Below are 57,671 nucleotides of genomic sequence, written 5' to 3' on the forward strand. Positions count from 1 at the left end.
GACCAGCCAACGGTAGGTATTAGCTCTCCAGCCAATAACGGTACGGCAACCACCAGCCCAACGGTTTCAGGTACAGCAACGCCCGGCAGTGTAGTAACGCTGACCGGACCGGGTAACCAGACCCTGTGTACGACCACGGCTTCGGCTTCGGGTACCTATAGTTGTCCGGTAAGTGTACCGGCAGGCCCCAACAGCATCACAGCGGTGGCATGTAACGTGGGTGGCTGTTCAACGCCGACAGTAAGCAACTTCACGGCGGTGGGTCCGCCCAGTCTGACGGTCGTGCAACCACCAACCGGAGGCACTACTCAGCCAATTACGGGTACGGCGACGCCAGGTAGTACGGTAGCTATCACGGGCCCAGGGAACACCACTTTGTGTACGACCACGGCATCAGCCTCGGGCACCTTCAGTTGTCCGGTGAGCATACCGACGGGTGTTACGCCTTTGACGGTGACAGCCTCGGGGCCGGGTGGTACCACGACGGTGCCCATAACCGTAACCGCGACGCTGGCAACGCCCTGTACGCCACCTATTCCTGGGCAGGTTATTGCGGCTGCGACTAGTCCGCTTGTCGTCAATAGCAGTACGAACTCCTTTAGCTACATTAGTGGTAATAGTGGAACGAGCACAAGGTGGTTCATTGTACCGTCAACAACGGCATCACCCAATAGTGGTACAGGAACGGTAACCGGAAACATAACCTTCCTGAATGCTGGCTGGTATCAGGTGATTTTTGAAGAGACCAATAGTAATCAACCTGTAGGCTGTTCTATACCCGGTACTGTCCAATCATCACTGGATGTTTATATAAGCCCACCAGTTGTACCGTGTGCAAGTCCAAGTTCGAGTACGGTATTGGTAACGCCATCGAACGGGGCTGTGGCCATTGGAGGAACCGCTAGTTTCTCGTTGACAGGAGGGCAGCCTTACCAAAACGTACAGTGGCAGATAGTACCCAGCACGGGAGCTACGCCCCTTGTCGGAACGGGTAGTACGGCTACTGTGACCTTCAGTCAGCAGGGGTTGTACCGGATCGTCTTTACGTTGACCAACGCAGGTGATTTAACCTGTATACCGGTACAAAGCGTTAGCTCGGCGTTAGTGGCGGTTGGCTTAAATCCCTGTGCGACGCCATCACCCATTACGATCGTCAATACGACGTCTTCGTCGGGAACTGCCGCTGCTGGAACAACGCAGACGTTCCAGGCTGTGGGTGGAATTCCTGGACAACTGGCCTGGAAAGTATATCCAACAACCGGCGTATCCAGTGTGAGTGGTATAGGTGGTACAGCGACAATCACGTTCTCACAAGCGGGTAATTATGTCGTTACCTTCCTGTCTGTCAATAGTTCGCTGCCGCTGGGATGTACCATGCCAACCGGACTGGCAAGCAATCTTGGGATCACGATTGTTAACCAGCCTACGGTAGCCATCACCTCCCCAGCCAACAACGGTACGGCCACAACGACGCCGACGGTTTCAGGTACGGCGACACCGGGTAGTGTGGTGACGCTGACAGGTCCGGGTAACACCACCCTGTGTACCACAACAGCCAGCGCATCAGGTACGTATAGCTGCCAGGTGAGTGTACCGGCAGGTCCTTCCAGCATCACGGCTGTAGCTTGTAACACAGGCGGCTGTTCGACACCCGTAGTGAGCAACTTCACAGCGGTGGGTCCGCCTAGTTTGACGGTAGTTCAACCACCAGCCGGGTCTACCACGCAGCCGATTACGGGTACAGCGACACCGGGTAGTGTCATTGTGATCACCGGGCCGGGTAACACCACCCTGTGTACGACTACGGCCTCTGTGTCGGGTACTTTCAGTTGTCCGGTAACGGTTTCTACGGGCGTAACACCGGTAACGGTAACAGCCTCGGGGCCGGGTGGTACCAGCAGTGTTCCGTTGAGCCTGACGGCCACGAATGCGCCTACAGTGATTATTGCTGGACCTCCTGGTGCTATTCTGACCAATAGCCCAACGGTTTCGGGGACAGCCACACCGGGTTCGCTGGTCACGATTGTTGGCCCGGGCAATACGACCTTGTGTACAACGACCGCTGCCGTGAACGGCAATTATGCCTGTACGGTGAATCTGCCAACGGGTCCGACTACCCTGACGGCTATTGCGACCAACGGCGGAGGAACGGGTACGGCAACGACAACCGTCACCGTGACGGGATTACTGGCCAGGGTTTATTTGCAGGGCGCTCTGATCAATACCCCTGTTGCGGGCAGGATGCGGGATGACCTACGGGTTAAAAACCTGATTCCGACCACAGAACCCTATACGAGTCTGGGCTTTACCCAGATAGGTGGAGGGGGAGGAGAGGCCATCGCCAATCCATCGGGTGTCTTTGCGGTAACGGGTGCCAATGCTATTGTCGACTGGGTGCTTGTTGAACTTCGGGACGCCAATGCCCCTGCAACCATCGTTGCTACCCGATCCGCCCTGGTTCAGGCTGATGGCGACATTGTCAGCGTTGATGGAACCTCGCCCGTAACGTTTGGACAGGGTGTGACACAAGGCACTGCTTACTACGTGTCGGTACGCCACCGTAACCACCTGGGAGCGATGACCGCATCGCCGGTGTCAACAACAGCCCCAACGGCACCAGTTGTTGACTTTACCAACGCAGGAACACCTGTTTATCAGTATCCAGTGGGGAATATACTTCGCTCAACGGCTCCGTTAGCGACTCAGGATGGCTTGCCAGCCTTATGGGCCGGTAATACCCTCAAGGATAATCAAGTGATATTCCAGGGACCTAGTAACGATGTAGACCCGATCTTCTTCGATGTATTGGGCGATCCAGGCAATACCGGCGGATTCAGTAATTACATCCGCAATAATGTCTATACGGTGAGTGATGTGGACATGAACGGTCGGGTAATCTTCCAGGGGCCATCCAATGAAGTGGATACCATCTTCTTCGAGATTATGACCCATCCCGATAACGTCGTCAATCAGTACGTCAACTTCATTATCCGTCAGCAGCTTCCCTAATGTATGGCTTCCCAGAATTCTGGGAAGCCATACCATATCTAGTATTAAGCCTATAAACCGATGAAATACAGATATCTATACCTTTTCGCGCGGATGCTGCTTTGGGTAGTATTATGTCCGCTGAGTGTATTAGCCGCTACACCGGTCAAATTTAAAATTGATCGGGACGCCACCGGAACCTACCGGGTGTACATGACCTCGACCACTTCGTATACGGGTACTCAGGCCCGCATTGCCACGGCCCAGGTGACGGTACGGGTACCGACGGGCACCTTTTCCAGCTTACCGCAGGGAACAGGCTCGCCAACGGTTACGGGTTATCAGAGTATGGGGTGGACCGCGTCTACCCGTGTAAATGCCCCCTCCGAAAATCCTGGGGTTGATTATATCTCCTTTGGCTTTAGCCAGTCGGCAACCCCTACGTTGTTTACGATTCCGGCGAACACGGATATACTGCTGTTTTCATTTTCGGATAACGGCAACTGTCCGGGATCGATTCAGCTCTGGTCATCGACCGATCCGTTTCAAGGGGTATCGACCAGCACAAATCCCGGGAACCAGATCACAATTCTGGGGAATGGGGGGGATGCCTACGGCGGGAACTATGGGAGTGCAACAACCTGTGGCGCCCCAGACCTGGTATCCAGCGTGGGGCCTGTTCCGACCCTAACGGCCGGGCAGACGTCTAGCCTTCCCGTTAGCCTGAGCAATATCGGTACAGCGCCAGCAACAGGGCCCATCAGCTTTGTGACGGTGTTGCCTACGGGTATCAGCTCGCCGTCCAGCTTTTCCAGCAACGGCTTTGGCTGCACAACCAGTGGGCAGACTGTAAGCTGTAGTAATCCGAATACGCTGGGTGCCGGTAGTCAGATTGGTTTTGTGATTCCCATCACGCCGAGTACCAATGCCGTTGGGACAACCCCCGTTTTTTCGGGTACCGTGTCAACCCCTACGGTCGAGAGCAATACCACCAATAACACGGCTCCACCCGTATCGGCCCCTTCGCCCGTTCAGCAGGTATCGCCAGGCTGCGTAGCAACGGACTGTAATACGGGCGTTCGCTACGGCTTAAAGTTAGGGGCCGATGGTATTACCTACACCGTCTATATGAAGTCGGCTACGGCATATTCCGGTGCGCAGGCCCGCATTGCTACGGCTCAGGTAACGGTTAATCTGCCAGCTGGTACGCAAATTACCAACCTGCAAAACTTACAGGTTGGTATGAGTTGGGTAATGAATGCCCGGGTAAATACCCCCGCTGAAGCAACGAGCCGTGATTATGCCTCGTTTGGGTATAGCCAGAGCGCCAGCCCAAGTTTGTTTCCGATCGGATCGAATGTCGAAATTCCACTCTTCAGTTTTCAGCGGGTTGGGGCCTGTACAGGTGCCATCAGTTTGTGGAATACAACGGACCCCTTCCAGGGCGTATCGACAACCACGAATCCCGGTAACCAGATGACCATTCTGGGCAATGGCGTTGCCAATGCCTGGATGTGCAACTATACCTGCCCGGTTGTTTGCCCGGCCCCAGTACTCAGTCTGGTCAAGCAGGCTCCGGCCAGTATCACCCAGAATACACCGTTCAGCTATACATTCACGGTGTCCAATAGCGGAAATCTGGCAACCAGTGGGCCTATCACCGTGTCGGACGTACTACCGGCTGGCCTTCAGTTTGTAACGGGTGGCGGGAATGGCTGGACCTGTTCGGCAGCTGGCCAGTCGGTTAACTGTACGAGTTCCGTACCCATTGCGGCAAGCGCCAGCAGTAGTTTTTTACTAACGGTAAACCCGACATTAGCTGGCACGGTCCTCAATAATGCGACAGTGAGTGGAGGGGGTTCAACTACAGTAACCCCATCGCAGCCCTGTGCCGTATGCCCACCTGGTTCAACAACGGCCATTGTCAACCTTCAGCCATCCGACCTGGCGTTGTCGATCAATCAGCCGGGAACCTTGATTGCCGGGCAGGCAAGTCCATTGACGCTTAACCTGACCAATATACTGGCAGGGATCGCCAGTGGTCCCCAGACCATCACGTTAACCCTGCCAACCGGAGTTAGTGCGCCTTCGACCTTTACGGCTACAGGGGGCTGGGGCTGTTCAACGACAGGCCAGAAGGTCGTTTGTAGTACAGCAACCAATCTGGTCAATGGACAAACGATAACGCTGACAGTCCCCGTAACGCCATCCAGCTCGGTTATCGGTACTACGCTTGTATTCAGCGCCACGGCGGCAGCGTCCAGTACGGAAACAAACCTGACCAACAATACCGCCACCATTACGACCTACACGCCCGTTATTGGCAGCGATCTGGCCTTGACATTCGGCACCCTGCCCACGTTAGTGCCTGGTCAGAATGGCTATCTGCCCCTGATCATCACCAATGTTGGTCCGGCAACAGCGCCCGAAGCCCTAACCCTGGCCGTCACCTTGCCCGCTGGCATTTCCCTCAATCAGGCGGCTTTACCGGCAGGCTGGTCGCTCGTGAGTAGTTCGAACGGGCCAAATGGGACCACCATCGTTACGCTGTTGAATGCAAACAGCGGATCACTGCCAAGTGGAAGTAGCCTGACGCTGAATCTCCCTATTTCCATTGGAGCCGGTACGTCGGGCACGGTCAATTTCCTGGCTACGGTAACCCCGGTAACTTCTGAAACGAATACGGCCAACAATACCGCCACAACATCGGCTACGCTGGGATCGCCTGATTTACAGACCTCGATTAGCGGCCCAAGCCCGGCATTGGTCGTTGGACAATCGTCTACCATCACCGTTACGGTACAAAATGTAGGTAATGCGACCGCAACAGGTCCGATTACGACCCGGATTACCATTCCGGCAGGCTATGCCATCAACCAGGCAGCCATTCCCGCCGGATGGACGGTCCAGTCGATCACGACTAACCCGGATGGAAGTACAACGCTGACATTGGTTAATAGCGTCAGTTCGCTGGCACCGGGCCAGAGCATTGCCTTCAGCCTGGGGCTGACCCCAAGTCCTCAGGTAGCCAATGTGACAGGAGTTATTTCGGCAACAGCGATTCCCGTATCGGGAGAAACCAATACATCCAATAACGTAAGTAGCCTACAGGTCACACCCGTTGCGGCCAACATTGTAACCAACCTGACGCTGCCGACCCAATTTACGGCCGGGCAGCCGTCCAGTGCTACGATTACCTTCACCAACACGGGGACCAGTGGCTACACAGGACCGTTGACGGCTCAGATAACGCTGCCGAGTAGTGTGACGGTGGGCGCACTGCCTCCAGGCTGGACGTATACGAATCAAACGTTGAATGGGAATGGGACCATCACCTACACTATTACCAATCCGAATGTCAGTCTTCCAGTCGGTGGTAGTACAGTCGTTCTGTTGCCGCTAACCCCTGGAAGCGGTTTAATCGGTCAGCAATTGCCCGTGACGGTAATTACGCCGACGATTCCCTACATCCCAGGAACCGTTTCGACCAGTACACAGAGTAGCCCGGTGGTGGCTCCAGCGGCCCCCAATGTTATTGTCGTGATTGGGAACCCAACGCCACCGTTGTCGGTCGGTCAAATCTCGATTATTCCCATTACGTTCACCAACATCGGTAACGCGACAGCGAATGGCCCGATTAGTACAACCATTAGCTTGCCAGCGGGTGTTTCGATTGTCGCTGGTCAATTACCAGCCGGTTGGGTAATCAGTGGAACGACTTCCGGTCCCAATGGCAGTACGATCTATACGCTGACCAATCCGACGGCCTCAATACTCGCCAATGGAGGGCAGCTCGTGCTGAATCTGCCCGTCTTTACCAGCCAGCCAGCCGCCGGAACAACGCCCTCGATCGTGGTTATCATACAACCAGGAGGTCAGACGATACCGGGCTCCGCTACCAACGTATGTACGACGATTACCGCGCCGAATATGGTGCTGACCGTTGGCCAGCCTACACCCGCCTTGGTGGTCGGGCAGACGTCTATCTTACCGGTTACTATCCAGAACATTGGCAATGGAGCGGCTTATGGTCCGCTGACCGCTCAGGTAACGCTTCCGGCTGGCGTTTCGCTCAATCAGAGCCAGTTAACGTTACCAGCTGGCTGGACGCTGACCAGCAATGTGCCCGGCCCAGGCGGAACAACGGTTCTTGTGTTCAGCAACGCGAATGCCTCTGGATTTGCGCCCGGTAGTTCGGTCGTTCTCAATCTGCCGATCACGCCAAACGCATCGACTGCCGGATTGACGATACCCTTTAGTGCCACCCTGTCGCCTGTTCTGGGCCAAACCACGGGCGCTACGCAGACAATCTATGCGCCGGTACAAGCCGCTCCGGTTGCCGACCTGACCATTAGTGGGGGGCAGCCGCAGCCCAATCTGGTTGTGGGTCAAACCTCCGTTTTCCCGATAACGATCCAGAACGTGGGCAATGCCGCAACGAGTGGCCCGATCTCCTTCCAGATGGGTTTACCGGCCGGGGCAACGATCAATACGGCTCAGTTACCCGTAGGCTGGACGATCCAGTCACAGGTGCCACAAGGGAATGGGACTGTTGTAACCCTAGTGAACTCAAGCCTGGTTTTGGTGCCGGGGCAAAGCACTACGGTCAATGTTCCAGTTATTCCAGCGGGCTCGCTGGCGAATGCGTTACTCACGATAGGGTTATACGTTAATCCGGCCACGGGCGAAACCAATCTGTCGAATAATTCAGCGACCATTGTTACAACCGTTCCCGTTCAGCCAGCACCCGCTCCTGATTTAGCCGTAACGATACCTTCGCAATCGTTTACTCTGGCGGTGGGGCAAGTCTCGAATGTCGCGTTTAACGTTACCAACATTGGGAATGGAGCCGCAACAGGTCCGTTAACCCTCCAGTTTTCGATGCCAACGGGCTTCAGCACCCAGCCGACATTCTTCTCGACGGGGGGATGGGGATGTGCCAGCACAGGCAGTGTGGTATCCTGTACCAATGCGAGTGGTTTGGGCATAGGCGCATCGTCGGCCCTGATCGTTCCGGTACTTACAACGGCAACAGCGGGTGGTCTTATCAATCCGACATTTGCCATCACTGTTGCTCAGGCTACGGGTGAAACGGTGTTGTCCAACAACATTGGCACCATCAATTATGTGGGTACAGTTGTGGCTGCTGATCTGGCTATTAGCTTTCCAAGCCAGTCCTTCACCTTGACAGCCGGGCAGGTATCGTCGGTGTTGCTTCAGGTGTCTAATGTGAGCCCCTGGGCGTCGGCGCCGGGCCCACTATCGGTAACCCTGGCCATGCCCGCTAATTTCTCGACAGCTTCCAGTACGTTCACGACTAATGGCTGGACGTGTTCGTTAATCGGTACGGTTGTGGGTTGTACCACCTCGGCTAGTCTGACAGCCGGTGCATCGACTACCCTTGCCATTCCGGTTGTTCCCCTGGCGGCTGCCGTTGGCTATTCGAATCTGACGTTTGGCGCTGCCGTGGCCCCGGTACAGGGCGAAACCAACCTGGCGAATAACATAGCGTATCTGAACTATGTGGGCAGTGTGCTGCCGGGAGGGGTTGTATTAGCGGTCAAAGCCCTGTTACAGGGAGCCTATGACCCGTCGACGGGACTCATGCAGGATAAGTTAAGACAGAAAAACCTGATTCCATTGGCTCAGCCTTACGGAACCGTGGCAGGTGGTAATTCGGTCTATACATTTATCAATAGTGGCAACGAGACCACCACTTCGGCTATCCTGTCGCTTACGGGTGCCAACGCCATTGTCGACTGGGTAATGGTTGAGCTTCGGAGTGCGGCCAACCCGCAAACGGTAGTGGCTACCAAGCCAGCTCTCATTCAGCGGGATGGAGACATTGTAAGCTCTGTCGATGGTGTTTCGCCATTAACCTTGCCGAATCTGACAAGTGGGTCTTACTACGTGGTTGTACGACACCGGAATCACCTGGGTGTGATGTCGGCTCAGCCGATTGCCCTCTCCAACAGCGCTTCTACCGTCGACTTTACGAATATGGCGAACGTATATAAGCGACCGGGTGCCGGCAACTATCCTGAATACATCCAGAATACGAAGGCGATGTTATGGGCTGGTAATACAGATGGCGATACACAGGTGATCTTCCAGGGACCCAATACCGATGTCGATCCAATCTTCTATCGGGTGATGGCCGATCCTGCCAATACGGGCTTTATCGCCAACTATATCGCGTCCGGCTATGATGTGACCGACGTCAATATGGATGGTACGACCATTTTCCAGGGACCAACCAATGAAGTAGACACTATTTTCTTCAATGTGGTCGGTCACCCAGACAATACAAACCTATTAGCCAATTTCATTATTCAGCAACACTTGCCCTAAGGATCAGCCTGTTGGCTCCATTCAGGGGCCAACAGGCCTGACCTGAAACGGCAAATAACCAGCTTTTTATTATGAAAATCCCTTTCAAAAAATTCGGATTCGTGCTGACGTTAGCCAGTGTTAGTCTGGTGGCTCAGGCACAGGTGAAATTTAAGTTAACCCGTACCGATGATGCGACCTACACGGTCAGTATGGTGCCTCAGCAAACGGTTCCCGACCGCCTGGCCATTACCGGCACCATGCAGGTCAGTATGAAAATCAAAGCATCGGAAGGTTTTGAATTAGGTGGTATAACTTCCCTACTCCCCAGTGTTGAATGGGATAAAGGAACGCTCATCAAAAGCCCGGAAGGCGCTCGTGACTTCGATTATCTGTCTATTGCTCTGCAATCGATGGCGACACGGGGATTGGCTTACAAGGCAGATGAAGAAGTTGCCCTATTTTCCTTCCACAATGTCGGCAATCCGGTTTCGTCGATTCAGCTATTGGAGAACGATTCCGATCCACTGGTTAAATCCATTACCAATCGATTCAATGTCCAGAACCACATCAGTGTGCTTGGATTTGGCCAAAAGAACGCCTATACCGGCAATTTGGCGGACGACTCCCCAACCAGCCTGAAAATTGGCCTGCGACGCCTGTTTCCTAACCCAGCCAATAATCAGGTAACTGTTCAGTGGTCGAATTTCATCAATGGATTTGAGGGGGAGGTAGAGCTGGCTATTGTTGATGCGGGTACTGGTCGGGTACAAACTCGCCATAAAGCTTATATGAACGCCGGAAACAATGAAACCTCCATTCCTGTAGCCCAACTCCCGGAAGGACACTACCTCATTCAACTGGAGAAAGGTGGACGCCAGGTGGGGCAGGGACTTAAACTGCTAATCGCTCGCTAAAAACGATAAGGGAGACTGTCAAAGCCTCCCTTATCGTTCCAACTAGTTACCAATTCAGGTATAAAATTTCAACGTATCATGCATACAATTCGGCTGGGTTTCGGCACACTATGGCTGTTGATCCTGGGGCTAACATCGGCCTTTGGTCAAGTTAAATTTAGAGTAGGCATCGACTCCGATAAAGTCACCTATCGGGTTTATATGACCTCAACAACCAGTTACACAGGCAATAATGCCCGGATTTCTACATCTCAGGTAACTCTTTTGGTGCCCCACGGGATGGGTAGTAATCAGTTCATGGTTAATAACCTTACCGGCAAGCAGGTAGGATCAAATCAAATGGCATGGAGCCTCAATGCGCGCGTAGATGCCCCTACGGAAAATCCTGGTGTCGACTATCTGTCGTTTGGGTTTAGTGGTAGTGCCAGTCCAGTACTCTTCGATATTCCGGCCAATCAGGAAATCGAACTCTTTTCATTTAAAAATACAGGTGCCTGCTTAGGGATTGTGAGTTTGTTTGAGAACAATACCGACCCATTTCGAACGCCTAATTCCCGCAATACGAACCCAGGGAATCAGATGACCATCCTGGGGCATGGACCTGGTAATACGTACGTTGGAAATTACGGGAGCGGTGCTTCGTGCTCCAGAGCAGTACCGGATTTAACGGCGTCAATTTCCGGGCCGTCCAGTTTAACGACGGGTAATTCGGGCAACTATGTCGTAACTGTAAGCAATGTCGGTTCTGCTTCGAGCGCCGGGGTAATCTCCGTTAACATGCTCATACCGGCAGGCTTAACCTTTACCAGTGCCACTGGGTCTGGCTGGAGTTGCACAACGGGTAACCCATCCGCTGGAAGTCAACCCGTAAGTTGTACCAGTGCAGCCGTTTTAGCCGTAAGCGCTACGTCGAGCTTCACGCTTAATACGATTGCGTCAGCTTCATCAGCAATCACAACCACCCTCTCCGGCTCTGTGAGTGGCGGAGGAGAAACGAACTTGACAAACAATACCTTTAGTCAGCCAGTAACCATACAACCGGTAAGTTCAGGTGCCTACGATTTAAGTTTGGCCATCACAGCCCCGAGCTCGTTATCGTCGGGCGGTACGGGGAACGTCGTGTTAACGGTTACCAATGTCGGTACAGGGTCGTACATAGGGAGCACCACCATAAAAACATGGCTTCCTACCGGATTTACCTACAACGGGACCTCTACTTCTGGCTGGACCTGCAGTTCAGCCAATCAACCCAATCAGGTAGAAGTCACGTGCACAACGTCACAGTCTGTTGGCGCAGGAGCCGGCTTGCCTCCTGTACAACTTTCTGTGACAGGGGTAAACTCGGGAACGTCGGTTATACAGCTACCCGTAAGTGGAACATTGATTGTCGGCGGTGGCAACGATAACCCTTCGAACAATTATGTCTACTGGCCAATCAGTATTCTTGGAAACCCAACCAAGCCTGTTAGCGCTACCGCCGATTTATCGACCACCGTGAAGGTAACCAACTCAGCCCCCAACCAATATGAATCGGTACAGGCAATCATCGTGGTAACCAATACGGGTCCTAATTCGGCCACTGGTATCACCTCAAAAGTAACGATACCTTCAGGCTATCCTGTTGTTTCCTATACGGCTTCGGGCGGTACCTTTTTGTCCGCTACCGGAATTTGGAATGTAGGGAGTCTGGCAGCGGGCCAGAGTGTAACCTTGACCGTTACCTTGTCGGCCAATACGGAAGGGGTAGCCAACATCAGTAATGAGATTATCACCTCCGGGCAGTATGATCCAGATTCAACGCCGAACAACCATGTTGAGGGGGAAGATGATCAGGCCCAAAGCTGTTTTTCCGTTCCGATCGTGTTATGCCCAGGCCAGGCCGTTGAAACCAGTGTTCCTGGCTCGTTAACGGCTATTCAGTGGTACCGTAATGGACAGCCTATTCCACAGGCTACCTCCGCTACGCTAACGATTACGCAGGAGGGCACCTACACGGTCATGACGAATGTAAGCTGCCCTTCCAGTGGGTGCTGCCCGTTGATCGTTCGCATGAATCCGGCCGGAAGCTGCTGCCAGCCAGTACAATGTGTTCCCTTTGTTGTCAGGAAAAAAAGCCGGTAAACGACATGCGCCCCTGTCAGAGACGTAGAAACTATGTTGGCCTACTGGTTCTGGGCTTCTTTATCAGTATTTCAGCACAGGCGCAGGTATACTTACGCCTGGCGCTGGATGCCGATGGAATGACTTATAAAGTTTACATGCGTTCGACGACAGCCTATTCAGGACGGCAGGCTTTACTAAGCACAGCTCAGGTTACCCTGGCAGTACCCCACGGCACAGGCTCTAATCGGTTTGAGGTAACGGATTTGACCTCGCCCATTGCATCGATGCACTGGCTTCAGAAAGATCGTGTCGATGCGCCAATCGAGGAGCCTCTTAAGGATTATTTGTTTTTTAGCTTTATTAACAACAGTAATCCGCTTGTGGCTTTTGATATTGCGGCCAATACCGATATACTTCTGTTTCAGTTTAAGCGCAAAGGGAATTGCCTAGGGCGAGCCGAGCTACTGGATAATCAAACAGACCCCTTTCGAACGCCCAATTCAAAAGGCATCAATGTAGGCAATAGTGTTTCCCTGTTAGCTACTTCAGGGAATGCCTATTTGGGTAATTTGGATAAACTGCCTTCATTGACGCTAAAAGCAACAGAATTGATCTGTGTTGGTCAGCCAGTCGAACTGCTAGCGGTGGTTTCGGGCTCAGAACCACTGGCAACGTACCAATGGTTCGTCAATGGGAAGTCAATCAGTGGGCCATCGGGGTCTCCCCGGTTCACGTATTATTTCCCGTCCGGATTGGCCGGTAATTGGGTCGACATTCAGGTTGTGGGGACACTCAAAGGATCATCGGCTTGTGATGAGCGGAGTGTAACTGCGCATGAGAAGCGATTTGTAAAACCAGTACCAGCCGCGACATTGTCGGTAAAGGGCGACACCTGTGCGGAGCTGCCCATGACGCTGGATACACCATTCATTCCCCAGGCAAGTTATCAATGGTATGCTGATACGCTACCTATTTCAAGAGCTAACCAGGCTGCGTATGCGGTAAAGCAGAGTGGAAACTATTCCGTTAAAGTAACTATTGAGGGCTGTTCCAATTCATCACGGACGATAGCACTAATTGGCATTAAGGCGGCCGATCGAATTGAGATCTCTGCGCCAGCCTCCCAAACATTGATCGCCGGTATGGCTGTACCAATGAATGCACGTGTAAGTAATGCCAATTCATACCATTGGCTGCCTGCCAGCGGACTTAGCTCTCCTACTATAGAAAACCCGGTGGCCAACCCAACTCAAACGACTACCTATACCTTAACCGCTCAAAATGACTCCGGTTGTGTTGTAAGTGACACGATTCAGCTTTTTGTTATGCCCGGCTTATACATGCCATCTGCCTTTTCACCGAATAACGATGGGGTCAATGACAGTTGGTTAATTGAAAATCTTGAATATTATCCAACAAGTCAGGTTACGATCGTAAACCGATGGGGCGTCATTATTTATTCGCAGAGAGACTATCATAATGCCCCCTGGAATGTACAAAATCAGGGACGTGAAATCGACTCGGGTATTTATTATTACTCAATTCGAACGCCATTTTCGTACCAGACCGGAACTATAACAGCTATAAAATAAACGTTCCAGCAGCCAATGAAGGGAGCCTGGAACGGATACCGCCATTGCTGGTTGTAATCCGCTTGGCATGCACCAGAACGCCTTCCCAACGGAATTTTATGCACTTGTCGGCTTACAGGGTTTTCCTGTCAGATTAAGGTAAGCCATGTGAGCGGTAACGTATAGTGGATATCGTTTGTGTTTGGGGTCAGATAAAAATTAAAAACATACCCGTTAAACCCTTAAACGTATGAATGAAATAGTGCAAATTTTATATAGCTACTTTAGATTTCGCGCTGCCGTATTGCGGACAGCCAGCCTGAAAGGAATATCGCATAAAACTTTTGTGAATGTAACCGGCTTGAACATTGAACGAAAATACAAAAGAAGGTACAATCCGGAGTCATGGAAACCCAGCGAGATACACAGGCTTTGTATTGAAATGAATTTACCAACCCTGGCAGCAAAAAAAATTGACATGGTCGCCCCGTTTATTATGAACTTACCTCTTTTAGTGAAGCAAAAAATCTTTAAATCCTGTTCACTCGATCAAAGGAAGCTTAATTCGCGATTAAGGAACGCTGACAACTGGCAGTTAAATGAGTTGGAGCGGATCGCTTTTGTGCTCGAGGAATTTCAACGGAACAGTAGTTAATTAATATAGCTTGCAGTTGTTAGATTTATGATCCATGACATTTATTGTTTTTTAATTATTTAATAGGCTGAATTGTTGAAAATATAATGGTATTTTTCTACACAAAAGCTCCTGTACTATGTCTCATGAGACATAGTACAGGAGCTTTTGTGTAGGCTATTTTAGTTGTTTTTGTATTTTTTATAAGCTTTATTTTACACCATTTATAATACGATCAACGATCCATAAGTTATTAAAAACGGCATTAAAACTTATCCATTGGTATATACAACTAGTTGGCAATAGGAATTCATGCGAATTATGCCAGGTTTGTGAGTTTATGATACGATACCTGTAATACAGATACTTACTTGTTTTGTTTTTAATGTCTATTTCTATCTGAAATTTCTTTTTTAGTAATTCAAAGAACATGGTAATGCTTTTAACTTTATATCTGACAAGTGCATCGTATATTGCTCTGCCAATGTAGCGTTCCTGTTCAATACTTGATAGGTTAGATAAGTTACTTGTTTTGGTGCCCAGCGCTGTATTTAAATTTATACCATAATACGTCGGTTTGAGGAGCCATATAGCAATCTGCAAAGCCATAAATTCATATAAAATCGACTGGTGCTTTTTATATAGTTCATTGTTAGGGTACAGTGAAGATGATTGGATAATTAACTCTAATGTATTATTCGATGTGGGATTAGTGAACACCACACTTGGGGATTCCATCGCATCTAAACTGTACAGGCAATAGCGAATAATCTTATAATACTGGGTGTCGTCTAATGGTATCGAAACGGGTAATTCGATTCGAAGACATATAATTGTTTCATTATTTTTAATTATTTCATTGAAGGCATCGATGCAATGCGTCTCTGTTATATTTCTACGAAAGAATACTTTTTCATTTGTCCACTCCGTTAATCTAGGCCCAAGACTTTTTACTAATAGATACCTTAACCCAAGGCGTTTTGAGCTATACCCACTAATTAATGAACTTATTTGAACCATATTGTTTAGTGAGTAAGGCACAAATGAACTATGCCCTAAGATGCTTGTATTCAACCGATCTGGTTTTGCTTCGTAATCTGATAACATGAGTAGGTAGTAGTTAAAACGATATGGCTGTCTAAATAGCCATCTTGGTCAGAAAGGGAAAAGGAAAGGGTTAGAAATAGGTTAGAAATAAAGTAGGCTTAGTAGTAATACATAAGCCAGTATTATAATAAGAACGGTAAGTCGAATAGTTTTTTTAGATACCGTAAAAAGCTTCCTTAGTTTGTAGAAAATGTACATCTGCTTATTGTTTAGTAGAACGACAGAGTCAACTTCAGCAATTTTAATTCTGTACAGACATGAACTTCTTACTTCGTAAAAGCCGTTGAATAGTAACACTGAAAAAATAAATCCAGACGTATTATTCTTTACTTTATAAGATTGAGCAGCATTAGGATTTTTTTACCCAAGAGCAATAAAATCTTAAATACGGAGATGCACTCAATAAGAAGCTTCATCAAAATGAGCCAGAGCATACCAGTTTTACTACGCTAATAAAGTGCATGTAGCTTTGAGTAGTAATCTAAATCTATTATTAAAGATAAACACGATAGGTGCCATTTGCAGTGTTGATGGCATTTGTGGTGTATTTGTGCGTTGACTATTAAACCAACTATTTGATTCGCTTAAGCTATGCTTAAGAAATTAAACCAATGCTTAGATTTATCTATAAATAAGGTTATACTAAATTTGAATAGGATTAAAGGTATTTTATAAGGATATATTGTGTGTTTGTGAAAAGATATCGTGTTGCAGAATGCTGGCAATATTATTGTTTAAGGGTTTATACTTTCCAACTTAACACCCTCAACAGTATCAGATAGGCTATATTGTCTTGATATAGTCTATCTCTTTATCGGTAATAATAAAATGATACAGTACTGGGGTAATTCTAAAAATACAGCCAGTTAGTATGGTTTAGATAAAATCCGTGAACTTATTCATCCTTTAGCGATTGGAGAAAAAGTTTATAGATTTTCCGGCGACTTCTAAATTGACGCATTTTTACAGCGCATACTTTAATTTTTAATTGATCGGCAATCTCAGATTGTTCTAACCCTTCTTCGTATTGCATACGAAGAAGCTTCTGATTTAAGGCAGGTAAGCTTTCAAATATTTGAGAGATGCGTTCCAGCCGATCATCTGTTAACTGGTCATCAAAAGGGACGTCATATCCTTCTTTAAGACGATTGAATGACGTTCGTTGGTTAATACGAAGCTGATCCATGCAACAGTTATGCGTTATGGCATATAACCAGGTCGTGAAAGAAGAACGGTATTGAAAGGCATTTATATTTAAAAAAATTTTTATGAAAATATCCTGAGTAACGTCTTTAGCCATCTCATCATTTTCAAGTAGATAAAGGCATTTGGAATAAACCTTAACTGCATATCGATTATATAGTAATTCGAAATAAGTATGATGCTGAGTTTCCTGGAAAAGCCTGATTAGCTTGCTGTCATCTAAGTTCAGATAATGAGTTCCCATTGGCTTATTAGTTTACAGCCGGAAGTTAGTAGTATTGTATAAATTATGTAATAATGTAACTATGTATGTAATCAAACTGTAAAATGGATACTATGAAAGATGTATAAATTAAACAAACAAGCGTAATTGTATCTTGATGAGACTATTTCTATAATAAGGCTAATTATATGTGTTTGAGGAATAATGTAATTAATGCCCAAAGCGAAGTTTCCGGTCGGCTTCTTCTGTTCGGTGCTAGGAAAAGAAAGGCACATACTTTATAACTGTATGTGGTCAGCCAAAAGTGGACAGATGCGGGTGAAAAGAGAAAAGATGGTTTTACCCACTTTGGACGCGCTGAAAAATATGACCACAGCGGTGGGCCGCTTTTCTGTCGTTGGGACAAAGTTAGTTGCTTAGTTTTTTTGCCGCTCGGCCAAGATCTGCGCTTGGCGGTCCCAATAAGCATCTGCTGGCCATACATTGTCTAGTGATCGCTCCGGCGACCCGGTCATGGTAGCGCTGGTGATTATAATACTCCACCCACTCGGTTAAGCGCTGACTGTTAATAGACTCCAAACTTCCACAAGTACGGGGAAATCGGTCTACTACTACACACGAATCATGCATGATGCGAATTAAATAGAATAATACTAGTGTCTAATTATCAGGGCTTTATGGTTATTGAAAGGATCTTGGCACAGTTTAGGCTAATAAGTAAGTAACGCTATGAACTTTGCCAGCTGCCAGCGATAAAGGCAGCATCTTTATAGATTACATACTCAACGTTAAGAAAACTGAAAAGAAAGAAGCCCGGTGTATGCTGGGCTTCTTTCGCTTTTTACGGGCCTCAGTTTTAACTTTCCGGTTCTAATAAGTACGTTTGAGAAGCTCTTTACTAGTTGACTAATGGACTATTCAGACCTGACGAATACGGGATTCATTGATGCAGCTCATTACCTGATTGAGCTACCAGCTACAGTCAGTGCGGTTCAGATTAACCGGGTGTATTGGTCAGTGCGCGCCGAATTAGAGTATCTAATCGACAACACCGATAACGCTTCCGTGTATGCCCCTGCCTGGCAACTTGTCGGCGTGCAGGCCCAGCAGTACCTTCGGGACTATCTCAGCGGTAATGATATGGCTCTAGAACGGTTAAAACGGAATGTAGCTGAGAGCATCCGAGTATTGCCGTAATCGCTACTTACTGGCTGTTTGCCGGGTCAATTGTTTGCTGAATTTAGTGGCTAGCAGGAGACGAATGCTGCATTGCTCCCGGCGACCGTGTATTAGTTACTCCTTATGTGCGAGGTTATGCCAGAAAGCCCTACCGAGCCACCTGGGAGACTTCCCCAACCTGAAGCGCTTTGAAATAAATGTTGTTTTCGCTCTCACTTTTCCCACCATTGGGATCAATTGGGCCTGTAAACCGTCCTGGAGAGTGGTGAAAGTGAGAGCCAGAATAACATGTTTTATTGTCAATGGGGCGTTTCGGTAAGTCTCCTACTTACTCCTCGATAATCATTGGGAATATATTTGGCATACTGAGACTACGCTTAGGTGATAGGTTATTCCCAACCTGTTTTAATCTATATTTCTTTCTATAATTCTAACGAAATTTCCTGTTTTGCTGGTTTGAATAAAGACGGGAGAGTCTGTAAATGAGTAAAATATACGTAGGGGATCATTTGTCTCTTGGATTTCCTCCGAGACCTTTGCAAAACCAAATAGATAACCATTACCTCCAAGCCGGGGATCATCCGATTTGTCTATTGGTATATAGTGCTGAGCTAGGGCTGTCGGCATTATTGGCAAGAAAAGCCCATTTGTCCAATCTGGAATCGTTCGGAAAGTAATAAGCCAATATTCTGATTTCTTCACTTTCCTGTTTTCGTGGGCTTCTACTGCCGCTGCTAAAGCGTTCATTCGCCGAATGACCTCAGCGGAATCAACTTGTCTGAGCATATCAAACTTAAACAGCATTCGAAGGCCATTCGACACATAATCTGATCGAAGTATATTGGCTCCATTAACTCCCCAGTTACCATCCTTATTAGTAATAAAAGGCCCATATTCACCATCCCAACCACGAAAATTTAAGCCCACTGATTGAGAGGCAAAAGAATCTGGATGAATGCCAAGTTCTTCGTCAGTCAGCGGTATAGCCGTTGGGGTATCCTTGCGATTGAATGTTCTGGAAGCGTCTGGTGAGGCTGCTGCCCACATGCCGTTTGCAGCAGCACATAGCTTTGTATCCTCTGGGAATGGCAATCCCAGGCCTACCGTATGATAGTAGGGCGGTGAAAACAGTGAATCTCTACCATAGGTAACATCCCATCCGGGAGCAAATATATTGGAAGCACCATCTGTTAAAGTTGTGCAAAGATGAGTGCTAGCCAATGAGGCAGGTTCCTCTACTCCCAGGCCTCTGGGAGCGAATCCTACAATCGATACAACCGTTTCGTCGTCGCCAAAAATAGTCGCATCGGTTTGGGGGTCACGCAATCGTTGATTAGCCAGTAAGCGCCCCTCGCAAAGGGGCGATGGACCTCCCTGTTTAAAATGGTCCTCAAATTCAGCTAAGTCTATATTTTTAACGTAAGGGAAGAAATCAGGGGCGGTTATGATAGAAAACGCGGGGGCTAGTCCAAGTTTTTTGTTATTACAAGTGATATCCGCAGAAATAAAGCCATCGCAAATATTATCTAAATAAAATACAGCACGATAGTTCCCATCATGAATAAGTTGTAAAAATTCAGCCTCGGATGGTATTGTATTTAAATCATCAATCAAGCCATTATTAGTTAGTCTATGCCTCATATTGATGAACTCTGGGCAATTGCGTGGTGAGAAAAAAGGACGTGTACCACTTAAACGCTCTAAAATTTCGGACACACCATAATCAATTCCAGCTAATAACTTAGATTGCCCAACTCTAAGCGTTGAGTAGCGTCGGTTCGCACTGAAACCTGCTGTCTCTGGGCGAGCTGGTGGCACATTAACCCAAGCGTAACGTACTTGACCAGTATTATTACCCGCTGAAACAAGGCACTCTCGGATTAATGGGGCTTCCATCGATTCGTATAGAGTGCTACCTGAAAATGACGTCTCTCGTACACTAAGCCCCCCATTGACTGTGTCTCGGACAAAAGGAGGTTGAGATAAATTGTTTTGTTGGTCCCCTTCTAAATCACCTATCGTAAATATTCGTCGAAGTCTATCGGTTGTATGAAAGCTTTTGAAGCGAATCGTTATATCTCCTTTATTTTGTATAGATCGGCCAGTAAACAACTTCGTGACGGGTATAAAAAAATCTCTGTCATCATCACCATGCTGGCTGTTGCCAAGTAATTGTCTATCCAAATCGTTAAAATTTAGCTTTTGAGCCATGAAAATTCCATACCGAACTGGCATTACACGTGTTTCATGCTGAACAGCTGAGTCAGGCACAAAACTTCTACGTTTCTTGTCAAAGAAAGAAGGAGCATTGCCGACGCGACCAATACCTGTTCTGCTAAATACAAAATCGGCATGTTTTTTATGAGTTGTATTAGCTGCGCAGCGATATTCATACGCAAATATGACTGGGAATAGCTCGTCTAAATCCGCACTTTTTATTGGAGTGAGTCCATATATATAATTTTCAATTAGATCGATTTCGGCCAATGAAAGATAGTCATCCTGAGCTAAATCATCACTTAGTACAGCTGGGCTTGCCACCGCATGATACAGCAGGCTTAAAGCCGGGTCGCCAGCTTTAATAAGGTGGGCGTTTGGAGCCGCAAAATCTTCAAAACCTGGACAGGTCCTGTCCACAGCTACAAGAGTTTGAGTCAGGTTAGTTTGTTTATTAACCTGATGGCGTTGAAAAATGTCTTGCCAGCCTTTTTTGTCTAATAAGCTTTCGAAAATGTTTTTAACTTCTGTTGCTAGATCCATGCACGTAGGGTAGGGTAGTAGTGATTAATACGGGAAAGAAAGCCTATCGGGTCGTTGGTGTGACTGACACTTGCATACACGTTATTTAACTGAAAGCAATCGTCAAAAAACCACCCAGTTAGCCAGTCACAATACGCATATTTGGTTTGCTCTTTGTTTGTTGAATCCCTCAAGCATTTTGCCACAGCAGTCGCAGCTGATGTACCTGATAAGATTGCCCTTAATATGCCGTGGGAGCAAGCAGGATCTATCATACAGGCGGAGTCTCCTACTAGAAAATAAGATTCTCCAGCCAACTGCTCGGCAATTCGCCAGGTTCCATTCGCTCCGTATTCCCCATCTTTAACTTTTCGTTCAATAGGAGCTGAAGGGGAATGTGTACTATTGGGAAAAAACAATCGACACTCCACTTCAAGGCTTTTACTGACGGTTGCCTGCCAGACCCATCCAGTATTATCGATGAGAAAGCTGGTATTTGGCTGCTGCCGCAAGTTTTCGACATATCGGTACTTAATTGGTAAGGGCTTTGAAAAAATCAAATTAGTAATCCCTAATTGACGCCTTACAAAGCTATTCGCCCCTGATGCATCTATGATGTAAGTGGCTTTTATTGTCTCTTCAGAAGTTAGTATACTAATTCGTTCTTCTTGCTGAATGAGTTTGAGTGCTTTAGTTTGTTTTACAATAGAGGGCTCGATGCCGATTACCGTCTTTAATAGAATTGAATCTAAAACTGAGCGCTCAATATGGATTCCATCCCAATTATGTTCACTTCCTCCGTAGCTATGGTAATGTTTAGTGCCATTCATAATATGGTCAAAACCAGTATGTAAAATGGCATTTGAGTTTTCTAATAAATTTACCCCTGTTAAATTGTTGATGGCTTCTATGGTTCCTGGTGATAGAGTTTCTCCAGGTCGAAACCGAGGGAATGTCATGTATTCAAGCAGACAGACAGTAAGGCCCTCCCTTAATGATTGAATTGCCGCAGCACAACCCGCAGGGCCAGCTCCAACAATCACTAAGTCGTACACCTTATTCTGCATTTTTTCGAACGCGTTGATTTATGGAGCTTAAGCTTCTAGTCTAATGGGCGAAGACTATAAACCGTATCTCCGGTAGTTAGCAAAAAACTGATTTATAATAAAGGATGTCAATGGGAAAATTACCCGTTTTGGCTGTATATCATACCACGAATACCAATCGGCTGAGTTGATAAGACGATTTAAATTGCTGGACAGGCTAGATAATCGTTACTGAATGTAACTCAGATCAATTAACTCCTGACGAAGTAGACATGGTCACTGGGCTGGATTCATCCATCTATGAATAGAGTAGAATTATGGTTTTTACCTTGCTTCAATCTTTTTTATAGTATACCAATCAGCTAATAAGATTGGTTGGGTATTGTGCTTACTTTTGAGGGGATGGTATGGAACTTGACGAACTGATTAAGGAGTTTGTCGGCGAAGCCTGGTCTGGAGATAACGTCGCCGTAATTAACGAGCTATTTTTTAGATGGATTAAGCACATGCCGCGCCGAACAAACCCGGACTTTCGCAATCACATCGCCTTTCACACGCTGCGCATCACGACGTTCCTGACCAAACTTGCCGAGAGGTGGGAGCGACTGGAAGAGTTAGAAAAGCAGGCCGAAAAGCCCTAAAATGAACCTGTTTTTGGATTACTTTTTTAAGTCAAACCTCTGGCACAACGTCGGGGGTTTTATGTTGATAAAAGCTCTCGTCTAGCCCTGTTTCTTATTCTTCATTCGCCGATTAACCGTAACTGATTCTAGCCAGTCATCAATAATGCCTTTTATATATTAACGATCTTTACCGATTTTGTAGAATCATGTCCCAACGCACGGTACTACCGAAGTGTATCTGTATCACGTTGCAGATACTCCTGGGCCTGCTATTCGGTTAACAACTTTCCCCAGTCTTCCGCTTTTTGAAGTTCCTTAGTTGCTTCACTTAGTGTAGGCAGCAGATGATCTAGAAGGTGACCTTCAGTAATGTAATTCATGAGATAGATTAATTAGCGTTTTAATCATTTTGCTGGCTGATACAAACTTTTCTAAACCAAAAACGCTAATCCAATTGCTGGCAAAACCAGCATAATAGCTTTTGCCTCTTTTGCTGGTTCATTATTCTAGGCTTTCCGTAAAATCCGTGTCCGATGCACTCACTTTTTCGGCAGAGCATTACAAGCCTGTCAGAAGGTTGAAGTAGACGAATAGTAGTCTGGGTCTATTCCTAGTTGACGCTAATTGAGAAGCCGACAGTCAGTAGGATTGTCAGCTTCCTTCAACATATTAGCAATCGTCTGCCTCCAGAGCATAGCGCTATTCAGCACTGGTGGGGTCAATGATGGCAGATACCTTACTCCCTGAGTTCGCCGGAAATACGCCTTCTACAGCGTGCTGGCGGATCAGTTCCTCATTTGGTACATTATAGACACAGTAAATTTTGTCCGTCGTTACGTAGCTTTCCACCTATTGAATTTGTGGGCCCAGGTTCCGTAAAACATGACAAGAGGTTTGGGAGATGGTCTTCAACTGTTCAGCCGTCAGCTTTCCAGCCCCAGGAATTTTCCATTCAATCACATACTTAGGCATAGTCATTTTAGTTTAAATAAATACGAGTCAAAAGGTGTCAAACGTTTGATAACCAGCCTGATTTGTTTGAGTCAACGGTTAGCCGCCTGGTTATGAACTTAGCCGCTGTTAGGATGAGTAGACTTATAAACGCTGGCCTTGAAAAGGGCTGGCTTTTTTGCGTTTTTAGTCAGATTCTGATAGAATCGTAGTAGAAATAATCGACAGATGTTTGTATCTTATGGTATGATTTCTGCTCCCTGAATCACCGTTTATCATTTACCAGATTAATCACAGTCACTCTTACTCATGAACTATTTTTTCTACCTGTTAACCATTCTACTACCGATCTCATTAGTGGCTCAGAACAATTATGTTGCTACAGCACCTAACTCAGCTATCCCAAGTAATAATAATACGCTGGTTGGCCCTGAAGCAGGGAATAGTGGAATATCGGGTGAGAATAATTCGCTATTCGGCTATCGGGCTGGCGCTTCTCTTACATCAGGTAGTCGAAATGTCTTTTTAGGTATGAATGCGGGGCGTTATACCACAACAGGGTATGTAAATGTATTTATTGGTTGGGAGGCTGGCAATAATACAGATACTGGTTTTAACAATGTATTCGTGGGCTCAGGAGCGGGCCGATACACAAGTTCTGGATCAAGTAATACATTTATCGGTGCACAGGCAGGTATATTTAACACAACGGGTGGTGGGAATGCATTTTTAGGGATGAGTTCGGGGACAAATACGAGTACAGGATACAATAACACATTTATAGGTGGATTTGCGGGCTGGCAAAATACATCAGGCTTTTACAACACATTTTTAGGGAATGGCTCAGGCAGTTTCAACCGTAGCGGCTACTCGAATGTATTTATTGGTGTTGCTGCTGGTAGCAATAATCAAGATGGACACAATATAGTTGCCATTGGCGATTCGGCGGGCTATAATAATAAGGTATCGGGTAATGTGTTTGTGGGCTCTAAAGTGGGGCTGAATAATACTACAGGTGAGGCAAATACATTTGTAGGCTTTCATGCTGGTTTTCTGAATACTACAGGATTTTCCAACACCTTCATCGGCTTAAATGCAGGCTATCAAAACAATGTAGGTGCTGAAAACACTTTTTTAGGCTTTGGAGCTGGCTTTCTAAATACGACTGGCGGGCATAATACGCTCTTGGGCGCTGCGGCAGGAGCAAACAGCACGACTGGCACCCAGAACACGTTTACAGGAAATAGCGCAGGCTACAACGTTACGACAGGTAGTAACAATACCTTCATGGGTTATCAGGCAGGTTATAATGTTACCACAGGTAGTAGCAATATTATTATTGGCCCCCTATCTGGCACAGCCATCACCGATGGCAGCGACAATGTGCTGATGGGCTACAACAGCCAGGCGGAAGATGGACTGAAAAACGCCATCGCCATTGGTGCTAACAGTCGGGTAGCGACTAGTAACGCGCTGGTTCTGGGCCATCAGGCGAACGTCGGCATTGGCACATCAGCTCCCACTAACCGCCTGGAAGTCGTCAGTCCGTCAGCCAATACCAGCGGATTAACCTTAACCAACTTAACAGATGATAGCCCAACGACCCGAACCACTGACCAATTTCTGACAGTCAGCAAAACGGGGGAGGTTGTCAAAGCCCGGTACAAACTCCGTATCAACAGCCCTAGTGAGTGGAGCGATAAAGTCTTTAGCCCTTCTTACCAACTTCGCCCATTGGCATCAGTAGCAGCTTATATCGACCAGCACCGCCATTTACCGGGGATACCCTCGGCAGATGAGGTCAACAGAGAAGGGGTCGATTTGGTTAAGATGAACGCTGCCCTACTGGAAAAGGTGGAAGAATTGACCCTGTATAGCATTCAACAAGATAAGGCCATTCAGCAGCAGCAACTGGTAAATCAACAACATCAACAGGAACTACAAGTGATGAAGCAAAGGCAAACGGACTTAGAACGACTGATCCAGCAACTGCTGAAACAGAAGTGAATAAGCAAGAATCTGGACAGCCCTCAGTACTAATTCCGGCAGTACTCTTCCAGTCGCAGCCATATTTGCCGGTTGAGATGTGGTGCCTGGGGTACAATGTTTGTCAGGATAAACGTAGTCCGGTTTTCTTCGGCTGTACTATCCCGATCATCCGACGGGCAAAGGTGCCCTCTGTCGAAACCCGTATTGGTATAATCACTATGCTTAGCCTGAAAGAAGCTGGCAGGTAAGGTCTGATCGGGGATGAAATTACCTGTATAGCGCGAAGCCGATCCTTTCCAGGCCGTTGATAGATGCCAGCTACACCAGTTGGCTATGCCTGTCGAATTGTTATAAGAAAGGGAATAGGTTGAGCGGGTAACCAGGTAAGCATTGGGACTGGATTCTGATGTCTTGGCACCATCAGGATTGCCCAGCGCCATATTGTCGTCCGGAATAGGGGCAGTTTCCTTAAGAGCCGTATCTGACGGTTCTTTACACTGAGTCAGCGAAAGGGTTGTTAAAAACAGTAAACAGACGTAGCTAAATGATTTTATATACTCTTGGTAAAAGTTAACTCTTTTGTGCGATCCGAGAAAATGTATTGCAACCTAAATAAAAAAGCCACTTAGTTTTTAAGCTAAGTGGCTGATAATCTTAGTGCACTCGTAGGGATTCGAACCCCAAACCTCCTGATCCGTAGTCAGGTGCTCTATCCAATTGAGCTACGAATGCATTTCCCGTTGATTGGGAGTGCAAAAGTAGGAATAAAAAGCACTATTGTCAACCTATTTGCCCGAAAAATTTGGTTTTCTTTTCATCAGAAACGCGCCTATCCCTTCCATCGCATCGGCCGACTGACCTAAAGTGTTCTGATTGTCAGCTTCTTGTTCAAGCTGGTCGTCGAGGTCTGAATACAACGATTGATTCAATACTTTTTTCATGGCTCCAATGGCACGGGTGGGTGCTGAGGCATAATAGGCCACTACCTGGTTTATAGCATCGTCGAGCTCAATGGCGGGGACAGAATGACTTACCAGACCCAGTTGAGCAGCCTCTGGACCGTATACCCGACGCCCTGTACTGCATAACTCAAACGCACGTTGTGGACCGATCAGCCGTGGTAGAAAGAACGTGGAGCCTGCATCGGGCATTAGGCCGATGTTGATGAAAATCTGACTGAAGTAGGCTTCATCAGCGCATATAATCTGATCACAGGCCAGCGCTAATGAGCAGCCTGCACCAGCCGCTACGCCATTGATTCGCCCAATTACGGGTTTAGGCAGGTTTCGAATGGCCCGAATCATGGGATGATAGGTGCTCCGCAATGAGTCACCTAATTGTAGAGAACCACCTACAGAGGCCGCTTTGGCAAACCCTTCCTTCAGGTCAGCGCCCGACGAAAAAGCCTTGTCGCCTGCGCCCGTCAGAACCACAACGCGTACCGCATCATCGGCACCGGCGGCTTCAATGGCTGAAGTAATATCCTGAATCAACCCCGGGCTCAGGGCATTGTATACCTGCGGGCGATTCAGCGTAATCCGACAAACGGATTCAGTGACTTCGTAAAGTAGGTTTTCGTACATACGTGCTAAAGGGCGTTGTTGGCCATTTATAGTCAATACCTTAAACAACGTCTTAAATGAGCCAAATTACCGTTAGTAAACTGACACCAAACCCCAGGGCTAAACCAGCGGTGATCTGTGAGAGTGTGTGGGCATTTAGTTTTAGTCGGGCACTTGCTACAAATCCTGTCAGAAGTACAAGCAGGAGCAGCGGGATGAACAGATCGTTGATGCTGAATTTAAGCATGACGCTGCCGATAACGCCCACCACTCCGCCAATTCCTACACTATGGGCGCTAATTTGCCAACTCAGGCTGATCAGACCCACTAACAGTATAGAAATGGCTGTACTGGCTAATAAAACACCAATCTCAGGCGCAACGGTCGATACCAGCTCCATCCGAAAGGTGAATAAATACGCCAGAAATAAATAAACCAGGGCGGTCAGAAAATACGGTAACCGTCGATCTTCAAGCGTGTTGAGTTGAAGGCTTTTGACGTAACCACTGCGGAAGAGGTAATAGATCAATAGCGATGGTACCGCAAACGTCCCTACAAAAATCAGAACCAGTAAGCTGAGTCGTAATGAACTGGAAAAGGCATCCATACCCAATACGCTGGGAACCTGAAACAGCAATACGCCAAACAACAGCGTTGGCATCAGCAACGGATGAAAAATAACCGAAAGAAAACGGGCAAAACTGTTGGTCAATGGATAATGAACCGCGCGAGCGGCCCCGAATGATGATGAACGATGATGCAAAAGTAGAGTATACAGCTCATACACTATTCATTGTACATTATCCATTGTTCACAATTATAGCTGTTTTCGTAACCGGGCGACCGGAATATTGAGTTGCTCGCGGTATTTGGCAACGGTACGCCGGGCTATGTTGTAGCCCCGGTCATTGAGTATCTTTTCCAGTTTATCGTCCGATAAGGGATGAAGCTTAGGTTCGGCATCGATCAGGTCTTTTAAAATATTCTTTACTTCCCGGCTACTGACGTCCTCGCCCGTATCGGTCGAAATACCTTCTGAGAAGAAATATTTGAGTGGATAAATCCCGAACTCAGTCTGTACGGCTTTGCTATTGGCAACCCGCGAAACGGTCGAAACGTCCATGTCGATCAGCGTCGCAATATCTTTCAGGATCATGGGTTTAAGCCGCGATTCGTCGCCTGTCAGGAAAAAGTCGTACTGGAAACGAACAATAGCATTCATCGTTTTGAGCAGGGTTTGCTGGCGCTGTTTGATGGCGTCGATAAACCATTTGGCTGCATCCAGCTTCTGCTTTACGAACGTGACCGTTTCTTTGAGGGATTTGTTCTGTTTTTTGCTCTTGTCGTAGGTATCAAGCATATCAGCAAACGATCGGCTGATCCGTAGCTCAGGGGCGTTTTTAGAATTCAGCGTCAGTTCGAGCTTTCCGTTGTTATTGGTCAGAATAAAGTCAGGGACCAGGTACTGGGCGGCTCCGGCTTCATCTTCGACTGAGCCGGGCTTGGGGTTAAGCTTGATGATGATATCAATGACTTTTTTGAGCGAATCATCGCTAATATTAAGTCGTCGCTGGATTTTGTCGTAATGCTTTTTGGAGAATTCATCGAAGAAATCCTCGATGATACGGATGGCCAGTACGTTGTACGGATCGGCCGGGTCTTTCCGGCGAAGTTGCAGGATCAGGCACTCCTGTAAGGTACGGGCGCCAATGCCAGGGGGATCGAATGACTGAATTTTATGCAGAATAGCTTCGACCTCTTCGGTAGAGGTAAATACGTTCTGCCCAAAGGCCAGATCGTTGACAATTGCCTGCAATGATCGACGGATATATCCATCGGCTTCGATACTGCCAATGAGCTGAAGACCAACAATTCGCTGTTGTTCGGTCAGGTTGAGGTAGCCAAATTGCTGGAGTAGTGCATCGGTCAGGCTAGAGCTGGTGGCTAGCGGCATTTCGCGTTCTTCTTCGGCATAGTTACCGTCGCCCTGCATTTTGTAGCCCGTATAGTCTTCGTCTTTAATGTAACTATCGATATCCAGATCGTCGTCACGGTCTTTGTATTCGTCTACCTCATCGTACGGATCGTCTTCCTCTTTTTGCTCATATTCTTCATCCATACCCTCTTCCAGGGCTGGATTAATTTCCAGTTCTTCTTCAATTCTGGTGTCTAATTCAGCGGTTGGTATCTGCAGCAGCTTGATAAATTGTATCTGCTGCGGAGATAGCTTTTGCTGAAGTGATTGGGATAGGCTTAACTTCTGCATGTTGATGCTATAAGCGGTAGAGTTGATCCGTTATGTTGAGCGGTTAAGTTGGTAGCGCAAAACTGCCCCTCACAATTATCAGACCAAAATAATCGATTTTTTGTTTTTGTGCACATAAATTTTCTGTGAAGTTGTTAGTTACTACCTTCGCCCTCATGACCAATAAGCTTTACGATACGTCATTAAGCCTGCTGACGGACCTGTACCAGGTGACCATGGCATATGGATACTGGAAATCGAAAACGGCTGAGAAAGAGGCTGTTTTTAATCTATACTTTCGCAAAAACCCATTCAATGGGGGCTTTACAATCGCCTGTGGGCTGGCCAATGTGATTGGCTACATCCAGAATTTCGGCTTCTCAAAAAAAGATCTACGGTACCTCCGAACGCTCCGGGGGAATGATGGAGAGCCGATGTTTGAAGAGGCTTTTCTGGAGTATCTGGCCAATTTGAAGCTGACCTGTAGCGTTTCGGCCATTCCCGAAGGCACGGTTGTTTTTCCAAATGAGCCGATGATTCGGGTACAGGGACCAATTTTACAGTGCCAATTACTCGAAACTCCGTTGCTGAATCTGATTAATTTTGAATCGTTGATTGCGACTAAAGCGGCCCGATTGAGGCTGGTGGTTGACACCGATAAACTGCTTGAGTTTGGCTTACGAAGAGCACAGGGGATCGACGGAGGAATGACAGCCAGCCGGGCGGCTTATATTGGGGGCTGTGATGCTACCTCCAACGTACTGGCCGGTAAGCTTTACGATATTCCCGTTCGGGGAACACACGCTCATAGCTGGGTGATGTCGTTTGACGACGAACAGCATGCCTTCGACACCTATGCCCAGGTGTTGCCCAACAATGTTACCCTGCTGGTCGATACCTACGACACCTTGCAGGGAGTTCGACATGCAATAGCAACGGGGAAGAAATTGCGGGAGCAAGGACACCGACTGGCTGGAATCCGACTCGATTCGGGCGATTTAGCTTATTTGAGTATCGAAGCCCGCAAACTGCTCGATGCCGCCGGGTTTGAGGATACTGACATCGTGGCCAGTAATGACCTCGACGAAACAATCATCAACAGTTTGAAGCAGCAGGGAGCCAAAATCAATATTTGGGGTGTTGGCACCAAACTCGTTACTGCATTCGACCAACCAGCGCTGGGTGGGGTTTATAAACTAGCGGCTCTTCGGAACGATACAGGCGAGTGGTCTTATAAAATGAAGCTGTCGGAACAGGCCATTAAAATATCGACACCGGGTATTCAGCAGGTTCGCCGGTTTCGGGACGAACGCGGATTTCTGGCCGACATGATTTATGATACGGAGGTTATGCATGAATCGACAGGGACGGCCACTATGATTGATCCCCTCGATTTTACCAAGCGTCGTCGTTTTAATGCAGACCAACCCCACGAAGACTTGCTAGTGACCGTATTTCAGGACGGTCAGTGTGTGTATACCTCGCCGGGCATTCATGACGTACGAGCACGGGTGCAGGAACAGCTGGCGGGCCTGCACCCTGGCGTAAAGCGTTTCGTAAACCCGCACATTTATCCGGTAGGATTAGAAAAGCGGCTACATGATCATAAAACGGAACTGATCCTTAAACTTAGGGAAGGTCAGACCAAAAAATAAGCAGCTAACCGGACTCGTAGAACCCACTAAGACGTGGACCTAGCCCGGACGCAGGTTGGTCAGGCGTGAGGAATGGATGGGTGATAGTAAAGTTTGACCATAGCGTTTTGATTGAGCAGGTGTGAGCAAAAACGGAAAGCGGAAACAAATAAAGGCTACCTACTGACAGGTAAATATTTACAAATAAGTCTTATTGTAAAATCAGTAACAAGAGAACCTACCTCAACCTTATACTTTTTCTTGCCAATCACCATTTTTTTCTTGTGGGAAAAATAATTGTCTAGATAAACAAGAGGTTGAGTAGATTTGCTGGCAGAGGGGTTGTTGAATACCTATTGACTATCACACCATGGCGTGCTCTTTGCGTTCCTTTTTTGTTTGCCTTGGAGGGTTATGGCTAATTGCGTTCCACCCAGGCCTTGCGCAGGAGCCTTCCTATCTGAAAGTGCAGACCAATCGACTGCAAAAGGCACAGCAAACAGAGCAGGAGGCATTGATAAAACGGGATTCGTTGTTGCTGGCAGAAGCCTATTACCTGTATGGGAAAACCTACTCGTTTACGGGCGATTATCAGAATGCACATCGATATTTTATCAAATCACTTCGTATTCTTGAACCCAAAGGTTTCTCGGAACAGCTCAGTCGACTGTACTACCGGCTAAGTAACATTGAAATCAAGCAAAGGCATCTGGCAGAGGCAGTACGTTATGGCCGATACGCTATGCATATTGCGCGGGCCTTGAAATCCGATACTGCCCTTTCCCGAGCGGGTATCGGGTTGGGGCAGGCCTACGCAAATATCTGGACGAGCCAGCGCCCACAGGCCCGAACATCGTACGACAGTAGCCTGTTCTTCTATAGCGAGGCCGAAGCGGCTTGTCGACGATTGAACGATACCGTTGGCGTCGCCGATGTGTATGCCGCGCTGGGAGAGCTCCTGGCCAGTGCCCGACACCCGCAGGCCGCTACCTATCTGGAGAAGGCATTGACCTTATTTCAGGCTAAGAAGAAAGCAGACATTTTAGTGAAAGTAATGTCACAACTGGCCGGGATCTACCTCGATAACGGAAAGCTCGACAAGGCCTGGCAATTGCTGAACGATGCCGAAAAACGATATAAATTGCGAAATCTGAACGATTACGATACCCAGATAGGTATTGATGTTCAGCTTGTTCGCTATTATGAAAAAACGAACCAGTGGAAACTAGCCTACGAACGATTGAGGCAGTTGGAAAGTCTTCAGAACTATGCCTTTCGGGCCGATCATCAGGGAGCCATTACCCGGCTCAATGTAGAATATGAAACTGAAAAAAAAGAAGCCCAACTGAAAGCCCAACATCGTGAATTGATATTACGTACCGAAAATTTGCAGAGTCAGCGTCGATTTACCATTACCCTATCGTTACTTCTGGCGCTGGTAACGGCTATGAGCCTGGTGTTTTTTCGGCTTAATCGACGCAATCAGCGGATTAGTCATCAGAACGAAACGCTGGTGAAAGAGCAGAATCACCGGGTCAAGAACAATCTACAGGTCGTAGCCAGTCTGCTGAATCTTCAGGCTAAACGATTGTCGGACGAATCGGCCAGGAAAGCGGTAGAAGAAAGTCGATTACGGATTCAGGCTATGGCAATTGTACACCGACGACTCTATGATGGCGAGAAACTGGCGCAGATTGATCTGGACGAATTTGTCCGGGAACTCGTGCAGGGTGTCTTGAAAACGTTTGGATACGCATCTTTAGAGCCTCATTTTACCATTGTACCCATGTCGCTCACGGTCGATAAAGCTGTGCCGATGGGGTTGATCCTGAATGAGTTGATAACCAATGCCTGTAAATATGCGTTTCCTGCTAATGCTACCCCTCAGCTTTGGATTAGCTGCCGCCAACGGGGAGCACAGCTTGAATGCACAGTTGCTGACAATGGGCCTGGTTTCGATACTACGGAAACGTCATTTTGGGACGATAATCCAGTAATTCAGCGTACCTCGTTTGGTATGGCACTGATCGATGCGCAGGTAGCCCAGTTATCGGGAACCTATTCGTTCAGCACGGGAGAAGGCGGAAAGGGAACGCAGTTTAGTATGGTCTATAAACTGTAGTTAGTGAGGAATTATGAATCCGTTAACGATTCTGATTGTTGAAGATGAAACCATTACGGCTATGGACCTGCGCGAAACGCTTCAGGAAGCAGGGCATAGGGTAGTGGCTATTGCGCGTACATTCGATCAGGCCCTGGAAGCTGTTAAGCAGCATCGGCCCGATCTGGCGCTGATCGATATCCAGTTGGAAGGGTCCAGTGCTGATGGAATAACAACAGCGCGTGAACTGCTGGAAATTCATCGAATGCCCATTATTTACCTGACAGCTAATTCGGAGCCGTCAACATTTCAGGCGGCTAAGAAAACGCTTCCGGCTGCCTATTTGCTCAAACCTTTCCGGCACGACGAGTTGAAATTGCAGGTCGAACTGGCCTACTATTATTTCCAGTCGATGCTCAAAGAACTTGAAGAAAATACGCCGTCGGGGTATTTGTATCTACCTGTCGATAAAGGGTATGAGAAAGTGGCTCCCAAAACAGTGCTCTATGTTGAAGCCGACGGGGCTTATGTGAAAGTGTACCTGACTAATGGGAAAACGCACCATATCAGCACGAATCTGAGCCACTTGGCGCAGTACTTTCAGGCACCTAATTTTTATCGCCTTTCCCGTTCGTTGCTCATTAATCTCGACTACGTTGAGCGTGTGGAATCTAATTATTTGTTTCTAACCGACCATCGACCGGCTATTCAGATCCCAGCGACGGGTCGGAAAGAACTGCTGAAAAAGCTGACCATTGTGCGAACTAAATGAGGAGGCTACCAGCTCTCTGGAAATTGATGGGCCCCTCTGTTCCGGCTTAACCTAGGCCGAACGGCTAAAAATATTCTCTATTTCTTAATATGGAGTAGGTGGCACATACTGAAAAAATCCGTTGCTTTACTCCTCCTCAGATAAATTCAATCCATGCAACCCATTGAATTAGTGGTTTTTGATATGGCAGGCACTACCGTTACCGACCAGCACGAGGTGGAGCGGTGTTTTGCCGAAGCGGCTGCCCAAACGGGCCTGTTCGTGACCGACGAACGCATTCTGGCTATGCAGGGCCTGGCCAAACGGTATGTGTTCGAGACACTCTGGAAAGAACAACTCGGTGAACTGCATGCCGACATTCAGCGGCAGGTCGATGTGTCGTATGCCACCTTCCGGCATATTCTGGAAGCGCATTACCGGGATCATGGGGCTACGCCAACCGAAGGTTGCCTGGATACATTTGCCTATCTACGAAGTCAGGGAATTGCCATCGCGCTTACCACAGGTTTTTACCGGGTTGTAACCGATATTATTCTGGAGAAGCTGGGCTGGCTCGAGGGGCTTGATAAACGATACATGGGCGGTCCACAGAGTATTATCCAACTTTCTATCGCCAGCGATGAAGTAGAACGTGGACGGCCTTATCCGCATATGATTGAACGGGCTATCAACTGGTTAAACGTGTCTAGCCCCAAAGCGGTGATCAATGTTGGCGATACGCCTTCCGATCTGCTGTCGGGTCGGGCGGCTGGCGTAGCGCTCAATCTGGGAGTGACCAACGGCACTCATTCCCGCGATCAACTGGAAGCGTATCCACATGATTTATTGATTGGGTCGTTGGCCGAATTACCGGCTCTGATTGAGTCTCAAAAAGAAAAGATTGAAGTGTAGCGGAGGAACGTACGTCGATATATGCTTACTTACGACCTGATTATTGTTGGAGCCGGAGCGCTCGGGACATTTCATGCCTATCACGCAGCTAAAGCCGGGCTGCGGGTTTTACTGCTCGAAAAAGATCGTTATCCCATTCAGGCTACTGTGCGGAATTTTGGGCAGGTGGTGCCCTCCGGGCTGGCTGGCCGATGGTTCGATTACGGGCGTCGGAGCCTGGAGATTTACCAGCGTATTCAGCAGGAAACTGACCTGACTGTTCGGGCCAATGGGACCATCTACATCGCGTCAGACAACGATGAGTGGACATTGGCCAATGAGCTTTATGACCGATACCGGCAGATTGGTTATCCCTGTTCGCTGCTGACCAAAGCGGAGTGCCTGGATAAATACCCTACCTTGCAGCCAGGTTATGTAGTGGGCGGGTTGTTTTTCCCTGATGAGATGAGTGTGGAGCCGGAGCAGATGATTCACCGGCTCATTGCGTATGTTCAGCAGAAATACAGTGTGGAGTATCGACCAGGTTCGGCAGTTATTGATGTGCAGCCGGATGGGGGAGGAGCTACCGTAACCCTTAGTAACCGCCAGCGTTTTCAAGGGGGGCGTGTACTCATTTGTGGAGGGCATGAAGTTCGTCTGTTGTACCCGGAAATTTTGGCTAAAGCCGGATTAGTTGTCAGTAAGCTGCAAATGCTCCTGGCCGAACCTGTAGCTGGTCTTCAATTGCCCGGCAATATACTGACCGGATTGACCATTCGTCGGTATGAGTCGTTTCAGGAATGTCCGTCGTATGCGGCTATCAAAACACCCGATTCGCTGGCCGAACTGAAAAAATGGGGCATTCATATCCTGTTCAAGCAAGCCATTGATGGGTCGATCATTGTGGGGGATTCGCACGAATATGCCGACGCTACCCAGGCTGAAGATCTGGGCTATCATACGCAGGATTACATCAACGACCTCATGCTGGCCGAAGCCCAACGGATTGTGTCGTTTCCAATTACCATCAAAAAAGCCTGGGCCGGTTTTTATAGCCAGACCCCAGCCGAAATCTTCGAGTATGATGTCGATCCGACCATTCGAATCGTGACCGGTATTGGGGGGAAAGGCATGAGTTCGGGAGCCGGTTACGCCGAAGAAAGTATCCGTCAGTGGTTAGGTGTATACGTATAAAGGCTGTAAAACCGAAAAATAACGATTTGGTAAAGTTGCCTTAATGTTCGGCTCGGCTTGTCTTATCTTATTGATAATGAAGTAAAATAGGGGTAATACTGGCGTAATAGCCGGATCATACTTTTGCGGAAAAGTACTTAAGCAATACTAACCTGCAAAACACGTATGAAGCCTCTTTTACTGTCTTCAACGTCACTAACCGGCTCATTGCGACGCCTGCTGGTGACGTTTTTAGTTAGTGCGGTGCCAATCCTGTCGGTTTGGGCGCAAACCGTATCAGGGCGAGTGACCTCGGCCGACGATAATCAACCCTTACCGGGTGTATCCATTGTGGTTAAAGGCTCCACCACAGGTACTACGTCCCGCGCCGATGGAACCTATTCACTAAACGTACCAGCCAACGGTACGCTGACGTTTTCTTTCATTGGCTATCAAACTCAGGAGTTTGCCGTTGGTAACCGGACCACAATCGATGTGGCCATGGCCGTAGGTACGGCTACCCTGAGTGAAATAGTCGTGACGGCGCTGGGTATCAAGAAAGATATTCGCCAGACCGGGGTGGCCATTCAGTCGGTCGATGGCGCGCAACTGCTCAAAGCGCGTGAGCCGAACCCGATTAACTCGCTCACAGGAAAAGTAGCCGGTTTAACCATCGGTGCTTCGTCGGAACTGTTGGGCCGCCCGAACATTTCGTTGCGGGGTAACTCCGATGTGCTGTTTGTGGTCGATGGTATCCCGATCACGTCTGATACCTGGAACATCAGTGCCGACGATATCGATACCTACACGGTGCTGAAAGGCGCATCGGCCTCCGCCCTGTATGGTTTCCGGGGTAAGAACGGGGCCATCCTGATTACGACCAAACGCGGTACAAAAGATAAGCGTGGTTTTTCGGTGGAAGTGAACACGAGCCAGATGTTCGATCAGGGATTCATTGCCATTCCGAAAGTACAGGATGAGTACGGCCCTGGTGATCACGGGGTTTATGCCTTCGGCGATGGCAAAGGAAACGGCCTGAACGACGGCGACTACGACATTTGGGGACCAGCTCTGAACGGTCAGCTGATTCCGCAATATGATAGTCCGGTAGTACCTGGTCAGACATTCACGACCAAGTTTCCAAATGGAGCTACGTTTACCAGCGACCGGCAGCCTACGCCATTTACTCCTCGCGGAAAAGACAACCTCCGTCGGTTCATCCAGACGGGTATCCTGTCGAACAATAACGTAGCGGTAGCCGCAACGGGCGAGAAATACGATATGCGCTTTTCGCTGTCGTATAACTACCAGCGTGGTCTGGTACCCAACACCAAACTGAATGTGGCTAACTTTAACATTACAGGGGGCTATAACTTTTCGCCGAAGCTGCGTTTTGAAACCAGTCTGAACTACAATCGGCAGTTTACGCCCAACTTCCCCGACGTAAATTACGGGCCGAACTCGCTGATTTATAATATTATTGCCTGGGGTGGTGCCGACTGGAATATCGACGATATGAAGCAGATCTGGCAGCCGGGTAAAGAGGGTACACAGCAGATTTATGCCGAGTATCAACGCTACAATAACCCCTGGTTCCTGGCCAAATACTGGTTACGCGGTCACTACAACAACAACGTATATGGTTATGCGTCATTGCGGTATCAGCTTGCCGATGGGCTGCAACTGACAGCTAAAACGCAGTTGACGACTTACAACCTGCTTCGCACCGAAAAATTCCCTTATTCGGCCACTACCTACGGCCGGGAAGAAGCGCGGGGCGATTACCGTGAAGACCGTCGGGCCCTGTTCGATAACATCAACCAGGTTCTGTTGCAGTACAACAAAAAAGTGACGCCCGATCTGACCATCAATGCTCTGGCGGGTGGCGAAGCGCGGGTGTTCAATTACAATTCCGATTTTGCCAGCACCAACTACCTGAACGTTCCGGGCGTATACAACTTTGCCAACTCGTCGAATGCACTGATTGCCAATAATTTTCAGGCCGATATGCGGGTATTGTCTGCTTATTATTCCGCCGACTTTACCTTCCGCGATTACGTGACGCTGACCACAACAGGCCGCGTGGACAAACTGTCGACCCTCCCCAAAGGCAACAATGCATACTTCTATCCATCGGTAGCGCTGAGTACGGTTCTGTCGGATTATATCAATCTGCCGACGAACCTGGGCATCTCATTCCTGAAACTACGGGCGTCGTATGCGAATGTTAAAGACGGTCTGACCCAGTCGACGATTGGTACGACACCAGGCGCTTCGTATCCGCTGGGCTATGGGGTTGACTACAGCTCGTCGTACGGTGGGCCAACCTACCAGAACTCGGCGGTATATTCGCTGCCTTTGGTGTACAATAACAAACCGGCAGCGTATTACACCAATACGCTCAACAACCCGAACCTGAAGCCGAACTCCACATCGCAAACGGAGGTAGGTCTGGACATTCGCTTCCTGAACAACCGCTTGGCGCTGGATGCGGCTTACTTCATCAGCAACGACGGGCCACGTATCTTCACGCTACCCTCCTCGGAATCAACGGGATACACGGGCCGACTGGTAAACGGGATCATGACCCAGAAAAAAGGCGGAGAAATCTCGCTGACGGGCCAGGCGATTCGTTCGCCTAAAGGCTTCAACTGGGACGTGGTTGCCAACTACTCGACCTATACCGAGCGGCTGAAAGAAGTGTATCCCGAAGGTGGTATCAATACCCTGGCTTCCAACTATTTTGTGGGGAGCAGCAGCAGTTCACGCTTTATCAACATTGGCGACCGGACCGACGGGTTCTATGCAGGTTCGTTCATCCGTACGCCCGATGGGCAGTTGATCAACGATGCGGGTGGACGGCCGATTGTGAATCCGGTGGCTCAGTTCCTGGGGTATGTGAATCCGAAGTTTGTATGGGGACTTAATAACCGCTTCAGCTACAAAAACATCAACTTTAGCTTCCAGTTCGATGGGCGAGTAGGGGGGATCATTGGCGATTATGTCCGGCAGAAAACTTTCCAGGGCGGTCGTAACATCGAAACCATTCAGGGGGCCTATGGCGAAGCGCGCAAGAATGATGTACAGGCTGTCAAATCGTATGTGGGTGAAGGCGTTGTACTGACGAGTGGCTCAATTAACTACGACGTAAACGGGAATATCCTGAATTACGGCGAATTGAAATACGCACCCAACACGACCAAAACGTATGCACAGGACTACATCGCCCGAGTATATGGGCAGGCAGAGTCTTTCCTGATGGATCGGAGCTATGCCAAACTACGTGAGGTAATCATTGGTTACACGCTGCCACAGACCGCCCTGCGTCGGCTGGGGGTAAAACAGGCCAGTGTGTCGGTGGTTGGTCGTAACCTGCTGTATTTCGCTAAATACAAAGACATTGACCTCGACCAGTATCTGACAGGTGGCGTTTCGGGCCTTCAAACCCCAACCACCCGGCGGTATGGTATCAATCTAAATCTGGTGTTTTAACATTCGGTTTACCCCTAAATCCCCTTTAGGGGTAAACCGATTATCGACTTTACAATCATGAAACTTCATAAACACATACTCCTTTCGGTTTTGGCGCTGGGCCTGATGCTGACCAGTTGCGAGAAACCGTTCGATCAACTCGAACAGGACCCTAACCGGCCCACGAGCGCACCCGCATCGCTGGTATTCAATGGCGTACTGAACGATATGTACAGCATTGCGGGTGGTGGTGCCTGGAACGACTCCCAGCGCTATAACCAGTTCTACGCCAGTAACTACAACTACTACGCCACCAACGAATACTCCTGGACATCGACCGGGCTGTATTATACGACGCTGAAAAATGTGGTAAAAATGGAGCAGGAGGCTAAAAAAGCGGGCCTTCCCGATGTGAATGCCTATTCGGCTCTTGGTAAATTTTTCCGGGCTTATTTTTTCGAGCAGATGACCAAGCGCCTGGGCGATATTCCTATGACACAGGCACTACAGGGACTCGACAATCAAACGCCGAAGTATGATTCGCAGAAGGACGTGTATGTGCAGATTCTGAAATGGCTCGACGATGCCAATAGCGATCTGACTTCGTTGATTGCCAAAAACGACAATAATCTGTCGGGCGACATTTACCTGAACAACAGCCTGGCCAAGTGGCAAAAAGTGGTAAATAGTTATAAGTTGCGGGTGCTGGTTAGCCTGTCGAAAAAAGAATCAGATACGGATCTGAACGTTAAAGCGCGATTTGCCGATGTGGTGAATAACCCCACCAAGTATCCGTTGATGGCATCGATGGACGATAACCTGCAATACATTTACAACAACCAGTACAACAAGTATAATCGGAACCCCGATAACTTTGGTCAGAATGCCACGCGCGAAAATATGGCCGCTACCTATCTGGGTACCCTGACCTCGTTGAAAGATCCACGCACGTTTGTGGTCGCTGAACCGGCTACGGCCAAAATTGCAGCGGGTCTTAAACCTACCGACTTTGCTGCGTTTGTCGGCGCATCGTCGGGCGAAGATCTGGCGATCATGTCATCGAACGCCAATCAGGGGCTTTATTCGTTCCAGAACCGAAAGCACTACTATAGCACCTATACGGCTGAACCTTATATCCTTGTTGGTTATCCTGAACTACAGTTTTCCCTGGCCGAAGGGATCAATCGGGGCTGGGCGGCTGGCAATGCCGAAGACTACTACAAAAACGGCATTCTGGCATCGTGGGGATTTTATGGGCTGAAAGATGGAGCCAATACGGTGTATTTCTCGGCCGATGGTGGGTATAAAGTATTCAATACCTATACGGTCAGTGTAAGCTTTGCCGATTACTACGCGCAGTCGGCGGTGAAGTATGCGGGCAATTCGGCTGATGGATTGAAGCAGATTCTGACGCAGAAATACCTGGCCTTTGCTCAGCAGTCGGGTCTGGAAGCGTTTTATAATCAGCGTCGGACGGGCGTACCAACCTTTTTGGTTGGTCCCGGAACGGGCAACAGTCAGCGAATTCCGCTCCGCTGGCAGTATCCAGCTACAGAACGGTCGTATAATGCCGCCAATAACACATCGGCTGTTCAGAGCCAGTACGGCGGTAACGACGACATCAATGCCGCTATGTGGAGTTTGAAATAAACTCATTGGGAATGCCTGGATAACTGATTGTCTGGGCATTCCCAACGATTGAACATTCAATAGCCAACCATCAATCGTCTGTTTGGACCAATTATTAAAACCGTTCCTGGCTTTTACCGGGAACGGTTATTGGGCGTTTAAGGGGATTCCTTTATTTTTAACGCATTCCTGCTTGAAGACGCCCCAACTGATCTATTTTCGTCCATCCGCTTTTACCCTATGAACCGTCGAACCCTTCTCAAATCGGCCAGCTTACTACCGTTTGTACCTGATTTAACACCTGAATCGTCGTCACAGAATCTGGCCCGCAAGCGTAGTGTTCGATTCGCCTACGTGGGCGATACGCACATTACACCCGAAACGACGCCCATGAAAGGGGTGGCGAGCTGTTTTCATCATGTACAAAATCAGGCCGATAAGCCCGCGTTCGTTTTGCACGGGGGCGACGTAATCATGGATGCGCTGAAGCTGGGTCGGGCTGAGGTGCAGAAACAGTGGGATGCCTGGCATACGGTCGTCAAAGCGGAGAACTCGCTGCCCATCGAATACTGCATCGGCAACCACGACGTATGGGGATATGACGAGGCTAAAAATGACCCGATGTATGGTAAAAAATGGGCCGTCGATCTGATGCGTATTGGCGACCGATACCGTAGCTTTGATCGGAACGGCTGGCATTTTATCATCCTCGACAGTGTTCAGCTGACGCCTGAAAACAAATGGTATACAGGTTTTATTGACCCACAGCAGCTGGAATGGCTGAAGAACGATCTGGCAAAAACGAATCCGAAAACGCCCGTGCTGATTCTGTCGCACATTCCTATTTTCAGCCCTACGGCCTTTTTCAGTGAAGCGAACGTAAAGAATGGCAACTGGGCTATTTCGGGAGGGCTTGTGTTGAGCAATACGCCCGATTTGCTGAAACTATTTTATCAGTACCCAAACATCAAAGCGGCCTTGAGTGGGCACATGCACCTGCTCGACCGGGTCGATTACAACGGTGTGTCGTACTTCTGCAATGGGGCTGTGTCGGGAAACTGGTGGAAAAGCGATACCTATCAGCAAACGAAAGCGGGGTACGCCCTTTTTGACCTGTTCGACGACGGAAGCATTGAACGAACTTACCTTCAGTACACATAATCTATGCAAGTCATCGCTGATCTTTTTGCCCAGGGCGGGCAGGACGCTTATTACGGAGAGCCTGTAACCCAGATCGAACACGCATTGCAATGTGCCTATCTGGCCGAAAAGGCAGGGGCCGATGAAGAAACCATTGTAGCTGCTTTTCTGCACGATATTGGCCATCTGCTCCCACCCGACTTAGCCAATGGCTACATGGATGGATATGGTACGGTCGATCACGAACGGCTCGGTGCCGACTACCTGCGGGAACTTGGTTTTTCGGAGAAAGTGGCACAACTAATTGAGCACCACGTGAATGCTAAGCGGTATCTGGTCTATAAAAATGCGGCTTACTTTGATCGGCTGTCGGAAGCCAGTCTGAAAACGCTGGAGTTTCAGGGCGGTCCTATGAACGTAGGCGAAGCGCTGGCCTTTGAAACCAATCCCTATTTTCGGGAAATTCTACAGGTACGTGGCTGGGACGAACAGGCGAAAATACCCGGTTTGCCTACGCCGGATATGGCCTATTATCTGGCAATGGCCCAACGTGTAGAGAATTCTGCCAATTAACTATGAGAGCAAGTCTCCTTTCTATCCTGTTTTTTGCTTCGCTGCCTGCGTTCGCCCAGCGTACCTATACGACCTTGCAGGTGCCAGGGCGAGCGGAGTTCTGCAAAATTGATACGGCTGGCCGATCTGTCCTGCCAAGCGGACGCTATGTGACGCCCGCAGGCCAAACCATTCGCATCACAAACGATCCGTTTGGGCTGGCTATATCGCCCAATGGGCAGCGTGCGGTTTCGCTGCACGACGGAGTGTTGACCGTTCTGCAGTTATCACGAGCCGGGACCTCACAGCCTGAGTCGGTTACGGCTCTCCGCGTTCCCGATTATGCCGGTAAAATTCCTGAAGCGTTAAAAGCAGGCTCATTTCTTGGCGTTGCCTTTGCTGCCGACAGCAAAACGGCTTACCTGAGCAACGGCGATAAAGGCCGGGTTTTGATCTTCGACACCGATCAACTCCGAACTATCGACAGCATTAATCTGGATGGCAATGGCTATACCGATAGTTTTACATCGGACCTGCTCCTGAATGGCAATGAATTGCTTGCGCTTGATCGCGCCAATTTCCGGTTGGTGCGGATTGATCTGGCAACTAAACGAATCACCGCTTCGATTCCGACCGGACGGCAACCCTTCGGCCTGGCCATTAGCCCGGATCGGCAGCTGGCGTTCGTAGCGAACGTAGGGCTATATGCCTATCCCAAAGTACCTGGCGTAACGAAAGAGAATCAGGAAACAACGGCTCTAAAGTTTCCGCCGTATGCGGCTCATACCAAAGAGTCGGAGGAGGGCGTAGAAGCAGAAGGCCGCCGGATACCGGGCCTGGGAAGCCCCCTGGCCGATGAAGCCATGAGTGTCTGGACGGTTAGTTTGCGGACCAACAAGGTCGTGCGTAAAATCAAGACCGGCGTTCAGATTGGCGAAATGATCGAGGAGGCCGAAGTGGTTGGTGGAGCTTCGCCAAACTCGGTGGTGGTCGGAAGTCGATTCGCGTACGTTTCCAATGCCACCAACGACAATATTTCCATTATCGACTATAAACCCGGTGGACGGTCAGTTCCCAAACTGGCCGGAACCATTGCCCTGAAAATTGACCCGAAACTGGATCGGTATCGCGGGCTGATGCCATTTGGTATGGCGCTGACCAAAGACGAAAAAACGCTGTACGTGGCGCTGCTGGCTTTCAATGCCGTCGCTGTTGTCGATGTGCCAACCCGCACCGTTCGCGGACTAATCCCGACAGGCTGGGGCCCTACGCGGGTAGCACTGTCGCCGGATGAAAAAATGCTGTATGCGATCTCGGCAAGAGGATATGGGGCCGGTCCAAACGGAGGGGCCAGTTTCGTGAAGCCGCCACAGGGAACCTACATTGGCGATATTCAACTCGGTACATTTCAGGCCATTCCCGTGCCGGAGAAAACCCAACTGACCACCTACACAAAGCAGGTTCTGGAAAATACCTATCAGGCCGTTACCATTACCGACGATGGCCGCAATCCCTTACCCGCTTTGCCCAATATACGGCCGACCCCAGCCAGTAAGTCGCCCATCAAATACATTGTCTACATCACGAAAGAAAATCGTACCTACGACGAGGTGTTAGGCCAACTACGAACGGGCAATGGGGATTCAACGCTGGCCCGATTTGGGCAGGGGGTAACCATCAAAACCCGAGTGTCGACCAGTCGTGGCAATAGCGGTCGAACAACCGATACTGCCCTCGATAGCGTTCGGATCACGGCCGCCGATGTGATGCCCAATCACCTGGGAGTAGCACGTCAGTTTGCATTTTCGGATAATTTTTACTGCGATTCGGATGCCAGTATTCACGGACATCACTGGATGATGGGCACGATTCCGAATGAGTGGGTGGAGGCCAATGCGGCCTCGAAAGGGCGATTCGATGCCGATTCAAAAGCGCCGGGTCGGCGTTTCCCCAAAACATCAGGTGCTATTGACCCGGAAGATTACAACGAAATCGGTGGACTCTGGGAAGCGCTTGAACGCAACAAAATCCCGTTCTACAATTTTGGGGAAGCGAATGAATATGCCGGATCAGTCGAAGAGTGGACAACTACCCAGTTTGGCGCGGCTCAGCCGGTGGTGTTCCCCATGCCGAAAGCCGTGTATCCGCATACCTCCCGCGATTATGCCGGGTATAATACCAACGTGCCTGACCAGTATCGGATGGAGCAGTTCGAGCGGGAGTTTACGGCTAAGTGGTTAGGCAAGAGCAAGCAAACCATGCCGCAACTCGTAACGATGCAGATACCGAACGATCACGGTGCTGGTCCGCGACCTGATTTTGGTTATCCCTATCTGCACTCATACATGGCCGATAACGATCTGGCAGTGGGTCGGGTACTGCATTTTCTGTCGCGCACGAAATACTGGAAAAACATGCTCGTCATCATTACGGAAGATGACCCACAGGGCGGTGTTGACCACGTAGATGCGCACCGATCGCTATTAATGATGGCGGGGCCGTATGTAAAGCGTGGATATGTATCGCACACCCATGCCAATTTCGGCTCGATCCTGAAGGTGATGTATAACATCTTGGGCGTTCCGTATGTGAACCAGTACGACCAGACGGCTTCGCTCCTGCAGGATTTTTTTACCGACAAACCTGATTTTCACCCTTACGACGCGGTACTGCCCGATGCTCGCGTTTTCGACCCACAGGCAGCAATGAAACCCTACAAAAAACCGTTCGACTGGCGCAAAATCCAGAAAGGCCCCGAAATGGACGACCGGGCCGATCAGCGTGCCGAACATTACCGCCAACAGAACGGCGATTATTGATCGGAAATGAGGTGTTACAATCGAGAATGAGCGGGTTGTAACGAGACTTTTAGGCTTCGTTCAATGGATTCTCAAGCAACAAGCCAATTTGGAATTAGCCTTTTTGTATGACCCCGTCGGGGTCAAATGTCTATAGGAGATCGGTTAAGCTATAAACATTTGACCCCGATGGGGTCACACAAAATGATCGTATCAAACATAGTTACTCTAAGTTGCTTATCTTGCGTTAAAGTAGTGGAAGCTAACAGCGCTAAAGAAGGCCATTTATCTGTTGAACCATACAATACAAGTCATCTCCTGGAATCTTGGTCCGCAGGGAGTTCAGCCCGTAGCAACGGGTATGGATGTGGCCGTTATTGAAAATGACCAGATTAAAGCCTTATATTTATTTTTAGACGCAGCCGACTAGAGACAGCCGAAGGCTGACTGATACCTCATTCATCAACATAAACTCCCCCTTGTGAAATCACCCGCTTTTCTTCGTAACCCAACGGCGTTCGTTCTGTATGGCGCTACTGTCGCGTTTTGTACGTATGCCTGTATGTATGCCTTTCGTCGGGGGATTACGGCGGTTACGTTCGAGGGAATGATGTTTGCCGGAGTGAGCTATAAAATATGGCTCGTCACGGCGCAGGTGTTTGGCTATGCCGTGTCGAAAGGCATTGGCGTAAAAGTTGTGTCGGAGATGTCACCCAGCCGTCGGGCGGTTAACATTCTCTTTTTTGTGGGGGTGGCGTTGCTGGCGTTGTTGGGCTTTGCGCTGGTGCCTGCGCCCTGGAATATCGTTTTTCTGTTTCTGAATGGCCTGCCACTCGGGCTAGTGTATGGAACTATGTTGGGTTTCCTGGAAGGACGCCGTCAGACCGATGCGCTGGTGGCTGGGCTGACAGCTTCGTTCATCTTCGCGTCTGGTTTCGTAAAAACAGTGGCCCTGACCATTAAAAGTGCGTGGGGAGTTTCGGAGTTCTGGCTGCCGTTTGTTACGGGCAGTCTGTTTGTGCTCCCCATGCTGATTTCTATCTACGCGCTTACGTTATTGCCGCCCCCAACCGACGAAGACCGGGCCTCGCGGACCTTACGCAAACCGATGGATGCCGATGAGCGTCGCGCCTTTGTTGCCAATTTTCGCCCCGGCCTGATTCTATTGATCCTTTCCTATGTCCTCCTCTCTGCCTTCCGGGACTTTCGGGATAATTTTGGTCCCGAAATTTTAAAAGACGCGGGTGTCGAGAATCCGGGCATTTTTGCCAAAACCGAAACGCTAATTGCCGTTGGGGTGCTGATTATTATGGCGATGCTTCAGCGCGTGACCAATAACTTTCGCGCGTTTACGCTCCTGAACGGGCTGATGCTGGTGGGTGGGGCGCTGGTGGGCCTGAGCACGTATGCGTATGCAACGGGCACATTATCGCCCGGTAACTGGTTTCTGCTGACAGGGTTGGGCTTGTATATGGCCTATGTGCCTTGCAATGGCTTGTATTTTGAGCGATTAATTGCCTCGTTCCGTTATGTCAGTACGGTTGGTTTTATTGTCACGTTGGCCGATTGGTATGGCTATCTGGGCAGTGTAGGCGTATTGCTCTACAAGAACTTTGGCCATGCCACGATCAGCTACCGTGAATTTTTTATCTACGGAGCCTACATTATGGCTGCTCTCTACATCGTGTTGGTCATTGGCTCCTACCTCTATTTTAAAGGCCGTTTTCAGGCAGAGGCCGTGCTGCGGGAAAGGGCCAGTGTTGCCTGAAAGGAACTAATCGTGTATTCCGGTAAGCTGTAACTCCGCAAAAGCGGCCGAAATATTATTGTTTGCCCGCTATAAATCTATTTTCCCTCCATCTTTGTTATTCTTGCAGACGATTATCTCATGAGCGACGAGCCTTGTGTATGTAGTTGCTATTGGCAGCTGTTCGCTCTTTCACTCGTTCGCTCTTTCGCCATTGAATATGAAACTTCTGAAAATTGCCGCTGGAGTCCTGAATCAAATCCCGTTAGCCTGGGAACATAACAAACAAAATATTATCAACGCCATAGAGGAAGCACAGCGGCAGAATGTAAGCCTGCTGTGCCTGACCGAGTTGTGTATTTCTGGCTATGGGTGTGAAGATGCTTTTTTTGCCCAGAATACCATCGATCAGTCCGTAGCTTCTCTGCTCGATATTGTGGAGCATACGAGTGGAATTGCCGTGGCCGTAGGCCTGCCGCTGCGTCACAATAATCGCACCTTTGATGTGGCCTGCCTGATAGCGAACAAACGGATTCTGGGCTTTACGGCCAAGCAGTTTATGGCCAATAATGGCGTTCATTACGAAACCCGATGGTTCCAGCCCTGGCCACCTTACGTTCGGGATGAGATCAAAATCGGTGATTTTATGTATCCCTTTGGCGATGTCGTTTTCGATTTGTCGGGTATTCGGATTGGCTTCGAGATTTGCGAAGATGCGTGGGTAGCTAGTCGGCCGGGGCGGCTGCTGTATGAGCGTGGTGTCGACATTATCCTGAATCCGACAGCCAGCCATTTTGCGTTTCTGAAATCGCAGGTGCGCGAACGGTTTGTAGTCGATGCATCACGATCCTTTGGGGTGAGTTATGTGTACAGCAACATGCTGGGCAACGAAGCGGGCCGGATGATCTACGACGGCGATGCTATGGTGGCGTCGAATGGCGAATTGCTGGTGTCGGGGCCACGGTTGAGCTATGAAGATTTTCTGATTGTTTCGGCTGTAGTGGATGTGGAAATTACCCGCCTGAATCAGACGCAGAATCGAGCCAATCTCGCTTTGGCCTATCCGAACCTACGCGTGACGACGACTTTCGACTGGCCTGACATTGCTCCTGTCATCCAGAAAGCTGAACTTGAAGCCTGGGAACGGGGAGGTTATCTGAAAGAAGAAGAATTTGCCCGTGCCGTTGCGCTTGGATTGTTCGATTACCTGCGGAAAAGTCGCTCGCATGGGTACGTACTGTCGCTGAGTGGCGGAGCCGATTCGTCGGCCATTGCGGCTCTGGTCTTTCTGATGATTCGGATGGCCGTTCAAAATATCGGTCTGGATGGGGTGAAGAAAAAGATGGGTTATATCAAGGCCATTCAGACCTGTAAAACACCCGAAGAAATGGTCGGTAAGCTCCTGACGGTCATGTATCAGGGCACCGAAAATTCTTCCGACGATACATTCAATTCCGCCAAAACCCTGGCCGACGACATAGGGGCCACGTTCATGAATATCAACATCAATGGGCTGGTTGAAGCCTACCGGGGACTGATCGAAGAACAACTAGGCCGTAAGCTCTCGTGGGATAGCGATGATCTGGCGTTGCAAAACATCCAGGCGCGGGTGCGGGCTCCGAGTATCTGGATGCTGGCGAACCTGAACAATGCGCTGTTACTCAGTACGTCGAACCGTTCGGAAGCGGCTGTGGGATACGCTACGATGGATGGCGACACGGCCGGTAGTATTTCGCCCATTACGGGCATCGACAAGCATTTTCTGCGGGGCTGGCTGCGTTGGCTCGAAACGGTGGGCCTGAACGTAAAAAACGAATGGACACCCGCCGACCGAACAGGCACCGTCAGCGACCCGTCAGCGTCCGATCAGTTGATCAAGGTCAAAGGGTTGAGTGTGGTTAATAACCTGCAACCTACGGCCGAACTGCGCCCGCTGGACAAGAAGCAAACTGACGAAGACGATCTCATGCCCTATGATGTGCTGAACTCGATTGAAGAATGTGCCATTCGGGATAAGCAGCCACCCGTAGAGGTCTTGAAAATGATTGAAGTGCGCTATGCAGGCAGTTACGACCGGGATCGGTTGTTGCTTTGGGTTGAGCGGTTTTTCAAACTCTGGAGCCGCAACCAATGGAAACGTGAGCGGTACGCGCCTTCCTTCCATCTTGACGACCATAACCTCGACCCTCGTTCGTGGTGTCGCTTCCCCATTCTATCGGGAGGTTTCGAAAAAGAACTGGCCGACATGCGCGACTGGGCCGCCGACCAGAAACCCAACACCCGAAAAGGGAAGATTGGGTTTTAGAAACGCCTGTCGTTAAATTTGTAAAAAGCCGTTGGGTATGATTACACCAGAAGAATTTCCCTACATCAAATCCTTGTACGTAAACGACTGTTACGCGTACAAGGATTTCAATATTGACTTACACGGCTATAAGCCATTCAGCCATTTGATTCTAACCGGCAAAAATGGCTCAGGGAAGAGTACGATTTTGGAGCATTTACATAACTACATTTCTGGATGGCAAACCATAGATGGTAGATGGTTTCAGGCTAATACTAACTCTCTTTTATTGTATATTGATACTTTACAACACGAAAGAGATGATAAGCTAAAAACCTATAAGCTTTATGATGAAACAGATAATGATTATCGCCAAAGATTGATAAATGAGCTTAATAAGTACGAGCGAGTAGTACCATCAATAAATGCAGTAGTAGAGGGTTTTTGGGAACAGAATAAATCACTAATTGTCTACTCTTATTTTAAGGCAAAACGAGAGAGTAGAGTAAAGGTAGTTAATACTGTTACAAAAGATAATGACTTTACTAATAAGCTGATTGATAGTAACTCAACAGATTATTTTATTGAGCAGTTTAAACAATATTTGGTTAATAAAAAAGTTGAACAAGCATTCTATCAGATCGAAAAACAAAAGGATGAGTCAGATTACATAGATAACTTTTTCTCTATATTGACTAAGCGTTTCCGTCAAATTTTTGAAGATGAAAGCCTTCAGCTTGTTTTTCAGCGAGAAAATTTCGAGTTCTTTATTCAACTTTCCGATGGCCGTCAACTTACATTTGATGTTTTGTCCGAAGGGTTCTCTGCTTTACTCAGTATCCTAATGGACTTGTTTATACGTGTTGATCTAATCCGTAAACAAGTTGGAGGTTTTGCCTATAATCCCTGTGGAATAGTTCTAATTGATGAGCCGGAAACGCATTTGCATCTTCAATCACAAGAACAGGTTCTTCCGTTATTAACAAGTCTATTTCCTAATATTCAATTCATTGCGGCTACACATTCTCCGGCCGTAATTGCCAGCATAAAAAACGCGACCATTTTTGATTTGACAACCAAAGAAACGCGTATCAGTGAAGAAGCGGTTGGACGTAGTTATTCCGACTTGATGCGATCACATTTCGGTATGAACAATGAATATTCTGGAATTGCCGATGAGCTATTTAAAAAGGTTGATGAAATTCTGAAAGAAAATAAGAATAAACCGGAAGAGTTAAAATCTAAACTCCAACAGTTTTTTGTAGAAAATGAAGCTTATTTTTCGCCCAGCTTTCGGGTTGAGTTAGAGTCGATGATTTTAGAAAACGCTTAATCCAGTTGCTTCATGATTAATATAGTGCGAAGCCCACAAGCTCCGAAGTCGCTGGATAATGCCGGAATTAGGAAGTACTTAGACGAACTTGAGGCTTATAAAAACGATCAACAGTTGCCACCAGAACAGCAAACGCTGAAAAAGCCCAAATGCCATGAGTCGTATCGTAACACTGATTTATTTGAAGCTTTTGATGACTGTTTTTTCAAAAAATGCTATCTGACTGAAGAAGCCTTTTTTACGTCATGGGCTATGGATGTTGAGCACTTTGTTCCTCAAAATGAGAAACCTGAGTTAAAATACATTTGGTCGAATTTGTACCCGGCATCTCATGATGCCAATATGATGAAGCCGCGAAATACCCCCGATGGGGGCTATTTGAACCCCTGTGAACCAATTGATGATGTTGAAAATGATCTGCTCTACTTTTTCGATTATGAGAATGATGCAGTCCATTTCGAAGCTGTAGACCCTTCTAATAAGAAAGCCACCAATACTGCCAAGCTTTTACAAAAACTTCATAATGGAGATAGTGAGGAAACTCACCGTAAAACAGCTGAGTTAAGAAATGCTATTCATAAACGGTTTATAAGAATACTGGAACTAATCATTGAGTGGCGACAAGCTCGTGAAGTCTCCGAAAGACACGCTGAGTTTGAGGCAGCTCGTAAACTCAAAGCTTTGCTTTCCCGTAAGGCTTCATTTACTATGTTAATGCGTTCCATAAAAGCAGTCAGGGACTTGCCCTCTGAATTCTTCGATTGAACGACTTTAAATCGTGTTTCGTCAGGCATTTCTGCGAAAGGCGTATCTTTGTGCCGTTTCAATCGGCATATTTTGTTACATGGCTTCATCCCTTTTCGATCAGTTTCGACGGTTTCCGGCTACTACACAGGCCGCACCATCTGCCAAAGTCGAAGCTCTGAAAGTGCAACTCTGTTTCGATACCGATGGAAGCTATGTCCAACTGATTAACGAGAAAGAGGTTGTTGTTGAGCCTGATTATCAGGGTTATAGTGGTGCCCTGCGAAATCTGGTACGGGCCATGCAGCAACTTCGCGAACGCAATGGCTTCGTGATCGACTGGGAGAACCCATCGGCCCAGCTCTACCTTCATCAGTACGACTACCTGATTGATTACATCAGAAATTGCCCCGTCGTCATTGATGAGCGGCAGCATCCGATTCGGTTTACCGACGAAACGGGCGAGTTACGACTTCAGATTATAGCAATTGCCAATCCAACAACCGACACCGACGAGTCGGCCCCAACAAGTCTGGAAGCGAGTGTCCGGCTATTGGTGGCGGGTCGGTACGAAGAAGACTTTCTGCTGCTCAACGAACGGTATGTGCTATCGGCAGGGCGGGTGGTGGAAATTAATGAAGTAGGCCCGGCATTTAATCGGGTTCCGCTGTTTGATACATCACTCACAACGGGCGATTTGACCAAATATCTGTCGTTGGCGTTGTCGAATCTGGATAATGTTCAGGTTGAGTACGACGATTATCGGTTAATCACCACCGGAACCGAGCCAATTATGGCCCAGCCCTGTCTGGTGTTTGAGAAAATCGACGCCGATCAGTCGCTCTATGTACGGGTGACCCAGCAGCTACCGAACACCGATGCCGGTTTTCTGGATGAGTTCGATCTGTATCGCTATGCCGATGTTAACCCGCTCGAACGTACCATTTCCGTTCGGATTGTAGAGCGCCAGCCACTGGCCCGGTTAATTGACGAGGTAAGCCAGTTGATTGAGAAACACACGGTTAAAGAGAAAGGACGGCGAAAATCGCAGGGGCAGTATATCGTAGAAGGTAACCTGTTTGTGTTGCCACAGGAAATAGCCGGTGCGTTTATTTATCAGGAACTGCCCCGGTTGCTCGAAACCTTCCAACTGTTTGGAGCCGAAAAGCTGAAGCAGTATCGCATTAGTACCCATCCACCCCGATTGAACCTCAGCCTGAGTCATGGAATCGACTTTCTGGAAGGTGAAGCCACGGTAAGTTTCGGCGAACAAAAGCTTGGTTTACTCGATGTGATTCGGCAGTATAACCAGCAACGCTATATTCAGTTGTCGGACGGGAGCCATGCGCTGGTCAATGAAACCTATATCCGCAAACTCGAACGGCTGTTTCAGAAGAGTAAAAAAGATACCGTCAAACTGTCGTTTTTCGATTTACCACTGGCCGAAGATCTGCTGGACGAGGCCGTTGCCGGAGCAGCTTTTCAGAAATCACGGGCTTTCTTTACCGGCTTCAACGAACTGGCCAGCCAGAAACCGCGACTGCCATCGGTCGATGCGACACTCCGACCGTATCAGAAACGAGGTGTGCAATGGCTCGAACATCTGCATGAATATAGCCTCAACGGTTGCCTGGCCGACGACATGGGTTTGGGTAAAACTCTGCAAACGATTACATTACTGTCGCGCTTTTATCCGGGCGAAACCTTGCCTACGCTGATCGTGATGCCCAAAAGTTTGCTGTTCAACTGGCAGAAGGAAGTGGAGCGGTTTAACCCCCGGCTGACGACTTATACCTACTACGCCGACAATCGGGATCTGGATGCGGCCTGCCAGTGCTCACTCATTTTTACGACCTATGCTTTGCTCCGAAACGACATCGAGAAATTTCGGGAACGGCCATACTTCTACGTGATTCTGGACGAGTCGCAGAATATCAAAAATAGCCAGTCGCAGGCTAGCCGGGCGGTTGTGTTGCTCAATGCCCAGCATCGGTTGGCCTTGAGTGGCACGCCCATCGAAAACAACCTGTCGGAACTCTATTCGCTATTCAGGTTTCTGAATCCGGCTATGTTTGGGTCGATTGAGCAATTTGGTCATAACTACCTGACTCCCATTCAGAAACATAATGATCCCGATGCCATTGCTGAGCTTCGGAAGAAAATTTATCCGTTTGTACTACGTCGGTTGAAGAAAAATGTGCTGACCGAACTGCCCGACAAAATTGAGCAGGTATTCTACGTAGATATGTCGGACGAACAACGGCGTTTTTATGAGCAGCGACGCTTGTTCTATAAAGAAGCCATTGAACGTCAGATTGCCGACAAGGGTGTGGAGCAAAGCCAGTTTTTTATTTTTCAGGCCTTTAATGAGCTTCGTCAGATTGCCAGCATTCCCGAAGCAAAATCGGGCGGGGCTATTGAGTCGCCCAAAGTCGAAACATTGGTGGAGCAACTCATCGACGCAGCCGCCAATGGCCACAAAATGCTGGTGTTCGTCAACTACCTGGCCGCTCTCGAACAAATTGGCGATCAATTGGATGCACAAGGTATCGACTACGTAAGCATGAGCGGCTCCACCCGCGACCGCCAACGGCTGGTTGAGCGGTTCCAGACCGACCCCGCCTGTAAAGTTTTTTTGATGACGCTGAAAACGGGCGGTACCGGACTGAACCTGACGGCTGCCGATATGGTCTTTATTTTTGACCCCTGGTGGAACAAAGCTGCCGAAAATCAGGCCATCGACCGAAGCCACCGAATTGGGCAAAGCCGAAAGGTAATGGCGTATAAGATGATAACCCAGGGCACCATCGAAGAGAAAATTCTGCAATTGCAGGAAAAGAAAGCCGAACTCTTCAATGCCGTAATCAGCGCCGATGCGTCGGCCCTGAAGTCGTTTAGTGAGTCGGACATTGCTTTCCTGTTAGGGTAAACTGTATGGAGCAAATCGAATTAATTACCAGGCTGGATGCGCTCATCAAAAGCAATACCAATAGTGAGCGAAACCGAAACAACATTGCCAGCGAAATTGCCAAAGTATATATTAAGCAAACAGGGGCTGCTATTTCGCCAGCACTGATTCGGGATATTGACCAGAACTACAACAAAGATGGATTGCAGTCGCTGGCCAAATACGCCCGTAAAGTGGTCGAAACTTGTCAGGATTTGCTGGATGGGTTGTCGCTTAATTTGCCCTATACGCTCCTGAAAACAATGGACCTCAGTACGGCCAACAAAGCCCGGTTGATTTGGAGTGTAGCGTTTGTTTTTAGTGATGCCGATGTGTATCGACTGTTTCATAACTTCTTGCCGACCGATATTCAGAAGGCCGCCGAGCAACTGACCTGGCTCCCGAGAGTATCGGCCGACGTGTTGGGGCCACTGATTGGTACCAAAATGACCCTTAAGGAGCGAGATAACCATTATTATAGTGGTGGTACGGTGAAATTGATCAGTCAGTTCAAACTGTTGCCACACAAGGGCGAAGGCTGGGAGGGAAATGTAATTCTGGAATGGCCTCCACACATTCGGAAATTTCTGCAAACGGCCTATCCACAGCCCGAAAACTACCATATTCGAACTTCATCCGAACCTCCTGCCGGTCTGTTACGGTGGGAAGATGGCGAAACAATCATTTTTGAAGACATTCAGAAGTTGATTGCGTATCGGATGCAGGACAGTATTCCGATCAATAACTCCGGGAAAGTAGCGGCCAATGGCTTGAAAAAAATGCGTAAGCTTCTGGGACTACGTGAATTTTTTCCTGACAATGCGGACTTCCCACTGGTTCGTACTGCTTGCCTGGCACAGATACTAGCCCCTTATCAGCCGAAGAAGAACCAACTAGCCCCCGATTCGCTCGAAGCCCTGATCCAACTCCGCAAAACGTTCGAAAAACATGCTACGGTCTTGTTTTTATTGAACGACCTGAAAAATCATGGGTTTGTGAGTCTGTACCAGTATAAGCAGGATGCCGAATTGGCCTTGCTGGAGTGGATGAACCGGCTGCCCGTGGGCGAGTGGGTATCCGTAACAAATATACTGGCGTATGGACAGATTCATGATTTGTCTGTACGGCCCTGCCATGCTGGCGAATACCCGTCTCTAGTCTACGAAACTGAAGCCGAAGTGTCGTGGCGAGCGGGATCAATGGATCGCCGGAATGTGAGTTCGGGAAATGCCTATCTGTTTGTTGAGCGACCTGCGCTCTTGGGCAGTTTTTTTCTATTTGCCTCGCTGGGCTGGCTCGACATTGCCTACGAAGCGCCCACCGGCAAATTTGCCAGCGATTACTACTCGGCTTACGATGGCTTGCGCTACGTTCGGCTCAATGCCCTGGGGGCCTCTATTTTTGGGCGGACAAAAGCGCCTTACGTTCCTAAAGTGAACACAGCCACTCAGGAGCTTCGTTTCGACGAGCAATCGTTGCTGATTTTCTGCGATCCTGAACATGTAGTAGCCGAGACCATCCTGGCCAATTATGCCGAGCGGGTAAGTCCAACCCGTTTTCGCGTAACACCCGAGACATTTTTGAAAGACTGTAAAACCAAACAGCAGCTTCGAGCCAAGGTTGACCTGTTCTGTAAATCGGTTGCCCCGAATCTGCCCGCCAATTGGCTAACGTTTTTCGATGAACTCATGAGTAAGGCCGATCCCTTGACATCCATTACGGACATGACGGCCTACTCCATTGCTTCCACCAATCAACCGCTCATTCGCTTGCTGGCTCAGGACCCGGTGCTCAAATCGATTGTGGTAAAAGCCGAAGGCTTTCGGATTCTGATTGCTACTGATAACCTGCCCCGGTTTCGGAGCCGTCTGCGCGAATTGGGCTACCTGATATGAAAACAATTCTTCCCGGTCTTCTCTTTGCGGCTTTGTGGGCGTCGGCTTCGGTAGCGACCAAGTTTGGGGTACAGTCGGCGCATCCACTGATTCTGGCGAATATTCGGTTTTTAATTGCGGGTAGTGGAATGCTCCTGTTTGCGTATAGTGTGCAACGTATGCCAAACGCCTGGCCTACGCGTACCGAATGGGGACGGTTACTAATCTTCTCCCTCCTGAATACCACAATTTACCTGGGTGCTTTTGTATTGGCCATAAAACAGGTATCAGCCGGGATTGGAAGCCTGTCTACCGCTACGAATCCATTGTTTATTGCCCTACTATCGGCTCTATGGTTGCGTCGGAAACCGGGCTGGAACGAAATCGGCGGGTTATTGCTGGGCCTGGTTGGGGTAGGGGTTGCTACCTATCCGCTTCTGCAAAACAGCTATGCCACGGTAGAAGGGTTATTGATTTTGCTGGTGGGCATGATTTCGGTGTCGGCGGCAACGGTCTATTATGCCCGTTTCGAATGGCGGCTACCGAACCTGGTTATCAATGGATGGCAGGTATTTCTGGGTGGGTTACAATTGGTCCCTTTTACACTGCTGTTTGCCGATTTCTCGTCGTCTCATTACGACATGCGATTTTGGGTATCGCTATTTTGGCTCATTCTGCCCGTATCTGTAGCGGCTTTGCAATTGTGGTTTTATCTGGTTCGGCAAGATCCAATCCGGGCCTCACTCTGGCTTTTTCTTTGCCCGATTTTCGGTTTCGCTTACTCGTATCTACTTATGGACGAACCCATCACAGGGTACACACTGGCAGGTACGGCGCTCGTAATAGTCGGGTTGTGGCTAGGCCGAAAAGCGTAGAGACGCATCCTTGCGTCTCCTGACCAGGTGGTTTTCAGTTAATCTGGATTATTGCTGACGCGTAGGAGACGCGAGGTATCGCGTCTCTACGGTTTTAATACTGTCATTTCGACCCGGCGGTTAAGCTTCCGTGTCGCTTCTGAATTGTTGCTGGCAATGGGACGCGTTGGTCCAAAGCCACGGGTGGTAATCCGATTGGCTGCAACGCCGTTCTTCACCAGATAGTCCTTCACTACATCGACACGCTGCTTGGAAAGGCGGAGGTTCTCATCGAAATCGCCCTGATTGTCGGTATGGCCCGCCAGTTCGATTTCGGC

The 57,671-nt window shown here is 48.6% G+C and carries 37 protein-coding genes and 1 tRNA gene (1 of these 38 only partly in view); 27 read left to right on the forward strand and 11 right to left on the reverse strand.

The window, feature by feature from the left end:
- From BGO59_RS17280 to BGO59_RS17305, 6 genes are all read left to right on the forward strand, one after another.
- A partial coding sequence (locus BGO59_RS17280) for an Ig-like domain-containing protein (protein WP_293685015.1) occupies window positions 1-3,009 on the forward strand: 3,009 nt, incomplete at its 5' end.
- A 60-nt stretch (window positions 3,010-3,069) separates the two neighbouring features.
- Entirely contained in the window at window positions 3,070-9,339 is a 6,270-nt protein-coding gene (locus BGO59_RS17285) for a hypothetical protein (RefSeq protein WP_293685017.1), read from the forward strand.
- Between the two features lie 71 nt (window positions 9,340-9,410).
- A complete protein-coding gene (locus tag BGO59_RS17290) occupies window positions 9,411-10,235 on the forward strand; it encodes a T9SS type A sorting domain-containing protein (protein ID WP_293685019.1) in 825 nt (274 codons plus the stop codon).
- 78 nt (window positions 10,236-10,313) lie between these two features.
- Window positions 10,314-12,356, forward strand: coding sequence for a DUF11 domain-containing protein (locus tag BGO59_RS17295; RefSeq protein WP_293685021.1), 2,043 nt, complete (start codon window positions 10,314-10,316; stop codon window positions 12,354-12,356).
- Window positions 12,357-12,361: 5 nt separating this feature from the next.
- Window positions 12,362-13,930, forward strand: coding sequence for a gliding motility-associated C-terminal domain-containing protein (locus tag BGO59_RS17300; RefSeq protein ID WP_293685023.1), 1,569 nt, complete (start codon window positions 12,362-12,364; stop codon window positions 13,928-13,930).
- 229 nt (window positions 13,931-14,159) lie between these two features.
- Window positions 14,160-14,564 carry a hypothetical protein gene (locus BGO59_RS17305; protein ID WP_293685025.1) on the forward strand — a complete coding sequence of 135 codons (405 nt, stop codon included), beginning with the start codon at window positions 14,160-14,162 and terminating at the stop codon, window positions 14,562-14,564.
- A gap of 189 nt (window positions 14,565-14,753) precedes the next feature.
- Here BGO59_RS17305 and BGO59_RS17310 read toward each other — a convergent pair whose 3' ends face one another.
- Window positions 14,754-15,650, reverse strand: coding sequence for a hypothetical protein (locus BGO59_RS17310; RefSeq protein WP_293685027.1), 897 nt, complete (start codon window positions 15,648-15,650; stop codon window positions 14,754-14,756).
- An 895-nt stretch (window positions 15,651-16,545) separates the two neighbouring features.
- A complete protein-coding gene (locus BGO59_RS17315) occupies window positions 16,546-17,097 on the reverse strand; it encodes an RNA polymerase sigma factor (protein WP_293685029.1) in 552 nt (183 codons plus the stop codon).
- Between the two features lie 888 nt (window positions 17,098-17,985).
- Between BGO59_RS17315 and BGO59_RS17320 the strand changes: the two genes are divergently transcribed.
- Window positions 17,986-18,273: a hypothetical protein gene (locus BGO59_RS17320; protein WP_293685031.1), complete on the forward strand. Its 288-nt coding sequence runs from the start codon at window positions 17,986-17,988 to the stop codon at window positions 18,271-18,273.
- Window positions 18,274-18,660: 387 nt separating this feature from the next.
- On the opposite strand, the gene BGO59_RS17325 is transcribed toward BGO59_RS17320, so the two are convergent.
- Window positions 18,661-21,015, reverse strand: coding sequence for a hypothetical protein (locus BGO59_RS17325; RefSeq protein WP_293685033.1), 2,355 nt, complete (start codon window positions 21,013-21,015; stop codon window positions 18,661-18,663).
- Entirely contained in the window at window positions 21,006-22,061 is a 1,056-nt protein-coding gene (locus tag BGO59_RS17330; protein WP_293685035.1) for an FAD-dependent monooxygenase, read from the reverse strand. Before BGO59_RS17330 ends, BGO59_RS17325 begins: the two co-directional genes overlap by 10 nt.
- A 386-nt stretch (window positions 22,062-22,447) precedes the next feature.
- Between BGO59_RS17330 and BGO59_RS17335 the strand changes: the two genes are divergently transcribed.
- The gene (locus BGO59_RS17335; protein ID WP_293685037.1) at window positions 22,448-22,681 is read left to right on the forward strand and encodes a hypothetical protein; all 234 of its coding nucleotides are present in this window, start codon (window positions 22,448-22,450) and stop codon (window positions 22,679-22,681) included.
- Window positions 22,682-23,362: 681 nt separating this feature from the next.
- On the opposite strand, the gene BGO59_RS17340 is transcribed toward BGO59_RS17335, so the two are convergent.
- Entirely contained in the window at window positions 23,363-23,512 is a 150-nt protein-coding gene (locus BGO59_RS17340) for a nickel-binding protein (protein ID WP_293685039.1), read from the reverse strand.
- 411 nt (window positions 23,513-23,923) lie between these two features.
- On the opposite strand from BGO59_RS17340, the gene BGO59_RS17345 reads away from it, so the two are divergent.
- Complete coding sequence (locus tag BGO59_RS17345) at window positions 23,924-25,621, forward strand: hypothetical protein (RefSeq protein WP_293685041.1); 1,698 nt, start codon at window positions 23,924-23,926, stop codon at window positions 25,619-25,621.
- 29 nt (window positions 25,622-25,650) lie between these two features.
- Here the strand turns inward: BGO59_RS17345 and BGO59_RS17350 are convergent, their stop codons facing one another.
- The 5 genes from BGO59_RS17350 to rpoN all read right to left on the reverse strand — a co-directional run bounded on the left by BGO59_RS17350 (window position 25,651) and on the right by rpoN (window position 29,431).
- Window positions 25,651-26,043 (reverse strand): DNA/RNA non-specific endonuclease, encoded by a 393-nt coding sequence (locus tag BGO59_RS17350; RefSeq protein ID WP_366936959.1) that lies wholly within the window; start codon window positions 26,041-26,043, stop codon window positions 25,651-25,653.
- Window positions 26,044-26,261: 218 nt separating this feature from the next.
- Window positions 26,262-26,335 (reverse strand) — tRNA-Arg (locus tag BGO59_RS17355).
- 53 nt (window positions 26,336-26,388) lie between these two features.
- Window positions 26,389-27,186 (reverse strand): enoyl-CoA hydratase-related protein, encoded by a 798-nt coding sequence (locus tag BGO59_RS17360; RefSeq protein WP_293685043.1) that lies wholly within the window; start codon window positions 27,184-27,186, stop codon window positions 26,389-26,391.
- Between the two features lie 52 nt (window positions 27,187-27,238).
- Window positions 27,239-27,877, reverse strand: a complete 639-nt coding sequence (locus tag BGO59_RS17365) for a hypothetical protein (RefSeq protein ID WP_367120203.1) — start codon at window positions 27,875-27,877, stop codon at window positions 27,239-27,241.
- A gap of 105 nt (window positions 27,878-27,982) precedes the next feature.
- Window positions 27,983-29,431 (reverse strand): RNA polymerase factor sigma-54, encoded by a 1,449-nt coding sequence (gene rpoN, locus BGO59_RS17370; protein ID WP_293685044.1) that lies wholly within the window; start codon window positions 29,429-29,431, stop codon window positions 27,983-27,985.
- A gap of 155 nt (window positions 29,432-29,586) precedes the next feature.
- Between rpoN and BGO59_RS17375 the strand changes: the two genes are divergently transcribed.
- From BGO59_RS17375 to BGO59_RS17460, 18 genes are all read left to right on the forward strand, one after another.
- The gene (locus BGO59_RS17375) at window positions 29,587-31,065 is read left to right on the forward strand and encodes a nicotinate phosphoribosyltransferase (RefSeq protein WP_293685046.1); all 1,479 of its coding nucleotides are present in this window, start codon (window positions 29,587-29,589) and stop codon (window positions 31,063-31,065) included.
- A 361-nt stretch (window positions 31,066-31,426) separates the two neighbouring features.
- Window positions 31,427-33,166 (forward strand): histidine kinase dimerization/phosphoacceptor domain -containing protein, encoded by a 1,740-nt coding sequence (locus tag BGO59_RS17380; protein ID WP_293685048.1) that lies wholly within the window; start codon window positions 31,427-31,429, stop codon window positions 33,164-33,166.
- 13 nt (window positions 33,167-33,179) lie between these two features.
- Window positions 33,180-33,917, forward strand: a complete 738-nt coding sequence (locus tag BGO59_RS17385) for a response regulator (RefSeq protein ID WP_293685050.1) — start codon at window positions 33,180-33,182, stop codon at window positions 33,915-33,917.
- Window positions 33,918-34,070: 153 nt separating this feature from the next.
- A complete protein-coding gene (locus BGO59_RS17390) occupies window positions 34,071-34,808 on the forward strand; it encodes an HAD family hydrolase (RefSeq protein WP_293685051.1) in 738 nt (245 codons plus the stop codon).
- Window positions 34,809-34,829: 21 nt separating this feature from the next.
- Window positions 34,830-35,981 carry a TIGR03364 family FAD-dependent oxidoreductase gene (locus BGO59_RS17395; RefSeq protein WP_293685053.1) on the forward strand — a complete coding sequence of 384 codons (1,152 nt, stop codon included), beginning with the start codon at window positions 34,830-34,832 and terminating at the stop codon, window positions 35,979-35,981.
- 165 nt (window positions 35,982-36,146) lie between these two features.
- On the forward strand, window positions 36,147-39,452 hold the full coding sequence (locus tag BGO59_RS17400) for a SusC/RagA family TonB-linked outer membrane protein (protein ID WP_293685054.1): 3,306 nt from the start codon (window positions 36,147-36,149) through the stop codon (window positions 39,450-39,452).
- A 57-nt stretch (window positions 39,453-39,509) separates the two neighbouring features.
- Complete coding sequence (locus BGO59_RS17405; RefSeq protein WP_293685056.1) at window positions 39,510-41,081, forward strand: SusD/RagB family nutrient-binding outer membrane lipoprotein; 1,572 nt, start codon at window positions 39,510-39,512, stop codon at window positions 41,079-41,081.
- A 219-nt stretch (window positions 41,082-41,300) separates the two neighbouring features.
- Entirely contained in the window at window positions 41,301-42,221 is a 921-nt protein-coding gene (locus BGO59_RS17410) for a metallophosphoesterase (RefSeq protein WP_293685058.1), read from the forward strand.
- A gap of 3 nt (window positions 42,222-42,224) precedes the next feature.
- Entirely contained in the window at window positions 42,225-42,773 is a 549-nt protein-coding gene (locus BGO59_RS17415; protein ID WP_293685060.1) for an HD domain-containing protein, read from the forward strand.
- 2 nt (window positions 42,774-42,775) lie between these two features.
- Window positions 42,776-45,571 carry a phosphoesterase gene (locus tag BGO59_RS17420; RefSeq protein WP_293685062.1) on the forward strand — a complete coding sequence of 932 codons (2,796 nt, stop codon included), beginning with the start codon at window positions 42,776-42,778 and terminating at the stop codon, window positions 45,569-45,571.
- Window positions 45,572-45,842: 271 nt separating this feature from the next.
- Window positions 45,843-45,980 (forward strand): hypothetical protein, encoded by a 138-nt coding sequence (locus BGO59_RS17425; RefSeq protein WP_293685064.1) that lies wholly within the window; start codon window positions 45,843-45,845, stop codon window positions 45,978-45,980.
- Window positions 45,981-46,031: 51 nt separating this feature from the next.
- The gene (locus BGO59_RS17430; protein ID WP_293685066.1) at window positions 46,032-47,318 is read left to right on the forward strand and encodes a DUF5690 family protein; all 1,287 of its coding nucleotides are present in this window, start codon (window positions 46,032-46,034) and stop codon (window positions 47,316-47,318) included.
- Between the two features lie 199 nt (window positions 47,319-47,517).
- Window positions 47,518-49,602, forward strand: coding sequence for an NAD(+) synthase (nadE, locus tag BGO59_RS17435; RefSeq protein ID WP_293685068.1), 2,085 nt, complete (start codon window positions 47,518-47,520; stop codon window positions 49,600-49,602).
- A 37-nt stretch (window positions 49,603-49,639) separates the two neighbouring features.
- Complete coding sequence (locus BGO59_RS17440; RefSeq protein ID WP_293685069.1) at window positions 49,640-50,914, forward strand: AAA family ATPase; 1,275 nt, start codon at window positions 49,640-49,642, stop codon at window positions 50,912-50,914.
- Between the two features lie 12 nt (window positions 50,915-50,926).
- A complete protein-coding gene (locus BGO59_RS17445) occupies window positions 50,927-51,679 on the forward strand; it encodes a hypothetical protein (protein ID WP_293685071.1) in 753 nt (250 codons plus the stop codon).
- A gap of 79 nt (window positions 51,680-51,758) precedes the next feature.
- Window positions 51,759-54,587: a DEAD/DEAH box helicase gene (locus BGO59_RS17450; RefSeq protein ID WP_293685073.1), complete on the forward strand. Its 2,829-nt coding sequence runs from the start codon at window positions 51,759-51,761 to the stop codon at window positions 54,585-54,587.
- 5 nt (window positions 54,588-54,592) lie between these two features.
- A complete protein-coding gene (locus BGO59_RS17455) occupies window positions 54,593-56,500 on the forward strand; it encodes a hypothetical protein (RefSeq protein WP_293685075.1) in 1,908 nt (635 codons plus the stop codon).
- Window positions 56,497-57,354: a DMT family transporter gene (locus BGO59_RS17460; RefSeq protein WP_293685077.1), complete on the forward strand. Its 858-nt coding sequence runs from the start codon at window positions 56,497-56,499 to the stop codon at window positions 57,352-57,354. The genes BGO59_RS17455 and BGO59_RS17460 overlap by 4 nt, the downstream gene beginning before the upstream one ends.
- An 86-nt stretch (window positions 57,355-57,440) precedes the next feature.
- Here the strand turns inward: BGO59_RS17460 and BGO59_RS17465 are convergent, their stop codons facing one another.
- Window positions 57,441-57,671, reverse strand: the final stretch of a protein-coding gene (locus tag BGO59_RS17465; RefSeq protein WP_293685079.1) for an OmpA family protein. 663 nt of this gene lie beyond the right edge of the window; 231 of the gene's 894 nt are visible here — the last part of the coding sequence; the start codon falls outside the window, past its right edge; the stop codon is at window positions 57,441-57,443.

The organism is Spirosoma sp. 48-14 (assembly GCF_001898575.1).
Lineage (GTDB): Bacteria > Bacteroidota > Bacteroidia > Cytophagales > Spirosomataceae > Spirosoma.

Bases quoted from the DNA above. Each gene is read 5' to 3' on its own strand.
- BGO59_RS17290 (WP_293685019.1), top strand. From the start codon at position 9,411: ATGAAAATCCCTTTCAAAAAATTCGGATTCGTGCTGACGTTAGCCAGT.
- BGO59_RS17285 (WP_293685017.1), top strand. From the start codon at position 3,070: ATGAAATACAGATATCTATACCTTTTCGCGCGGATGCTGCTTTGGGTA.
- BGO59_RS17335 (WP_293685037.1), top strand. From the start codon at position 22,448: ATGGAACTTGACGAACTGATTAAGGAGTTTGTCGGCGAAGCCTGGTCT.
- BGO59_RS17330 (WP_293685035.1), bottom strand. From the start codon at position 22,061: ATGCAGAATAAGGTGTACGACTTAGTGATTGTTGGAGCTGGCCCTGCG.
- BGO59_RS17305 (WP_293685025.1), top strand. From the start codon at position 14,160: ATGAATGAAATAGTGCAAATTTTATATAGCTACTTTAGATTTCGCGCT.
- BGO59_RS17320 (WP_293685031.1), top strand. From the start codon at position 17,986: ATGGACTATTCAGACCTGACGAATACGGGATTCATTGATGCAGCTCAT.
- BGO59_RS17405 (WP_293685056.1), top strand. From the start codon at position 39,510: ATGAAACTTCATAAACACATACTCCTTTCGGTTTTGGCGCTGGGCCTG.
- nadE (WP_293685068.1), top strand. From the start codon at position 47,518: ATGAAACTTCTGAAAATTGCCGCTGGAGTCCTGAATCAAATCCCGTTA.
- BGO59_RS17455 (WP_293685075.1), top strand. From the start codon at position 54,593: ATGGAGCAAATCGAATTAATTACCAGGCTGGATGCGCTCATCAAAAGC.
- BGO59_RS17385 (WP_293685050.1), top strand. From the start codon at position 33,180: ATGAATCCGTTAACGATTCTGATTGTTGAAGATGAAACCATTACGGCT.
- BGO59_RS17325 (WP_293685033.1), bottom strand. From the start codon at position 21,015: ATGGATCTAGCAACAGAAGTTAAAAACATTTTCGAAAGCTTATTAGAC.
- BGO59_RS17460 (WP_293685077.1), top strand. From the start codon at position 56,497: ATGAAAACAATTCTTCCCGGTCTTCTCTTTGCGGCTTTGTGGGCGTCG.
- BGO59_RS17450 (WP_293685073.1), top strand. From the start codon at position 51,759: ATGGCTTCATCCCTTTTCGATCAGTTTCGACGGTTTCCGGCTACTACA.
- BGO59_RS17445 (WP_293685071.1), top strand. From the start codon at position 50,927: ATGATTAATATAGTGCGAAGCCCACAAGCTCCGAAGTCGCTGGATAAT.
- BGO59_RS17410 (WP_293685058.1), top strand. From the start codon at position 41,301: ATGAACCGTCGAACCCTTCTCAAATCGGCCAGCTTACTACCGTTTGTA.
- BGO59_RS17295 (WP_293685021.1), top strand. From the start codon at position 10,314: ATGCATACAATTCGGCTGGGTTTCGGCACACTATGGCTGTTGATCCTG.
- BGO59_RS17315 (WP_293685029.1), bottom strand. From the start codon at position 17,097: ATGGGAACTCATTATCTGAACTTAGATGACAGCAAGCTAATCAGGCTT.
- rpoN (WP_293685044.1), bottom strand. From the start codon at position 29,431: ATGCAGAAGTTAAGCCTATCCCAATCACTTCAGCAAAAGCTATCTCCG.
- BGO59_RS17345 (WP_293685041.1), top strand. From the start codon at position 23,924: ATGAACTATTTTTTCTACCTGTTAACCATTCTACTACCGATCTCATTA.
- BGO59_RS17375 (WP_293685046.1), top strand. From the start codon at position 29,587: ATGACCAATAAGCTTTACGATACGTCATTAAGCCTGCTGACGGACCTG.
- BGO59_RS17350 (WP_366936959.1), bottom strand. From the start codon at position 26,043: ATGGCGCTGGGCAATCCTGATGGTGCCAAGACATCAGAATCCAGTCCC.
- BGO59_RS17360 (WP_293685043.1), bottom strand. From the start codon at position 27,186: ATGTACGAAAACCTACTTTACGAAGTCACTGAATCCGTTTGTCGGATT.
- BGO59_RS17310 (WP_293685027.1), bottom strand. From the start codon at position 15,650: ATGTTATCAGATTACGAAGCAAAACCAGATCGGTTGAATACAAGCATC.
- BGO59_RS17440 (WP_293685069.1), top strand. From the start codon at position 49,640: ATGATTACACCAGAAGAATTTCCCTACATCAAATCCTTGTACGTAAAC.
- BGO59_RS17390 (WP_293685051.1), top strand. From the start codon at position 34,071: ATGCAACCCATTGAATTAGTGGTTTTTGATATGGCAGGCACTACCGTT.
- BGO59_RS17415 (WP_293685060.1), top strand. From the start codon at position 42,225: ATGCAAGTCATCGCTGATCTTTTTGCCCAGGGCGGGCAGGACGCTTAT.
- BGO59_RS17420 (WP_293685062.1), top strand. From the start codon at position 42,776: ATGAGAGCAAGTCTCCTTTCTATCCTGTTTTTTGCTTCGCTGCCTGCG.
- BGO59_RS17300 (WP_293685023.1), top strand. From the start codon at position 12,362: ATGCGCCCCTGTCAGAGACGTAGAAACTATGTTGGCCTACTGGTTCTG.
- BGO59_RS17400 (WP_293685054.1), top strand. From the start codon at position 36,147: ATGAAGCCTCTTTTACTGTCTTCAACGTCACTAACCGGCTCATTGCGA.
- BGO59_RS17395 (WP_293685053.1), top strand. From the start codon at position 34,830: ATGCTTACTTACGACCTGATTATTGTTGGAGCCGGAGCGCTCGGGACA.